This window comes from Leeia speluncae (assembly GCF_020564625.1).
Classification (GTDB): Bacteria; Pseudomonadota; Gammaproteobacteria; order Burkholderiales; family Leeiaceae; genus Leeia; species Leeia speluncae.
Map to the genome: position 1 here is coordinate 229,840 of NZ_JAJBZT010000001.1, position 57,671 is coordinate 287,510.

The following is a 57,671-nucleotide window of genomic DNA, read 5'->3' on the forward strand; positions in this document are numbered from 1 at the left end:
ATTGGGTCAATTAATAACGTCACGCCATTCTTTACCACTTCTGTGTCATCTTCATTGACTACTTCGTCAAAAGTGAAACCGTATTGGAAGCCAGAACAACCACCACCTGTCACGAAAACGCGAAGTTTCAAGTCAGGATTGCCTTCTTCATCAATCAGTTCACGTACTTTATTGGAAGCATTGTCAGTAAAATTTAAAAATTCTGCTACTTCAGCCATTTCGCTCATGGATTGCTCCTTAAAACCTAGTAAATTACTTGGGTATTATTATCCGCCTCTCGATGACAAACGTCAATTCGATCCATTAAGGCATTAGCGGCACAATTTGTAATCCCGTTGTTTCAGGCAGACCAAAAATAATGTTCATGTTTTGTACGGCTTGGCCTGCGGCACCTTTTACCAAATTATCTTCAACAGCCAAAATAACCGCTGTATCGCCGCCTTGTGGGCGATGAACTGCGATGCGGCAAATATTAGCACCGCGTACAGAGCGGGTTTCTGGGTGTGAACCTGCAGGAAGAACATCAACAAATGTTTCGTTTGCATAGCGATTTTCAAATAAAGCCTGCAAATCGACATCTTTTGTTAGTTTTGCATAAAGGGTTGCATGAATGCCGCGAATCATTGGTAGAAGGTGAGGCGTAAATGTTAGTCCTACTTCGCTGCCATTTGCAATGGAAAGACCTTGGCGAATCTCTGGTAGATGTCTATGGCCAGCAACGCCGTAAGCTTTAAAGTTATCGCCAGCTTCTGCTAATAGCGTGTGAACTTCTGCTTTTCTTCCTGCACCTGATACACCAGATTTGCAATCTGCAATTAAATTACTTGTATCAACGACACCAGCTTCAATTAAAGGCAAAAAGCCTAGTTGAACGGCGGTAGGGTAGCAGCCTGGGTTCGCAATTAAACGCGCACCTTTGATTTTCTCGCGATTAATTTCTGGCAGGCCATATACCGCCTCTTCAAGCAAATGTGGTGCTGCATGTGTCATACCATACCACTTTTCCCAAGTGGCCTGGTCTTTAATACGGAAATCTGCAGCTAAATCAATGACTTTAATACCGGCATTGAGTAATGCTTCTGCTTGTTGCATTGCAATGCCGTTTGGCGTAGCAAAAAATACCACATCACATTGCTGAAGTTCGCCGGCATCAGGGTCGGAAAACTTTACATCAACAAATCCGCGTAGGCTGGTATACATATCGGCAACAGGCATGCCAGATTCTTTGCGAGAAGTCACCGCCTGAATTTTTACATTTGGGTGTACAGAAAGAATGCGAAGAAGTTCAACGCCTGTATATCCCGTGCCACCAACAATACCTACCTTGATCATGCTGAGTTTCCCTTTAGCTGAATGGGTGCATAAATGATTGATAATGCTTGATCATACGAATATTTGATCGACTCGAGCAAGCAAGAAATGAGCGAGTTATTAATTTGTATGTGTAACATATGCAAAAAGCCACCCGGAGGTGGCTTTTTGTAGAACGTATAACAGTCCAGATTAACGCTTGGAGAACTGTTTGCGGCGACGTGCACCACGTAGACCAACTTTTTTACGTTCAACTTCACGTGCGTCACGAGTAACGAAGCCAGCAGCTGAAAGAGCTGATTTCAATGCTGCATCGTACTCAACTAATGCACGAGTAATACCGTGACGAACTGCGCCAGCTTGGCCGTTCTCACCGCCACCGTTTACGTTCACTTTGATGTCGAAAGTGCTTAGGTGGTTAGTAAGTTCCAATGGTTGACGAACAACCATACGACCAGTTTCGCGAGAGAAGTATACGTCAAGTGGCTTGCCGTTTACTTCGATCTTGCCAGAACCAGCTGCTAGGAAAACGCGAGCTACTGCGCTTTTGCGGCGGCCGGTGCCATAGTAGTATTTACCGATCATGATTCAATATCCCTGAATTACAGTTCCAGCACTTTAGGCTGTTGTGCTGTGTGTGGATGGCTTTCACCAGAGTATACTTTCAGCTTTTTCAGCATCGCGTAACCCAATGGGCCTTTTGGCAGCATGCCTTTAACAGCCTTTTCGATCAGACGCTCAGGGAACTGATTTTTCATCTCGGTAAAGGTACGCTGATAGATACCGCCTGGGTAACCACTGTGACGGTAGTAAACTTTATCTTCAGCTTTATTACCAGTTACGCGGACTTTGTCTGCGTTAACTACGACGATGAAGTCGCCTGTGTCCATGTGCGGGGTGTAAATAGCTTTGTGTTTGCCGCGCAGACGGTGGGCAATGGCGGCTGCCAGACGACCCAGCACCAGGTCTGAGGCGTCCACCACAAACCACTCGCGCTGGATGTCTTGCGGCTTGGCAGAGTAGGTTTTCATCTTGTGTATTCCAAGTAAACAAGTCGATTCGAGAAAGTGCAAGATTCTTGCAGAATATTCTTTAGATGTCAAATCAAGAATTTGCATCGAGCCAAGAATTTTATCTGAACTCGCCCAATAATGGGAGTCTCCTGTTAGAATATTTTCATTATTTCTTCATTTTTGTTGTATCTCACGCATGTGAACTCAGCATTTTCGCTGTTTTGCTGTGAGTTTATCTATGTATTTGGAGGGTGGAGCAGTGAAAGCGCGTGTGAAGTGGGTGGAAAATCGTAGTTTTTTAGCAATGAGCGAAAGTGGGCACTCTGTATTGATGGATGGTCCGCCTGATGCGGGCGGTAGAAATTTAGGTCCTCGCCCAATGGAAATGTTGTTGATGGGTGCGGGCGGGTGCTCTGCTTTTGATGTGGTGATGATTCTTGAAAAAGGTCGTCAGGCAGTGGTTGATTGTGAAGTAGAGGTAACAGCCGAGCGTGCAGTGACTGATCCAAAAGTATTTACTAAGATTCACCTGCAATTCAAGGTAACCGGAAAGTCGCTAAAGCCTGAAGTGGTGGAGCGTGCTGTAGCGTTGTCTGCTGAGAAATATTGTTCTGCAACCATTATGCTTGGCAAGATGGCTGAGGTAACGCATTCGGTTGAAATCGTGGATGTAGCCTAAGCGCGCTTATTTGAATGCGTTCTAGCCTTGTTTAAAGCGCTTTAGAACGAAAAAAGCGATGCACTTTATAAAGTGGCATCGCTTTTTTTATTGATTAGATAGCAATTGGGGTAAATGCTTAAATCCAGTAGCTAGATTTTGTCATGACTTTTGAAGTGAGTTGCATCATTGCTTTAACAGGTAGAGGTAAATTAGCCGCGCCGTGCTCAATTGCTTGATCCGCATGTTCTAGTTCATCGGTTTTCATCTGATCCAAGATGGCGTAGCTTTTTTGATCTTGTGGAGGCAGTTTCTCCATGTGTTCATCCAGATGCTTAGCAACTTGATGTTCTGTTTCGGCCAGAAAGCCCAAATTCCATTTGTCGCCGATTAAACCTGCTGTAATGCCGATGGCGAGTGAGCCTGTATACCAAATAGGGTTTAACAGGCTTTTATGGCCACCTAGCTCGTCTATACGCTTTGCTGTCCATGCTAGGTGTTCGGTCTCTTGCCAAGCTGCCTCTGTGAATGCTTCTTTGTTTTTTGGGTCACGCGCGGTTAGTGCTTGTCCTTGGTAGAGTGCTTGGGCGCATATTTCGCCGCAGTGATTGATCCGCATTAGCCTAGCTGCGTGCTTTTTTTCTTCTTCTGATAGTTCCGCATCTGGCGTTTGCACATCCGGGTGGGGGCGTCTGCTGCTTGCTTCGGCAAAAAGGGTGCGTAGCCCTTTATCGAACTCAACAATTAGTTTGTCTAGTGACGGTAACATAATCTATTGCTCTATTAAGGTGTGGCTTATTTATTTGTCTGAGTTGAGTTTGTTTACTCTTCTCTGGCTGGTACTAAGACGGTTCGGTTGCCATTAGTTTCCATTGGGCTGACTAAACCTGCTGCTTCCATTTGCTCAATTAACCGTGCGGCACGGTTGTATCCAATACGTAGTTGTCTTTGAACGGCAGAAATGGATGCTTTTCGCGTTTTTAAGACAATGCCCACTGCTTCGTCGTAAAGTGGGTCGCTTTCATTGCTGCCTTCTAAAATGCTGCCTTTAAAAGGATCACCTCCTGCGCCATCACCACCGATGCTTCCTTCTAGGATGCCTTCGATGTAGTTCGGTTCCCCGTGTTGTTTTAGATAGCTAACGACATGGTGAACCTCATCATCTGCCACAAAGGCACCGTGGATACGCTGTGGGTAGCCGGTTCCCGGTGGAAGATACAGCATGTCCCCCATCCCTAAAAGGGTTTCTGCGCCCATTTGATCAAGAATGGTACGAGAATCGACCTTGCTTGAAACTTGGAAGGCAACCCGGGTTGGGATGTTGGCTTTAATGAGGCCGGTAATCACATCGACGGATGGTCTTTGGGTCGCTAGCACTAAATGAATGCCTGCCGCACGCGCCTTTTGTGCCAAACGCGCAATGAGTTCTTCAATTTTCTTGCCGGCTACCATCATTAAGTCGGCCAATTCATCAATGACCACAACAATGGTTGGTAGTTGTTCTAGCGGTTCTGGATTATCCGGCGTGAGGCTAAATGGGTTGGTTGCTTTTTGCCCTTGCTTTTCCATCTCCTGCATTTTTTGGTTGAAACCAGCCAGGTTTCTTACGCCCATATGCGACATGAGACGATAGCGTTTCTCCATCTCGGCGACGCACCAGTTTAACGCGTTCGCAGCTTGTTTCATGTCGGTTACAACTGGTGCTAGTAAATGCGGAATACCTTCGTAGACAGACATTTCTAGCATTTTTGGATCAACCAAGATAAGCCTAACTTGCTGCGGTGTCGCTTTGTAAAGTAGCGAGAGCAGCATCGCGTTAATCGCAACTGACTTACCCGAACCAGTCGTACCTGCAACGAGTAAGTGTGGCATTTTGGTTAAATCCGCAACAATCGGTTGCCCAGAAATGTCTTTACCCATTGCAAGCGTGAGGGGGGACGGTGAGTTGCCATAAACACTTGCGCTTAGTACTTCAGAAAGTCTGACTGTTTGTCTTCTTGGGTTCGGAAGTTCTAACGCCATATAGGTTTTGCCTGGAATGGTTTCTACAACACGAATCGCGGCTAAACCTAATGCACGGGCAAGGTCTTTTGCTAGGTTAACAATCTGGGCCCCTTTAACGCCGCTAGCAGGGTCAATTTCATAACGGGTAATGACGGGGCCAGGGTAGGCGGCAACCACTTGTACTTGGACGCCAAAATCCGCCAGTTTCCGTTCGATTAAACGAGAGGTATATTCAAGCGTGCTTGCTGCCACGGTTTCTGTTTCGAGCGGCGGCATGGCCAGAAGTGAGAGTGGTGGTATTGGTGAGTCTGGAAGATCGGTAAATAATGGCGCTTGTTTTTCTTTGATAGCCTGTTTTGAAGGTTCAATTTTTACGGATGGAATGGTTTGGGGTGCCTTGTTGCTAGCAGCTAAGCCTGCAGGGCTAGTGTCTTGCGCTTTTTCTTCTGCTTCCCACGGTAATTCGTCTTTAACCGGTGGGAGATCTTCATTGAAATGATCTTCTTCAGAAAAATCCAAAATGGATGGTTCTTCGATTTCATTTAGCGGATGAGCCAATGAGGGTTCTTTGGTGCGCAGTAACGGTTCGACCTTTTCTCCTGGCACAACTACTTCTACAGGTGGTAAATCTTGCTGTCTTTTCTTTTCATCTGCGAGATGCTGTTCGCGAACTGCTGCAGCCACTTCGCCAGCTTTGCGGTCTTGATGAGTGTGCCAGCTGCCGATGCCTAGTTCATATAGTCGTTCTAGTCCTGCGCCAAATTTTTCGATGGCACTTAACCATGAAAGACCCGTAAAGAGTGAAATGCCAATGCCAAAACTGACAAACAACACGAGTGTGGCCCCTGTGAAGCCAAGTGTTTTTGCTAGTGGGGCACTAATTGCTTCGCCTAACATGCCTCCGTGCGCATCGGGGAGTTGCACTTTTAGTGTGTATAGGCGTAATGATTCAATGCCACAGCTAGAAATGAGAATCAGCAAAAAGCCGATGATTGCAATCGCAATGACGGGTTTATTGGGGTTGGCTAATACTTCTATGCGGCGGTATCCCCATAAAATAGCGGATAGACATAAGATCACCCACCACCAAGCAGAGAATCCAAACAGGTAAAGGAGTAAGTCTGCAAACCACGCACCGAACTGCCCGCCGTGATTATGGACATTGGTGTGGGTGGCGCTATGGGACCAACCAGGATCTCCACGGTCAAAGCTAGTCAAAATGAGGACTAGATAAATTGCAGAAGCGACAAGTGCAAGCCACCAAGATTCTCTTAAAAGTGAGAACATTTGAGGTGTCATGGAGGTTTGCGCCATGTTACGTGTTGGTTTTTTATTCGAAAGCATGCTCATTTGATAATAGGATGAGTCCGTTAATCTCGTGATTATAGCCGGAAGGCATGGCTATGACGTAAAATACACGATTAGGTTTTATTCATATTCTATAAATTGAGTGTAAGAAATGTCTGATTTGCCACTGAACAGTGCTGTCCGTACCCGTTTTGCGCCTAGTCCAACTGGGTTTCTTCATATTGGTGGTGCCCGTACGGCACTGTTTTCTTATGCGTACGCTCGCCATCATGGTGGCAAATTTGTGTTACGGATTGAAGATACCGACTTGGAACGTTCAACGCCTGAGTCTGTGAAAGCAATTTTTGATGCGATGGTTTGGTTGGATCTGGATTATGACGAAGGTCCTTTTTACCAAATGCAACGGATGGACCGTTATAAAGTGGTGTTGGCTAGCATGTTGGAAGCTGGAACGGCTTACAAATGTTACTGCTCAAAAGAAGAATTAGAGACGATGCGTGCCGAGCAAGAAGCTCGCGGAGAGAAGCCTCGTTATGATCGCCGCTGGCGTCCTGAGCCTGGCAAAGTATTGCCAGAGCCTCCTGTCGGTGTTGACCCTGTTATCCGCTTTCGCACACCATTGACTGGTGTGGTGGGTTGGGATGATATGGTGAAAGGCCGTATCGAGTTCAGTAATGAAGAGTTAGATGATCTGATTATTGCTCGTCCTGACGGTACGCCCACCTATAACTTCTGCGTGGTCGTAGATGATTGGGATATGGGCATTACGCAAGTGATTCGTGGTGATGATCACGTGAACAATACGCCACGCCAAATTAATATTTTGCTCGCGTTGAACGCTCCTTTACCGCAGTACGGCCATGTGCCGATGATTCTGCGTGAAGATGGCCAGAAAATGAGTAAGCGCTACGATGCCGTATCTGTTATGCAGTATGAAGAAATGGGCATCTTGCCAGAGGCGCTTCTAAACTATCTTGCTCGCTTAGGTTGGGGGCATGGCGATGATGAGTTGTTTACTCGCGAACAATTTGTCGAATGGTTTGATACCCGTAATGTAAGTGGTTCGCCATCCCGTTTTGATTTGGGTAAATTGAAGTGGGTGAATGCGCACTACATCAAGCAATCATCGGTTGAGCGCTTGGCTGGTTTGGTGAAACCGTTCTTGGTGGCTAGCGAAGTAAATGTAGCAGATGAAGCAATGTTGCTTGCCGCTGTGGCTTTGTATAAAGATCGAGTCGAAACCATCAAAGACTTGGCTGAACAAGTGAAGTTTTTCTTCGTCACTGTTGCTGCGCCGCAAGAGTTGCTGGATCAGCATTTAACTGATGCTGCTAAGCCTTGGGTTGCTGTATTGGCTAGCAAATTAAGCGATACCGAATGGACGAAAGAGGCGATTGCTGCACTAATGAAGGCGGTGGTTGCTGAAAGTGGCTTGAAGTTCCCTCAGTTAGCCATGCCTGTGCGTGCATTGGTGTGTGGCACAACGCAAACACCAAGTATTGATGCGGTGTTAGCTGCATTGCCTAAAACGGTTGTACTAGCTCGTTTAGCCAGTTAAGTATTTGCCAAGGGGGATGTCATCCCCCTTGGTGGTAGTGCGTTGTCACAAAGTAAACATAAATAATAATTACATCACTATTTTATAAATGGGTGCATTAGCACCCTTTAATAGAGAAAATTCCATGAAGCAAGAATTGCTAAACCGTATTGCTAGTAAAGAAGCAAAAATCGGTATTGTCGGCTTAGGATATGTTGGTTTGCCGCTTATGCTACGTTTTGCCGAAGTAGGTTACAAAGTGCTGGGTTTTGATATTGATACCAGCAAAGTAGATGCATTGATGGCTGGCAAGTCATATATCGAACATATCTCTGCCGATGCAATTGCGACCGCGCGAGCTGGTGGGTTTGAAGCAACGACGGATTTTAGCCGCGCAGATGAGGCGGATACGCTGATTCTATGTGTGCCAACACCATTGAATAAATACCGTGAACCAGATCTGTCTTATGTGTTAAATACCACCGATGCATTAGTGCCGTATTTGCGCAAAGGCCATCTGGTTTCACTAGAGTCTACGACTTATCCTGGTACGACTGACGAAGAGTTGTTGCCTCGTATGGAATCCCGTGGCTTTAAAGTGGGTGAGGATGTCTTCTTGGTATTCTCTCCAGAGCGTGAAGATCCGGGTAATCCTAATTTCACTACCCGTACGATTCCTAAGGTATGTGGCGGTGTGACTGAGGCGTGTCTAGAAGTCGGTGTGGCCTTGTATAGTGCAGTGATTGACCGAGTGGTGCCTGTCAGCAGCACCCGTGCAGCAGAAATGACCAAGTTGCTAGAGAACATTCACCGAGCGGTGAATATTGGTCTTGTGAACGAGATGAAAATCGTTGCAGACAAGATGGATATCGATATTTTCGAAGTGATCCGTGCGGCAGCGACTAAACCATTTGGCTTTGTGCCATATTTCCCTGGGCCGGGCCTGGGCGGCCATTGTATTCCAATTGATCCGTTCTATCTGACATGGAAAGCGCGTGAATATGGACTGCATACTCGCTTTATCGAGTTGGCTGGTGAAGTGAACTCCAGCATGCCTGATTGGGTGGTGAGTAAAGTGGCTGCGGCGCTTAATACACGTAAGCAAGCTATTAATGGAAGTCGTGTATTGGTGCTTGGTATTGCCTATAAGAAGAACGTTGACGATATGCGAGAGTCTCCATCTGTATTCTTGATGGAAAAATTGCGTGATTTGGGCGCGGAAGTGGCCTATAGCGATCCGCATGTGCCGGTATTCCCGAAAATGCGTGAGCATCATTTTGAGTTGTCTAGTGTGGAGTTAACTGCTGAAGCACTTGCTTCTTACGATTGCGTCTTGTTGGCCACCGATCATGATCGTTTTGACTATGACCTCATCAAGGTAAATGCCAAATTGATCGTTGATAGTCGTGGCCGTTATCAAACGCCATTTGATCATCTAGTGAAAGCGTAAGGAAAAAGGCTTCATGAGACATTATCCCCCTGCAATTACCGATCGTAAAATTCGCTTTGCGCTAGTTGGCTGTGGCCGTATTGCACAGAACCATTTTGCGGCAATGGAAAAGCACGCAGATTACATTGAGATTGTCGATGTTTGTGATATCGACCCAGCTGCACTAGCTGCTGCTGTTGAGCGTACCGGTGCGAAAGGTCATGTTTCATTGGATGATCTTTTGGCAACGACGACGGCAGATATTGTGGTGTTAACGACACCAAGTGGTTTACATCCGAATCAGGCGATTCAAATTGCTGAAGCTGGCTTGCATGTGATGACTGAAAAGCCAATGGCTACTCGCTGGCATGATGGTTTACGCATGGTTGAGGCTTGCGATAAAGCGAATGTTCGATTGTTTGTTGTAAAGCAAAATCGTCGCAATGCGACATTGCAGTTGTTAAAGCAAGCGGTTGAACAAAAACGCTTTGGCCGTATTTACATGGTAAACGTCAACGTGTTCTGGACGCGACCACAATCGTATTACGATACCGCAGCATGGCGTGGTACTTGGGAGTTTGATGGTGGAGCCTTTATGAATCAGGCAAGCCATTATGTGGACTTACTAGACTGGTTAATTGGCCCAGTGGAGAGTGTTCAAGCTTACACTGCTACGTTAGAGCGTGATATCGAAGTAGAGGATACTGGTGTCATTAGCATTAAGTGGCGTAGTGGTGCACTAGGCTCGATGAACGTTACTATGCTGACATACCCGAAGAACTTGGAAGGTTCGATTACCATTATTGGTGAAAAAGGGACGGTTCGTGTAGGTGGTGTGGCGGTGAACGAGATTCAGCATTGGGAGTTTGAAGATAAACGCCCTGAGGATGAATCCGTAAAAGAAGCGAGTTACCAAACAACTAGCGTTTATGGATTTGGGCACCCGCTCTATTACCACAATGTGATTGAAGTGCTAAAAGGCAATGCAGAACCAGAGACAGATGGTAGAGAAGGTCTGAAATCATTAGAACTATTGATTGCGACATACTTATCTGCCCGTGATGGCAAGCGTGTTAGCCTACCTCTAGACTATTAATAACAATCTTGTTTTTTTAGTAAGAAGGTAATTCTGATGAACCAGCCTGCAGGCCAAGTAAAGCATGATCCAGTGGCATTTGCTCACTTGTTACGTGGCCTGTCGGCGCTGGCTGTATTGATATTTCACTATGTGTTGATGTTTTGGCAACGGCCAGCAAGAGTTGCCGACCTGACAGGAATGCCTGTGTTGGCAACCGGTTCAGAAGCATTTGTCGGACATCAGGCATTGATTGCATGGTTGCCCATTAATTTAGGGGCAATTGCAGTTGGTGCGTTGTTCCTCTTAAGTGGCTTTGTTCTGCCATTTTCATTCCGACCAGATACGACGCGGACTGGGTTTCTGATTGCGCGTTGCTTCCGTATTTTACCGACTTACTGGGGCGGTTTCTTGGTGTCGTGTGGATTAGTCGCCATTGTTGCTGCTCTTTATGCGCATCCATTTCCATACACGATGAAAGATGTGTTGCTTCATTTATTTCCTGGCCCTAGAGATTTGTTGGGCGGGGCGAATATTGATGGCATCGTGTGGACGCTAGATGTTGAAATGAAGTTTTATGCACTAGCGCTGTTATTTGCTCCGCTTATTAAACGTGCAAGTCGGTGGGTATTGCTAATGCCGTTTGGTTTGTTTGCTACTGGAGTGGTATTAGATCTTCTTGCTAAACCGGTTTATCCCACTTTGTCTTACTTGTTGTTTGCTTCGATTGGGATTGTGTTTCATTGGCATTATCGCGGACAGATGAAATTAGCTGAAGCGGCGATCTGGATGATGACTGGTGTGGCAATGTTTTTCTGGATGGCTGTTAAATGGTTTGCCTGGCCTGGATTATTATCGTTTAGTTATGTCTTAGCGCTGGTGGTGTTTGTAGCAGCCTATGCGTCTAGAGAAAAAATTAACTTACATCCCGTCACCCGTTGGCTGGCAGATGTCAGTTATCCACTTTACTGCGTGCATGCAGTATCGGGATATATATTGATTCGATGCCTATTAATGTGGGGTGTTCCTGCTGTGGTGGCTATTTTGCTTGCCGCGGCAAATGCATTGATTCTGGCGACCTTATTGCATCGTTACCTTGAAGTGCCTAGCCCACAATGGGGTAGGTCGTTGATCAAAAAATTACAAAAAAATACTGGCTGAAATAGCTACATAGTGAAATGGACAATACATGACAGTCAAAATTCACCCCACCGCCATTGTTGATGATGGCGCGCAAATTGGCGATGGCACTGCTGTATGGCATTGGGTGCATGTATGTGCAGATGCCAAAATTGGCGAGCGCTGTTCATTTGGACAAAATGTATTTGTTGGCAATGATGTAGTTATTGGTAACAACGTCAAAGTACAAAATAATGTCTCGATTTATGATGCAGTGACATTAGAAGATGATGTATTTTGTGGGCCAAGCATGGTGTTTACCAATGTACATAACCCTCGCAGTCATGTATCTCGCAAGCACGAATATCGCCGTACCGTTGTGAAAAAGGGTGCGACAATCGGTGCGAATGCAACGGTGGTTTGTGGCAACCAAATTGGGGAGTATGCCTTTATTGGGGCTGGTGCGGTGGTGACGAAAGATGTCATTCCCTACGCCCTGATGGTGGGAACGCCAGCTAAACGAATTGGCTGGATGTGTCAGTGCGGAGAAAAATTACCCGCAAGTACTGGTGCAGTGCAATGCCCTCATTGCCAAACAACGTTCCAGATTACTGATTCGACCTGCGAACCACTAACAACTAACTAGTGTGGATTCTGTTTTTTAGAATCAAACAAAATGAATTATTCGCTATTGCCTTTGGGTGATAGACCACCAAAATTAATGGATTGATGCAATGGATTTTATTGATCTTAAAAGCCAATATAAACACAGTAAGTCAGCAATTGATGCGCGTATTCATGCCGTCTTGGATCACGGTCAATACATCATGGGACCTGAAGTCGCTGAGTTAGAGTCAAAACTAGCTGACTATACCGGTGCAAAACATGCGATTGGTGTTGCAGATGGCACCACTGCGCTTATGATTGCGCTGATGGCCTTAGGTATTGGCGCAGGCGATGAGGTCATCACTACACCATTTACCTTTATCGCGACCGGTGAAATGATTGCATTGGTTGGCGCTACTCCGGTGTTTGTTGATGTCGACCCAACGAGCTATAACTTAGATCCCGCCTTAATTGAAGCGGCAATTACCCCAAAGACGAAGGCAATTATGCCCGTTAGTTTGTATGGGATGTGTGCTGATTTTGATCGCATCAATGCGATTGCTGAAAAGCATGGTCTAGCAGTGATTGAAGATGGTGCACAGAGTTTTGGTGCAAGCTATCACGGAAAGCGCTCTGGCGCATTGTCTACGATTGCAACGACCAGCTTTTTTCCGTCTAAACCATTGGGTTGTTACGGCGATGGAGGTGCTTGTTTTACAAACGATGACGCATTAGCAAAAAAAATGCGAGAAATTCGTATTCATGGGCAAGATCGTCGTTACCATCATCCAATCATTGGTCTTAATGGGCGTCTGGATACCATTCAAGCCGCTGTGCTTTTGGCAAAGTTGGAAACGTTTGACGATGAAGTAACTGCTCGTCATCGTATTGGAGCACGTTATAGTGAATTGCTAAAAGATAAAGTGCGTACGCCAGTGCTACCTGCTGGTTATACCAGTGTCTATGCACAATATACGGTAGAAGTGGATGACAGAGAAGCTGTTCAGGCCAAACTTAAAGCGGCTGGTGTGCCGACTGCGGTACATTATCCAATCCCGTTACATTTACAGCCTGCATTTTCTTCCTTAGGTTTAGGGGAAGGAGCATTCCCTCACGCAGAAGCGGCTGGAAAACGAGTAATGAGTCTGCCGATGCATCCTTTCTTGGATAATGCCACGCAAGATAAAATAGTCGCTGCACTTTTAGAAGCGATTGCGTAATTTCTGTGTCTGCTGATCGCCATTTCTTTAAAAGTATTTTAACGTTATTAACCGGGGCAACGCTTGCACAAGCGTTGCCTTTGTTAGCTGCGCCATTATTAACACGCATGTACGCGCCGGATGATTTTGGCCTATTTGCGTTTTACAGTGGACTGATGAGCAACCTTGCCGTGGTTGCAACCGCAAGATACGAGCTAGCCATTGTTTTGCCTAAAGAAGAAAATGATGCCGCCCATCTATTAGGGCTATCACTCATCGTCTCGATTTTATGGGCATTTGTCTTACTTCCAATTTCCTTACTATTTGGAAATCAGATAGCCCATGTACTTGGGCACCCCGAAATTAGCATGTGGTTGCCATTGCTTGCGTTATCTGTGATGTTGGCAGGCTTTAGCCAAGCATTTACTAATTGGGCTAATCGGCAAAGGCAAGACCGACTCTTGGCCAGTTCTCGTTTTGTCCAGAGTGGCGGCATGGTCGGTGTGCAAGTCACCGGTGGCTTATTAAAGTTTGGTGAAGAAGGCTTAATTTTAGGTCAAGTTGCTGGCCAAGTATTATCGACCTTTATGCTGGGTTGGAAGCATTTAATTACTGGTTTTGCTAGCTTGCGCCATTTGTCGTGGCATCGGATGAAGCAGTTGGCACTTGAATACAAAGCATTCCCAACCATTAACTCGATGCACGCTTTTGTGACGGCAGGACAGGAAACAGGCGCGTTATGGCTGCTGGCGCATTATGGCAATCACGCCGCATTAGGTTTTTATGGGCTGACAATCCGTGTGTTGAAAACGCCTGTTGGCTTAGTCGGTAGCGTGGTTGGCCAAGTGTTGTATCAACGAATGGCAGAAACCAAACATCAACAGAAACCATTATTACCGTTGTTTCGTAAAATCCTGTTGCTATTGACGGGCGTCGCCATTATCCCAACCCTAATTTTGTTAATTGGTGGGGAGTGGTTATTTATCAAGGTATTTGGGGTTCGCTGGGCTGAAGCGGGGCGGTATGCGCAGTGGTTGTCTCCTTACATGCTTCTTTATTTTGTTGCTTCACCACTTGCATCGCTGCCATTGGTGATTGGTAAACAGAAATCCTCTTTTTCTTTTGCTGTCGTAGGCATTTTTTCTTATTTATTTGGTATGTGGTTGGGTGTTGCTGTACTGCCATCTGTCGAGAGTGGATTGGCAGTTGTCTCAATCGCTATGTGCATTTATTTCTTTATTTACTTGGCTTGGATGTGGCGCGCGATTGCCACTTCAGATAAGCAATTGGAGATGGGGCATCATGACTAAGCCTGAACCATCGCTTTCCGTATGGCATCAAATAGTGTGGTTTGCATTAAAGGTTGTGTGGCGGCTTCGCCAGCGAGTTTCCAATCTAAAATGGCAATTGTTAGGTTGCAAAATTGCACAAAATGCGCAAGTCGAACCCGGTGTTAATTTGCTTGCGCCAATGTCTGTTACGTTAGATGAACGAGCGATTTTATATCGTAACTCACAAGTAATGACTTTGCCTGGCGGCGAATTCTATCTTGGACGGCGCAGCCATATAGCTCCTGGCGCGTACTTATTAGTTGAACGCCAGCAGTTATGGATTGGCCATCATGTGGCGATTGGTCCTGGTTGTAGTTTTTTCTGCGTAAGTAATGTCCCGGTTAGCGAAGGATTAATGGTCGATGCTCGGGTTGGTAGCGATATACGTGTTGGTAGTAATGTATTTATTGGTGCGAATTGTGTGATTTTACCCGGCGCACTGATTGAAGATAATGTCTGTGTCGCGGCAAACTCGGTAGTGAAAGGGACTTTATCTTCTGGTTGGGTATATGCAGGTAGCCCTGCTAAGGCGGTAAAACCAATTGGTGGTGCAGAAAGGGTGGAGAATGTCGCTGGTTTGTAGTGCGCTCAATTGGTCGATGTGGTGCCGGACGTTCATTAGCTATCCTTTTCATCACAGCACTTACTGGATTGTACAATTTAGAACTGCATTGGCGGCAACCTTAGGTTGTAGTGCATCTATGCTTTGGGTGTTTGGTGCAGGACGCGTTGGATTGTACCGTTTTGCTAGTTCGCTGAAATTTCAACCAGATGAACATGTGATTTTGCCTGGCTATACCTGCGTGGTGGTACCGAATGCAGTGCATTTTGCTGGTGCAGCTATACGGTATGTCGATATTTCTCCTGACACATTAAATTACACCGCAGAAGGTTTGATTGGTGCGTGTAACGACAAGACTCGTCTGCTTGTGTTGCCTGCCAATTTTGGCATGGAACATGGGCATGAAGTTTTACTTCGTACCCTTAATGATTTAAAACAGAAATTTCCACGATTAGTTGTCATTGCAGACATGGCGCATGCCTTATCTGACTCGACATCTGGCAGTATTGCGCAATCTGTGGATGCGGCTTTTTACAGTTTTGAATTTTCAAAGTGCCTGACAACCGGCATGGGTGGGGCTTTGCGCATTAATAATGCGCAACTGGCTAAAACCTTTGAGGCAAACGAATCGGATAAGCCGCTTGAAAGACCATCTGCATTATTGGTTATTAGACAAATGCTTACGGTAAAAACCCATTTGTTAGCTGCTAGTGGTTGGTCCCGTGTAGGGCGATGGTCTCAGGGGATATTGCGACGCTTGAAATTATTATATGCAACACCAGCAGAAGAGCTAAGTGGGACACAGCCAAATGCTTACCCTATGCAGATGAGTGCCTTGGGTGCATGTTTAGGTCTGCAGCAGCTAAAAGCATATAAAGAAACCACGAGACTAAGAAAACAGCAGTCTGCTGAGTATCAAACCCTGTTGCAAAATCATTCGGCGATTGAAATCCCAACTATTCATGCCGATGACTCCTTATTACGTTTCCCTGTTCTAATGTCGCCGGTACTCTTTGAAAAGGGGTGGACGCGCAGTTCGTTAATTGAGCATATCAAAAAGCGGACAGGCTTATCTGTTGGCGTTTGGTTTAACGATGTGATTCACCCTGCAGGTAGTTTTCGCCATGGCTATCAAATCGGCAACTGTCCGATCGGAGAAGAGGTGGCTGAACGAATGATCAACCTGCCACTTGGCAGACATGCGGATGTGAGTCCGTACGTATTAGTAAAATTAAAACGGGCGTTAGATGAGGTAATCGCATGAGCCAAGTCTGCCAACGCCTCCTACTAATTGGAACGGACTCGATCCACACACGCCGTTACTTAAAGGGCATTGCACCGTATTGTGGATCGGTGGTGTTGATTACCAATCAAGCCATTCCGAAAGAAGAACTGCCCGAGAATTTACTGGCTCAGCATGTCACTAATTTTTCATTACGAGCATTTGGCACGGCAAAAGCGATTCGAGCTTTGATAAAACAATATCAGCCAGATATTGCTCATGTTCAGCAAGCAAATAGCGTGGCCTGGCATGCAGCAAATGCCCTCAAAGCAAGTGGTATACCTTGGGTATTGTCTTGTTGGGGATCTGATGTTTTATTGCTGCCCAAAAAGAATTGGCTAATGAAGCAAATGGTAAAATTTAATTTGCTGTGTGCGAATGCGGTCACTGCAGACTCGCAACACTTATTAAACACTGCTAATGCCGTTGCCGGTAAACCGTTAAACGCACACATGCTGGTATTTGGGTTAGAACAACTGCCATCAGAAGCTGTACTGACGCAAGATAGGCCAAAACGTATTTTATCTTGTCGCTTGCATAAGCCGCTATATAGGATTGATGCCATCATTCATGCGTTTGCTGAATTGGTAAAGCACCAATTAATTGATGCGGATTGGCAACTGGAAATTGCCGCACGTGGCGAGCAAACGGACGAACTTAAAGCATTGGTGGATTCGTTAGGGTTAAATGAACAAGTTTTCTTTTCTGGCTTTTTACCGCACGCTGAATTGCTTGACCATTACCTAGACGCGCGCGTATTTGTGAGCGTGCCAGAAAGTGATAGCACGCCGGTTAGCTTATTAGAGGCGATGGGGAGTGGGTGTTACCCGGTGCTATCTGATTTGCCCGCCAATCGAGAGTGGGTTGTCGATGGTGAAACAGGTGAAGTCTGCCGTGAAATGAGTGCGCTTGCAAACAAACTACAGCAGGCAATAGCGGTTTCGACAACTCCAAGTATTCAGCCCATTTTAAAGAAAAACTACTTACTCATTAAAGAAAAAGCGATGTTTGCTAGTAATATGGCAGCCTTTGCACAGATTTATTTTACACTGCTAGCAAAATCAAATTAATTCGGAATTCGTAATGCACATCGCCGTTCTTACCTCTGCTCATCCCCGGTTTGATATCCGGATTTTTATCAAAGAATGCAAATCGCTAGTGGCTACCGGACATCGCGTCACCCTAGTGGTGGCTGATGGATTAGGTAACACGGTTCGTGATGGTGTAGACGTACTGGACGTGGGTAAGGCAACGGGGCGCGCCGGTAGGATGACTAAAAGCGTGTATCGGGTTTATCGTGCTGCAATGCGCCTGAATGCCGATGTTTACCATTTTCACGATCCTGAATTGCTGGTGGCTGGTTTATTGCTACGTTTGGCTGATAAAAAAGTGGTCTACGATGTGCATGAAGACGTGCCGCGCCAGATTTTATCTAAACCTTGGATTCGTCCACTCATCCGTAAAGTCATTTCTCGTACATTCGAACTATTCGAAAATGCAGCGGTATCTACCTTTAGCGCGGTCGTTGCGGCGACCCCTACTATTCGTGATCGATTCTTGCCCCATAATGCCAAGACTGTAGATGTAAATAATTTCCCGATCCTTGAAGAATTGACGCCTGCGGCGGATTGGTCGCAAAAGCAGCATGCTGTTTGTTATATCGGTGGTATTACCCGGGTGCGAGGCATTATGGAGGCCTTGGCTGCTGTAGCGGACACAGATGCGACGCTACTCTTGGCTGGTGCGTTTAATGAGTCTTCGCTAGAGCAGGCCGCTCGTCAGCATTCTGGCTGGCAGCGTACAGACTTTGCTGGCATGTTGGATCGTCATGGCGTAGCACAGCTATTATCTAAATCAAAAGTTGGTTTAGTTACCCTGCATCCTATCCCGAATTACCTTGATGCCTTGCCGATTAAACTGTTTGAATACATGGCCGCTGGGATTCCTGTGATTTCGTCCGATTTTCCTTTGTGGCGCGAGATTGTTGACGATGCTGGATGCGGGTTATGCGTGGATCCTCTCGATCCACAAGCCACAGCAGAAGCGATTCGTACGCTGTTATCAAATGATGAAGCAGCAAAAGCGATGGGGGCTTCTGGGCGCCGTGCAGTAGAAGGCAAATATCAGTGGGCAAATGAGGCTCGTAAATTAGTGGCGCTATATGCTGGTTTTGAGGGCGCGCATTAATGAAGATTTTGTATATTAACCACTATGCGGGTTCCCCAAAGCATGGCATGGAGTTTCGCCCATATTATTTGGCGAGAGAGTGGATTCGTGCAGGGCACGAAGTACACATGCTTGCAGCAGATTATTCTCATCTGAGACAAATTAACCCAACGATCCACTCGAAAGTGGCTGACGAACTCGTGGATGGGATTACCTATACGTGGTGCAAAACGCCGCCATATGAAGGGAATGGCGTTTCTCGCGTAAAGAATATCTTCACTTTCTTGTGGCGTGCCTGGCGACAATCCGGGCGCTATCAAAATGACTATCGTCCTGATGTGGTCATCGCTTCTTCTACTTACCCGTTAGATACGTTGTTAGCAGCGAGAATCGCCAAAAAGACCGGCGCGAAGTTTCTTTACGAAGTACATGATCTATGGCCGTTAACGCCAGTAGAAGTTGGTGGGATGTCACCAAAGCACCCGTTTATTCGCCTACTGCAATGGGCTGAGGACTATGGTTACCGTACTGCGGATAAAGTTGTCTCGATGCTGCCTTGCGCCAAAGCCTATATGATGGAGCATGGCATGGCTGCAGACAAATACGTGGTAATTCCGAACGGGGTAGTGGTGTCCGAATGGACATCGCAAACCCAAACCATCCCCGCATTGCATGATCTACAGATTATCGCTTTACGTGAGCAAGGGCATTTTTTGATCGGATATGCTGGTGGGCATGGCCTCGCTAATGCGCTGGATGTACTACTAGACGCAATGGTGGCACTAAAAGATTTACCCGTGAGTGTGGTCTTGGTGGGAGAAGGGCCGGACAAAGCTAAACTTATCGAGGAAGCCAAAGCAAAAGGGTTGCGAAATGTACATTTCCTTTCTGGTATTCCCAAAGGTGCAGTGCCGAATTTCCTATCTAAACTAGATGCACTTTATATTGGCTGGCGTCAGTTGCCGATTTATCGGTTTGGGATTAACCCAAATAAATTATTTGATTACATGATGTCGGCAAAACCCGTGATTCACTCTGTCACGGCGGGCAATGACATGGTGGCAGAGGCGGAGTGTGGCATTAGCGTCCCGGCAGAGGATGTTCCTGCCATTGCAAATGCAATTCGCCAAATGATGAATACCCCACCAGCGCAGCGCGAGCGTATGGGTGCTGCAGGTAAACGTTTTGTGCTAGAAAAGCACGATTATGAAATTCTCGCAGCCCGCTTTGTGGCTGCAATGAAATAGGTGAAAAAATGACTGAACAAAAGTTCTTACCATTTGCCTTGCCAGAGATCGGCGAAGAAGAAATTAACGAGGTAGTAGACGCATTACGCTCTGGCTGGGTGACTACTGGTCCAAAGACAAAACAATTCGAGGCAAATTTTGCGGCATTTATTGGTGACGATGTGGAAGCAATTGCCGTTAACTCTGCAACCGCGGGTCTGCATCTAGCATTAGAGGCGGTAGGTGTCTCTGCCGGTGATGAAGTGATCGTTCCAACGTATACGTTCACTGCGACTGCCGAAGTGGTGCGATATTTAGGTGCGCACCCTGTGTGTGTGGATATTGATCCTGTCACGATGAATATTTCGCCGGCCGCTATTCGTGCGGCAGTGACGGAAAAAACCAAAGCAATTGTGCCTGTTCACTTCGCTGGTTTAGCATGCGATATGGAAGCTATCTTGGCGATTGCCAAAGAGTTTGGTCTAAAAGTGGTGGAAGATGCAGCACATGCGTTACCAACGACTTACCAAGGCCAAATGGTGGGTACGCTCGGTTCAGACATCACGGTATTTAGTTTTTACGCCAACAAAACCATGACAACCGGAGAAGGTGGAATGGTGGTATCACGCCATAAAGACCTAATCGCACGTTGTAAAGTGATGCGTTTGCATGGCATCAGCCGAGATGCGTTTGATCGTTACGTATCAAAAACACCCGCTTGGTTTTACGAAGTTGTTGCTCCAGGCTTTAAATACAATATGCCAGATATCGCCGCGGCAGTAGGGATTCATCAGCTTAAACGCTTGCCAGACTTTCAGGTAAAGCGCGAGCAAATGGCCGCAAGGTATGACCGCGAGCTTGCGGGGTTACCACTGATTTTACCTGCACGCCCAACCGCATCTGGTGATGTGCATGCATGGCATTTGTACCCGGTACGTTTAACGGCCGAAGCGGGTATTGCAAGAGATGATTTCATTGTCAAAATGGCGGAAGCAGGAATTGGTACTTCGGTGCATTTTATTCCGCTACATTTACACCCTGTCTGGCGTGATGGTTATCAATTGTCGCCTGCGCAATTCCCTGTTGCGCAAGCCGCATTTGAAGCAGAAGTGACGCTGCCACTCTACACTCGCATGACAGATGATGATCAAACACGCGTTATTCAGACGGTAAAATCGATCTTAGGCCATTCGAATGCTTAAGCGGTGTTTCGATTTTCTGGCTGCGGTATTTGGATTGCTAGTGCTGTCACCTGTCTTTATTGTGGTGGCGCTATGGATACGTGCAGACTCACCAGGCCCTATTTTCTTTAGACAAGAACGGGTAGGGCGATTTGGTGAGACATTTCGTATTCATAAATTTCGTACGATGCGAGTAGATGCCGAACGTGCTGGCTTACAAATTACGGTTGGCCAAGATAATCGTATCACCAAAAGTGGTGAATTTTTGCGTCACTACAAGCTAGATGAACTTCCACAGTTAATTGATGTACTGGTTGGGAGTATGAGTTTAGTCGGCCCTCGCCCTGAAGTGCCAAGGTATGTCGCGGTATATCCTGAAGACGTACGCAAGATCGTGTTGTCTGTGCGACCAGGTATTACCGATTTGGCCAGTATCGAATATCGCCATGAAAATGCACTATTAGGTGCGTCTAGCAACCCAGAAAAAACGTATATTGAAGAGGTTATGCCTGCGAAATTGGCATTGAACTGCCAGTACGTTAAAACGCAGAGTTTGTGGCTAGATATCCGTCTGATTCTAAAAACATTGCAAGCGATATTGCACTAACCTCAAATTGGATTAGGATCCTACATGCATCCGATGATCGATAGTCTAAGTCGTTCACAAAGACTTTGGATATTAGTAGCGATGGATGCGCTACTACTACCGCTCGCCTTATTATCTGCCATTATCTTGCGTTTTGGCGGTTGGCCGAATGATTTACACCAATATTGGCCGCTATTACCAATTGCTCCAATGGTCGCGATCCCTGTGTTTATCAAGATGGGACTCTACCGTGCAGTTGTCCGCTATATGGATGAGAAGGTGATGATTACCGTATTTAGTGGCGTATCGTTATCGGTATTGCTGCTTGTCGCGGTAGTGGCATTTGGGCGTTTTGTTCATATGCCACGTAGTGCCATAGTTATTTATTGGATTTTAGCCATGGCCTATATTGGGGCGACTCGTTATCTCGCACGTGGTTTATTACGCACTTTAGAAAATCAGAAATTGGATCGTGTGCCAGTGGCTATTTTTGGCGCAGGACGTGCGGGTTCTCAATTAGCAATGGCATTAGAGGCCGATAGACATTATCAACCAGTGATCTTTTTTGATCATGACAGACAATTGCATGGGCACATTATTGCCGGTGTTCGTGTTTGTGATCCTGAAAATGCAGCCTCTTTGATTGCTGAGTTAAAAGTTCAGCAGGTATTGCTCGCTATCCCATCCTTATCGCGTTCTAGAAAGCGTGAAATCTTGAATCTGTTTGAACCCCTTCATGTGCAAATGAAGACGGTACCAGATATGAAAGATTTAGTAGAAGGTAAAGTAGGCCTATCTGATATTCGCGAAGTTACCATCGAAGAATTGCTGGGTAGGGAAGTGGTCGAGCCAATTGCCGCGCTTATGCAATCGAATCTAACAAATAAAGTAGTAATGGTGACCGGCGCAGGGGGGTCTATTGGCTCGGAGTTGTGTCGCCAAATTTTGATGCAACGACCAAAGCAGCTCATCTTACTAGAAGTCACTGAATTTGCTTTATATCAGATTGATCAAGAGCTAAGACGCTTAGAGCAGCATCGTTCACAACCAGTGGAAATTCACGGCCTATTGGGGTCTGTGGTGGATAGTGAGCGAGTGCGTTCTATTTGCCAAAGCTATGGCGTTCAAACTCTTTTCCATGCAGCAGCATATAAACATGTCCCTATTGTAGAAGCGAACCCATTTGAAGGGCTTAGAAACAATTTCTTTGGTACTTATCACACAGCAAAAGCCGCTAGCGAAAGTGGGGTTGAGCGCTTTATTTTGATTTCTACCGATAAAGCGGTTCGACCAACCAACATCATGGGGGCAACGAAACGACTAGCGGAGTTATCCCTACAAGCATTAGCAAGCAAGCAACCGAATACGGTTTTCAGTATGGTGCGATTCGGCAACGTATTAGGCTCCAGCGGATCGGTCGTACCGTTATTTAAAGAGCAGATCCGTAAAGGCGGTCCGATTACGCTAACGCATGCAGATATTACACGCTACTTTATGACCATCCCTGAGGCTGCTCAGCTTGTTATTCAGGCGGGTGCAATGGCTGATGGTGGGGAAGTCTTTTTGCTAGACATGGGTGAGCCAGTCAAGATTATCGACTTGGCCAGAAAAATGGTTCACTTATCTGGTCTAGAAGTAAAAGATGCGGCGCACCCAACCGGGGACATTGAAATCTTGCTGACTGGATTACGTCCCGGAGAAAAGCTCTATGAGGAGTTATTGGTAGACGATGACGCGACTGCAACCGCTCATCCTCGTATTATGAAAGCCAATGAGCCTGCATGGACCGAAGAAGATTTGCATCAAGTATCCGTAGCGCTTGAAGAAATTATTCGAGCGAAGGATGTTGAGGGGCTGAAAAACGTCCTGAAAAAGCACGTTTCTGGATTTAATTCATAAAAATGCATCTTTTTTCAAAAAAACACTTGCAAGACTAGAATGGTTGTGGAATAATTCGAATCTCTGCTGCTGAGCAAGAAAACAAAAGCAGCAAGACAGTTTACCGGGGGGTTGGCGGAATTGGTAGACGCACTGGATTTAGGTTCCAGCGCCGCGAGGTGTGAGAGTTCGAGTCTCTCATCCCCCACCAGACAAAAGCCGTGTGATGATTCACACGGCTTTTTTCATTTCAGCTTGCTACATAATAGCGATTCAGTAACAATTCCATTCCAGATAATTTAATTAAACCTTTCTTGGATGCAAATATGCGTTTGTTCCTTGCAGAAGATGATTTAATTCTTGCCGACGCACTAAAAAGCGGTTTAACAAAAAGTGGTTTTGAAGTCAGTTGGGAGACGGATGGCGGGGTGGCAGAACGTCGTTTGGTCAACGGTGACTTTGATGTGGCCATTTTAGATATTGGATTGCCAACCGTAGATGGCTTAACGCTACTACGCCGTGTTCGTATGCTTAAGCCGGCTATTCCTATCGTCTTATTAACTGCACTTGATGGTCTTGATAATCGGGTGGCAGGTTTGGATGCTGGTGCTGACGATTATTTGACTAAGCCATTCGAGTTTCAAGAGTTGGAAGCTAGATTGCGGGCGTTGTTGAGAAGAAGTCAGATTCTGCCTCCATCTGTGCAGCAATTGGGAAAGTTAAAGCTAGATCGATCTGCGCAGCGTGTTTGGTATGATAATCAGCCATTAGATTTGTCCGCTAGAGAGTTGGCGGTGTTAGATATCCTCATTTCTCAAAAAGATAAGGTAGTGACCAAAGAGCAAATTGCATCTGAGCTCAGCGATGATCAATCTACTGATATGGGCTTAAATGCGGTTGAGGTCTATATTCACCGTCTAAGAAAGAAATTAGAGCCCTTCAGAGTAACGATTAGAACGGTTCGTGGGCTTGGGTATTTGCTGGAATACCAGGATGCCCTGTAATGCGTAATCACGTCCTGCCTAAGCCAAAACAAAAGCAGTCTCATTTATCACTCCGCCGGCAGCTTCTATTGTGGTTGTTGCTGCCGCAATTGGTTTTGTGGTTCGCGGCGGCGGGTGTTTCCTACCATGTGGCATTAAGATTTGCTAACTCAGCGATTGATCATAGTCTTTGGCAATCAACCAAAGCCTTGGCTAGGCAGGTGAAGCCGCTTGGTGGTGGTTTGTTTATCGATTTTCCAAAAGCTGCGCAACAAATTTTAGAAGAAGATCCGGACGATATGGTGTTCTATATGGTGAGCACGCCGCCGGGTAAGTTTATTTTGGGTAACCGAAACCTGCCTGCCGTACCAAAAGGGCAGGTGATTATTAAAAATCAGCCGTTTTTCTATGATGGTTTATTGGCTGGAAAAACGCCGGTTCGTGTTGCTGCTTTATTTGTGGATTATGGAACCCCAGAGCGAGTGCAGTTACTCTTGGTGCAAGTTGCTAAAGGGGTGAATGCAAGGGAGCAACTTGCACGCGAGATTCTCTATGCGACAGCATTGCCATTGTCATTGTTGATGGTGGCTACCAGTGTCTTAGTTTGGTGGGGGGTTAGTCGTGGATTGAGTCCATTGAGACGGTTGCGTCGATTGGTTGAAAACCGTAGTGGCAAAGATCTTGCGCCCATTGAATTGGATAGCGCGCCTTCGGAGGTGCGCTCCTTAGCAGAGGCTTTGAATACGTTGTTGGATGAAGTTAACCATAGTATTGCTTCTCAAAGACGCTTTATTGGCGATGCAGCTCATCAATTACGTACTCCGCTAGCGGGATTGAAGTCGCAAACCGAACTTGCAATGGATGAGGATAGTATTGATAAGCTTCGCGAGCGGCTAAGGCTTGTGCATACGAGTGCGACGAGATGTATTCACTTGGTTAACCAGTTGCTTACATTGGCTAGATCAGAACCCGATCAGGAAAAAGCATTATTACGTGCACCGGTTGATCTAACTCGATTGGTTAAAGAAACAACTGCCGAGGTCGTTCCACGGGCGATTCATGCCGGCGTAGATTTGGGTTGTGAGGCAGATATACCTCCGCTAAGAATTGCAGGTAACTCTGCTTTGCTACGGGAAATGTTGGTTAACCTAATCGACAATGCGATTACCTATACAGGCAAGGATGGTGCAGTGACGGTTAGATTGCATTCGACAGCCAGGTTTGCGAAGTTAGAAGTTGAGGATAATGGCCCGGGCATTACCGATGAAGATAAAGAGCGTGTATTTGAACGATTTTATCGCGTCTCACAAGCTGGTGCAGGATGTGGGTTAGGGTTGGCGATTGTCAGAGAGATTGCGGGGCGTCATGGGGCGTCTGTCGATTTGCTAGATGTTGAGCCACATGGCTTGAGGGTGATGATTCAATTGCCGTTAGAAATTGAATAGTTGTGTGTAGACTGAAACAATAAAAAAACCAGCTTTGTGCTGGTTTTTTTATTGTGATTCTTCTCTGCTTAGGTGGTTGGCTGCAAGATCTTGCCTTGTGCCACAGCAGAACGGTGTAAGTTGCCAGGATGGCTTTCTAGCCATTTTTTCACGCGTTGAGCATCACCAACTCGTGTCATTTTCCCTTGTGAGTCTAGTAAAACAATCACAACGGGTTCTCTATCAATTCTGGCTTTCATTACTAAGCATTTACCCGCTTCATTGGTAAAGCCTGTTTTAGACAGGTCAATATCCCAGTCGCCATTTTTTACTAGTGGGTTTGTATTACCAAACTGACGTTGATTTCCGCCTGCTAATGGGGTGAAGGTGTATTTATCCGTTGTACTAAATTGGCGGATAAGTGGGTATTTTGATGCTGCAGCCACTAATTTGGCTAAGTCTTCAGCAGTAGAGTAATTGCCATTACTCAAGCCGCTTGAATCGGCATAATGAGTATGGGTCATCCCTAGGCTCATCGCTTTACGATTCATGCGTGCAACAAATGCTGCAGTGCCACCAGGGTAAGTTCTTGCCAATGCTGCTGCCGCTCGGTTTTCAGACGCCATTAGTGCTAAGCGTAAAAAATCTTCACGTGTGCCTGTTACCCCAACAGGCATGTGAGAGGTGCTGTGACGAAGGTAGTCAACGTCTGCATCTTCAATCGTCAATGGCATATCTAATGCGAGTTTTGCATCTAACAGTACCGTAGCGGTCATTAACTTGGTTAGTGATGCGATAGGTACTGGCATTTGTGCATTTTTTGCAAAAATAACATCACCAGTTTCAGCATGTTGAACCATTACCGCATTGGATTTGATGTCGTCTAATGCAACATCTCCAATTGAAGCTACTGGTTTTACATTATGAATGCTTGTTGGTAATGTATTTTCAGGTAAAGCGGCAGAACGAATGGTGACGTTTTTCTTCGTTATGATCGTGCTGGCAGGTTTTTTCAATGGCTGTTTCACGCGCTGCACTTCTGCGGGGCGTGTTTTGCTGGTTTTCTTATGTGGGTCAGTTTTCTCAACTGTTTTTTCTTTGGCGATTGAGGCTGAGCTCAAGCCAATACCTAAGAAAACAACGCTAAGCGTGCTAACAATGGTCTTCAGCGTAGGGATCCGCATTTTCTTATTCACTATCTTTGTTACTGGTCAGTTGCACCATATGCCGACATATCGGCAGCGCTATGTTAAATATTAGGGTGCTTTTGAAAAAATTTAAACAAAATTAGAGATTTACACAAGCATTGTGATGTAAATCTTTAACTTAAATCAGTATTTTTGTTTTCCTGTTGCAATGCCCACATCCGAGCATAGACGCCTTGGCTCGAAAGTAGTTGTTGATGATTGCCTCTTTCGATGATTTTGCCGTGATCCATTACCAAAATTTCATCTGCATGAATGATGGTTGATAAGCGGTGGGCAATGATCAATGTCGTTCTATTGGTTGTAATTTGTCTTAATTCTTGTTGAATGGCTTGTTCTGTTCTAGTGTCTAGTGCAGATGTTGCTTCATCCAAAATCAAGATTGGTGGATTTTTCAGAATGGTTCTTGCTATTGCAACCCTTTGTTTTTCGCCACCAGATAATTTTAAGCCTCGCTCACCAACGGTGGTTTGATACCCATCAGGAAGTGATAATACAAACTCATGAATATGGGCCGCTTTTGCCGCCTCAATTACTTCGCTTTCGGTTGCATCCGGGCGTCCATAAGCGATGTTGTAATAGATGCTGTCATTAAATAGCACGGTATCTTGTGGGACGATACCAATATGCTTTCTAAGGCTCTCTTGAGATAACGAGCGAATATCTTTGCCGTTGACTTGAATTTCGCCATTTGTCACATCGTAGAAGCGATAAAGTAGGCGAGCTAGCGTCGATTTGCCTGCGCCACTCGTGCCAACAACTGCTACGGTGTGGCCAGCAGGGATCGCAAATTCAATTTTATCTAAGATGGGGCGTTTGCTATCGTAGTGAAAATCTACATTTGTGAACGCGACTGACGCGGTTTGAGTGGCCAGTGTTTCTGCGCTTGCTTTGTCTTTGATCTCTGGTTGAAGTTTGAGTAAATCAAACATCTTTTCCATGTCTGCCAGCGAGTGCTTAATTTCTCTATATACAAAGCCTAGGAAGTTAAGCGGTATATAAAGCTGCAACATGAAAGCGTTAACCAACACTAAATCGCCTACCGTCATTTTTTGAGTGGCTACGCCATTGGCCGCGAGCCACATTAGTGCGGTCACCCCTGCGGCAATAATGCCTGCTTGGCCTGCATTTAACATCGCAAGAGAGGTTTGATTTTTAACCGCTGCAGTTTCCCAAGTAGTTAGGTTTTTGTCGTAACGGCCGGATTCGTAACGCTCGTTGCCAAAATACTTAACGGTTTCGTAATTAATGAGCGAATCGATAGCTTTGTTGTTGGCTTGCGAGTCCATGTCATTCATGGTTCTTCTAAAGACCATGCGCCATTCGGTCACGGCGAGCGTAAATGCAATATAAATGCCTAAAGAGACAAATGTCACAATCGCAAACCATGCATCATACTTTTTCAGTAGCACACCGGCCACGAGCACAATTTCTACTAAGGTAGGAATGATATTAAAGAGCATGAAATTTAAGAGGAAGGAGATTCCTTTGGTTCCTCTTTCGATATCACGACTCATCCCTCCTGTTTGTCTTTCTAGGTGAAAGCGAAGGCTTAAGCGATGGAGGTGTTCAAAAACTTGTAGGGCGACTCTTCTGATGGCCCCTTGCGTTACTTTTGCAAAAATGGCATCACGCAATTCGCCCATGCTACTCGCCGCAAAGCGAAGTAAGCCATACAGTGCAATCAAGCTAAGAGGAACGGCTAATTGCGCAGCTGTATTGGTTTGGCCATTATCAAAGTAGTCCACCACTTCTTTTAAGACGAGCGGAACAGCTACGTTCGCTACTTTTGCCAAGATCAAAAATAGCAGAGCAAAGATGACGCGCCCACGATATTGCCAAACGTACGGTAATAGCGCTTTGATGGTTGCCCAATCATCACGACGTGAAGGGGCGGGGCCGGTGTGGCGAATTCTCATGGTGGCGGTCTAACTTAAAATGATCAGTGCAGGGTGCGGGGGATGCTAAGGGTAAACACAGGGATGCGCGCATCAAATTGATGGCCGTCATCTGCATGCATTTGATAGCTGCCTTCCATGGTGCCGACTTCCGTTTCTAGCACACAGCCACTGTTGTATTCGAACTTTTGACCTGGCAAAAGATGCGGTTGCTCGCCAACAACGCCAAGTCCTTTGACTTCTTCCACTTTTCTATTGCTATCAGTGATGATCCAGTGTCTAGAGATGAGTTTGGCCGCGACGGTACCTTTGTTTTCGATCGAAATAAAGTAAGCGAAAACATAGCGCTGGCTGTCTGGGTCGGATTGTTCTTCAATGTACACCGGTTTCGCGGTGACTTCGATGTCGTAATCCTTTTCCATTGTAGGGTCTTTTATGGTCATGGGAATTCTGAAAAGAGAATCAAAATCAATCGGTTATTATGCCATATTTCATGCGGCTTCTGCTGTTAAAAACAATGAAAAACCTGATGGATTTACCGTTGTTTTTCGGGGGGCTTTTTTTGTCTCATGTTGGGTCGAAGTGCTAGAATGTCGATTCTCGTAGATTTTATTCGGAAGACAGATTCTCATGCCCCCGTTTCGTATTGCTCCCAGTATTTTATCTGCCAACCTAGCGCGTTTAGGTGAAGAGGTTGTGAATGTCGTAGACGCTGGCGCGGATATTATTCACTTTGATGTAATGGACAACCATTATGTGCCGAATCTGACCTTTGGCCCTGTCGTCTGTGAAGCGATTCGTCCATTAACGAGCGCAATCATTGATGTGCATTTAATGGTTAAGCCGGTGGATGCGTTGATCCCTGCCTTTGCAAAAGCGGGTGCCAATATTATTACCTTTCATCCAGAGTCGAGCGAGCATATTGATCGTTCTTTGGCATTAATTCGTGAGCATGGCTGTAAGGCTGGTTTGGTGTTTAACCCTGCAACCCCATTACATTTAATGGATCATGTGATGGATAAGCTCGACATGGTCTTGTTAATGAGCGTGAACCCAGGGTTTGGTGGTCAGAAATTTATCCCTGAAGCTCTCAATAAACTGCGTACCGCTCGCCACAAAATTGATGAATATACAGCCAAAACAGGTAAAGAAATTTGGCTGGAAATTGATGGCGGTGTGAAGGTAGATAACATTGCAGAAATTGCAGCGGCTGGTGCGGATACTTTTGTTGCTGGTTCGGCTATTTATGGTACGCCTGACTACAAAGCAACGATTGATGCGATGCGTGCCGAATTGGCTAAGGTTAAACGCTAATTCTTAGGCGGCTAAACTGATTATTTTGACTACTTCAAAGAGCTAACCATGATTCGATGCTTGTTGACCGGAGATTCAAAAGGGCTTGGGTACGCATTGGCAACAGTCATGGTTAGCCAACACATTGAAGTAATCGGGTGTGCAAGGCACGCGCCCCCCGTTTCTGATTGGGTGCATTGGCCAATCGACTTGTCTGATCCTGCCCAGTCTGCAGCCACTTTTCAGCAGCGTTTGGCCGAATTATCTTGGGATGATGTGACTGAAGTCTGGCTAATTCATAATGCCGGGACGGTGCAGCCTATTGATTGTGTTAATCGATTGCCCATTCATGAAACGATAGCTGCTTTTCAAATTAACCTCGTTACACCAGTTGTACTGACAACTGTTTTCTTGCAGGTGGTAGAGAAGCTTTCTATTCCAATCAAAGTACTAAATATTACCTCGGGTGCGGCGCAAAAGGCCTATCCCGGTTGGTCTGTATATGGGGCGACTAAGGCCGGGTTAGACCATTTTGTTCGGGTGGCGGGGGTAGAGGATAGACCAAACGTCAAAGTGGCAGCGGTTGCCCCTGGCGTATTAGATACCAATATGCAGTCGGAAATTAGAGCGACTTCAAAAGAAGCCTTCCCTTTGCTAGACCGCTTTATTCAACTGCATGAATCGGGCGAACTGACGGACCCCAACGTTGTTGCTAAACAGCTAGTGGAATACTTACAAACAGATACGATTCAACACGGTGAAATTACCGATGTGAGAAATTGGGTTTGATACAGACTAAGATAATCGTTTTTTTATAGAGGATGTTTGATGGCATTTCCATACAAAGCAGTCGCTTTTGATTTGGATGGTACCTTGGTTGATTCAATTGCGGATTTGGCCGCTGCAGCAAATGCAGTTCGTCTGGCATTAAATTTACCTGTATTGCCGCAAGATACCGTTGAGAGCTTTGTTGGGGATGGTGCCGCATCCTTAGTGGCAAGAGTGCTGGCAGGAAGTAAAGCCGCAGAGCCGGATGAAGCTTCTGTATTGCAAAAAGAAGGAATGGCGCTGTTTAATCGTTTTTATCTAGAAAAATTAACGATTAAAACCAAGCCGTATACAACCGTTGTTGATACCTTGCGCACATTCAAATCAGGAAAAATTGGCCTTGCCTGTGTGACCAACAAACCCGCTCGCTTTACCTTGCCACTGCTTGAGCAATTGGGATTGGCTGAATTCTTTGATGTGGTGATTGCGGGTGACTCACTACCGCAAAAGAAACCGCATGCCTTACCATTGACACACACAGCTGAGGTGCTCAATGTAAAACCCGCTGAAATGTTGATGGTGGGGGATTCGGAGAATGATGTGTTATCTGCCAAAGCGGCTGGTTGTCCAGTTGCCGCTGTTAGCTATGGTTATGCAGCAGATGCAAATGCATTGGGTGCAGATTTAATCATTCATCAGATGGATGCGTTGTTAGCACTTTCTTCTTAATCTTTATCTGGATTGATGAGGATTCTCGTAATAATCTCAATTTAGACTTGTGCAGGGCGAAAAAATCGGCAAGAATAGTCATCGTTGCATGAAATTTCTTTTTTTAAAGATTTTTTCGCAGAATATTTCAATATTACTCAAGGTATTTCAATTCATCATGGCTTTCTTCTCTAGTGAAATGTGGCTCGAATGGCGATGGCGGCACGCGTAAGCGCTTCCCCATTGTTTTGATTCAACCTTTTTCTTACTGGAGAGAAATATGCTCAGTCGTGATGCATTTCAGGCGCTTGCTCGCCAAGGCTACAACCGTATCCCTGTTACCGTCGATCTACTTGCCGATCTAGACACCCCACTATCTGTTTATCTAAAACTAGCGAATAAGCCGTATTCTTACTTATTAGAGTCTGTCGTAGGTGGCGAGCGTTTTGGACGCTATTCCTTCATCGGTTTGCCGTGCGAAACCAGATTGGTGGTTAAACTCAATCAAGTGGAGGTTCATCGTGGGGTGGATGTGGTGGAAACCTTCGAGGGTGATCCCCTCGAATTTGTGCAAGCTTACCAGCAACGCTTTAATGCGGCGCCTTTACCGGAACTACCACGCTTTAATGGTGGTTTAGTCGGCTATTTTGGTTATGAAACTATTCGCTACTGCGAAAAACGACTCGCGGAATTAAATAAGCCGGGTCATCTCGGCACGCCAGATATCTTATTGCTTCAGTCTGAGCAGCTCGCTGTTGTAGACAATCTAACGGGTAAACTTCACTTAGTGGTCTATGCAGACCCGAACATCCCAAATAGCTACGACATGGCCTTGGTTCGCTTAACTGAGCTCGCTCTGATGTTAAGAGAGCCTGCTGCACTGCCGTTGCAAGGTAAAACAACCGTTCAACAAGCGATATCTGCTTTTGGTGAGTCTGCTTTTAAAGAAGCGGTTAATGCGGCGAAAGAATACATCTTTGATGGCGATGCTATGCAGGTGGTATTGGCACAGCGCATGGATATGCCATTCCCTGAAAACCCACTTTCTCTTTATCGTGCATTGCGCTCGTTAAACCCTTCTCCGTATATGTTCTATTACGATATGGGTGATTTCCATATTGTTGGCGCATCGCCAGAAATTTTAGTTCGCAGAGAAGGTGATAATGTTTTGGTGAGACCAATTGCGGGCACTCGTCCACGTGGCAAAAACCATGAACACGATATTGCATTAGAAAAAGAACTGCTAGCCGACCCGAAAGAATGCGCTGAACACCTCATGCTAATTGATTTGGGGCGTAACGATGTGGGTCGTATCGCTGAAGTTGGGTCGGTTGCATTGACTGACAAAATGGTTGTCGAGCGTTATTCGCATGTGATGCATATTGTGTCTAGTGTGGAAGGTAAACTCAAAGACGGCATTGGTAATATGGACGTCTTAAGAGCAACTTTCCCTGCGGGAACTGTTTCGGGGGCACCAAAAGTTCGCGCACTTGAAATTATTAATGAATTAGAACCAACTGCACGTGGCATATATTCTGGTGCCGTTGGTTATTTGGGTTTTTCTGGCGATATGGATTTAGCCATTGCGTTAAGGACGGCCATTATTAAAGACAAAACCTTATATGTTCAGGCGGGGGCCGGCATTGTTGCCGATTCTAATCCGGATTCTGAATGGCAAGAAACCTTAAATAAAGCGCGTGCAGTGCTAAGAGCTGCAGAGATGGTCCAACAAGGATTAGATGTGGAACGTTTAAATCTGTGGGGACGTCAGCCCAACTAACTGTGGTTAGGCATGATGCAAAACGCTATTTAAACGAATCCAAAAAGGACACTTACCATGCTGTTGATGATTGATAACTACGATAGTTTTACCTACAACATTGTTCAGTACTTTGGCGAACTTGGCCAAGAGGTGAAAGTATTTCGTAATGACGAAATTACCTTAGAAGAAATTGCTGCGCTAAAGCCAGATCACTTAGTGATTTCCCCTGGCCCATGTACGCCAAATGAAGCCGGTGTTTCGGTTGCTGCCATTAAACAATTTGCCGGTGTTATTCCTATTCTTGGTGTTTGCTTGGGGCATCAGTCTATTGGGCAAGCATTTGGCGGCAATATTATTCATGCAAAACAATTAATGCATGGAAAAACCTCTCCTGTTATGCACAACAGTAATAGCGTGTTTACTGGCTTACCTAACCCGGTGACATGTACTCGCTATCATTCTCTGGTGATTGAGCGCGAAACAATTCCGGATTGCCTAGAGATTACGGCGTGGACCGAAGATGGTGAAATTATGGGAGTGCGCCATAAAACCCTGAATATTCACGGCGTGCAATTTCACCCTGAGTCGATATTGACGGAATGTGGTCATGCAATGTTAAAGAATTTCTTGGATGGTGCAGCGTAATTTATTGCGGATTACCGAATATTTTTAGCATCTAACTATTCATCGGAGTACCTAATGATTACGCCACAAGAAGCCCTAGTAAGAGTAATTGAGAATCGTGAAATTTTTCATGATGAAATGCTGCATTTGATGCGCATGATTATGCAAGGTGAAATGTCGCCTACCGTGATGGCAGGGTTAATTGTAGGCTTGCGTGTCAAAAAAGAAACCGTGGGTGAGATTACCGCTGCTGCTGAAGTGATGCGTGAGTTTGCGACAAAGGTAACGGTCGCGAATCATGATCGATTGGTCGATATTGTGGGCACGGGTGGCGATGCTTCACATACCTTTAATATTTCTACTAGTAGCATGTTTGTAGCGGCAGCTGCAGGAGCGCGAGTCGCTAAGCACGGCGGGCGTTCGGTTTCATCTAGTTCTGGTAGTGCGGACGTTTTAGAAGCACTCGGCGTCAATTTAGCATTGACGCCAGCGCAAGTGGCGGAGTGTATTGATAAAACCGGTATTGGTTTTATGTTTGCACCGAATCATCACAGTGCAATGAAACATGCCGCTCCTGTGCGTAAAGAATTAGGTGTGCGTACCTTATTTAATATTTTAGGCCCACTCACTAACCCAGCGGGCGCCAAAAACCAATTGCTAGGCGTGTTTCACCCTGATTTGGTGGGTATTTTGGTTCGTGTATTACAGCGTTTAGGCAGTGATCATGTGCTGGTTGTACATGGCAAACCGCAAGATGGCGGTACGATTGGCCTAGATGAAATTACCTTAACTGGCGAATCGCTAGTGGGCGAACTAGTGAATGGGCAAGTGAAAGAATATACCTTGCACCCAGAAATGCTGGGACTACCTGTATATAAACTAGAACAGTTTAGAGTAGGTAACCCTGCTGAATCTCAAGCTCGGCTATTGGCTGCGCTAGAAGGTACAGACATTCCTGCGAGAGATATCGTGCTAGCCAATGCGGGGGCCGCGCTGGTATCTGCAGGTGTTGCAGATAGCTTGGTGGCGGGTGTGGCGTTGGCTAGAGAAGCCATTGCGAGTGGTGCTGCAAGAGCAAAACTAGATGAGTTTGTTCAATTTACCAAGCAGTTTGCTTAATTATTTGAATGTAAATTTGAAGGCACAGAAAGTATTTCTTATGTCTTCAAGCGGAGTTGCATGATGTCTTCTGATATTTTAAAGAAAATCTTGGCAGTGAAAGTAGAAGAGGTAGCGGCTAGCAAATTGGCTACTTCAGTTGAAGAAATGGCCGCTAACATTGCTGCGGCACCTGCACCTCGTGACTTTGTTGCCGCCATTCGGGCAAAGCATCAGGCAAAGCAGTCTGCTGTCATTGCAGAAATTAAGAAGGCTAGTCCAAGTAAAGGGCTAATCCGAGAAGATTTTCAACCGGCTGAAATCGCGGCTCAATATGAAAAAGGTGGTGCTGCATGCTTGTCTGTACTGACCGATAAACAGTTTTTTCAAGGCGATGAAGCGTATTTAAAAGCAGCGCGTGCTGCTTGCCAACTTCCTGTGTTACGTAAAGACTTTATGATTGACACATGGCAGGTAGATGAGGCACGTGCAATGGGCGCGGATTGTATTTTGCTGATTGCTGCAGCCTTGTCTCTGGAAGAAATGCAAACCTTAGAAACACGTGCATTTGAATTCGGCTTGTCTGTTTTAGTAGAAGTTCATAATGGTGATGAACTAACTGAAGCCTTAAAACTCAAAACCCCTTTGATTGGCATTAATAATCGCGATCTACGATCGTTTAATGTCACCTTGGATACAACGCTAGGTTTATTGGATCGCATCCCTTCTGATCGTATTGTGGTGACTGAAAGTGGTATTTTAAAGCCTGAAGACGTTACGTTGATGAGATCAAACCAAGTACATACTTTCTTGGTGGGTGAGGCGTTTATGCGTCAGCCTGATCCTGGTTTAGCGCTGTCTGAATTTTTTGCTTAATATTTGATTGAAGGTTGGATGAAGTTTTTCTCTATTAAATCTACCTACCCAATAATGTTAGCAAGCTGCCTGAGTTTCTTGATGGCAGCTTGTTCAACACCGAGTGTACCTCCGTCTGTTACACCAGTCCCTGAAACACCAGCTTCAAAACCTGCCCCTGCTATCAAAAAGCCTAGTGTCGTTTGGACGAAAATAAGCGACAACCAATTGCCAACCGATTGGCAAATGGAATCAACGCTACAAGCTTGGCAATTGGGTTGTAAGTCATTGTCGCTCCAGGAAAAGTGGAAAGCACTATGCGCTGTTAATGTGGCAGAGCTAGAGAAACCGGATTGGTGGAAAGCAAATTTTGATATTTTCCAAGTGAGTGATGGAGAGGGTAAAGATAGTGGCATGCTGACAGGCTATTACGAGCCTTTTCTAAATGGTGCTACGCAACGCTCTGCAAAATTTGCCTATCCAGTTTACGGTGTGCCAACTGATCTGCTCACCTTAGATATGGCTACTGTGTATCCAGATTTAAAAGGTGCCCGTATTCGTGCGCGGCTTGATGGACGAAAAGTTGTCCCATACTGGTCTAGGGAAGAGATTGAACTTGGAAAATTACCCGCGAATACACCTGTGTTGGCATGGGTAGATGACCCTGTTGCGCTCTTTTTCTTGCAAGTGCAAGGCTCTGGGCGGATTAAGTTAGCAGATGGCAAACAATTACGACTAGGTTATGCCGATCAAAATGGCTACACCTATCAGTCTATCGGTCGTGAGTTAATTAAAAGAGGCGAGCTTACGCTAGATCAGGCATCGATGCAGGGGATTCAAGCTTGGGCAAAGCGCAATCCCGATAAGCTGCAAGAGCTCTTAAATACAAACCCTAGCTATGTCTTCTTTCGGCAACTGCCGACTAGTAATGAAGGGCCGATTGGTAGTTTAAACGTGCCCCTCACTGCTGGTTATAGTATTGCGGTGGATGTACGCAGTGTGCCATTAGGGACACCTGTTTTGATCGATACCGTCATTCCGAATGAAAAAGCACCGGTGAAGCGCTTGGTCATGGCGCAAGATACTGGCGGGGCAATTAAAGGTGCTGTCCGTGCAGATCTGTTCACCGGGCTTGGCGATGCTGCAGGACAAGTGGCGGGCAAAATGCGTCAACCACTGAAATACTGGGTGTTTTGGCCAAAATCTGCTGCCCTACCGGATGGCGTCGTTACGACTCCTGCAAATTAAGTAATTCCGTTTGGTAAGTGGCTGCTTGACTAAGTAGCCACTGACTAAATGCCTGCAAGGCGGGGTAATCTTTTTTATTCTCTGGGTAGACAAGGTAATAGCCAAGCTCACTTTTTAGTGGGCGGTTGCAAGGAATGGCTAAGGTGCCGCTATTTAGCTCTTCTTGAATTAAAAATCTTGGCACCAATGCCATGCCTAATTTTGCCTTCGCGGCTTCCACTAACATCGAAAATAATTCGAATCTAGGTCCTGCCATCGAATGTTGACGGTGGAGACCCATCGTACTAAACCATTTTCGCCAAGCATCATGTCTTGAAGATTGGTGTAGTAACGGTAGCGTGCATACCGCGTCGTCCTCTGTTAATCCTGATAGCAAATCTGGGTGACAGACGGGAACGGTTTCTTCTCCAAATAAATACTCTGCTTTTGCCCCTGGCCAAATATCGCTGCCAAAGTGAATCGCTGCATCAAATGGTGTATCTGTGAATAAGAATGGTTCAGCTCTCGTGGTGATGTTTAATGTGATGTCAGGGTAGTTTTGATTAAATGCGGAAAGCCTAGGGATTAACCATCTAGTCGTGAACGTTGGTATGGCGGCTAACTCGATTACACTGCCTCTACCTTCATGCGCCATCACAGATAGGGTCTGCTGCTCTAAACTTTCTAGACTTTCTTGCACTTGTGCGGCGTAACTCTTACCTGCATCGGTTAACTCTACATGTCGTTTTACCCGACGAAATAATTTAATTTCTAAGAACTGTTCTAATGAGGCGATTTGTTTGCAAATCGCACTCTGAGTAAGACTCAGTTCTTCTGCTGCACGCGTAAAGCTCTGGTATTTTGCTGCCGCTTCAAATGCGAGTAAGGATTCAATCGAGGGGATTTTTCTTCTCATGGCCTGTGCTTTATTAATTGTTCCATTTGCTCACAATGTACTGAATTTTTATCTCTTGAGCTTGGCGTTGAAAGTCTTAAAATCAGCAACCTATACACGTTGCTCCACTATTTATAACAAGATTATTAATTAACATCGGAAATATTGGAATAACTAAATTGAGACTAGTTGCGTAAGAAGGATAAAGAGGGGAATATGGAAGTGCTTGAGCAAATGTTAGAGCAAGGTACGAAAGACACAACGGCTTTGCTACAAATGGACTCACTAAATGGTGCAAGTTTATTTTCTGTAAGCGAGCCATCATCGTTTGTTGCTGCAGCGAGTGGGCCGGTAGATCACCCAGAAACGCGTGATGTAGCAATTTTAGGTTATGATTAAATTAGTGGTAAATCGGTAAGATCGAGGAATCGTTGTGAAGCGTGCAACAAGAATAGTTTGTCATGCTATCTTATTGATTTAACGCTTGAAAATTTTCTCTGGAGCAGATATTGTCTGCGACCAGAATCAAAAAAGTTTCATCGTGTAGGTACGCGCCCCACCAATATGGACTGCAACCATCGTGGGGCGTTTTTTTTGGGGATAGCGTAAGCTAGCTTATTCACCAAGCTCTAGTTTTTGAGGCGCAAACAAACGTGAAAGTTCGTTTGTTGGTGCGATTTCTTCTTCATCAAATAGCATGTCGCCACCTTCTGGCAAGATTCCATCTGATTTCAGATCTTTAAAGTTAAACAAGTTGTGATCGTTCAAGTGTGAAGGAATCACATTAGATAGCGCACTGAACATGGTTTCAATACGGCCAGGATGCTTTTTATCCCAATCTCTTAACATGTCACCAACAACTTGACGCTGCAAGTTGGGTTGAGATCCACATAAGTTACATGGAATGATAGGGAATTGTTTTAACTTTGCGTAACGAATCAAATCTTTCTCGCGTACATAAGCGAGTGGACGAATGACCATGTGCTCGCCATTGTCTGAAACCAGTTTAGGCGGCATGCCTTTTAGTTTTGCACCGTAAAAGAAGTTCAAGAAGAACGTCGCAAGGATGTCATCACGGTGATGGCCTAAGGCAATTTTTGTACAGCCTTCTTCTGATGCCACGCGATAAAGAATACCGCGACGTAGGCGAGAGCAAAGGCTACAGGTGGTTTTTCCTTCTGGTACCACGCGTTTTACAATGCTGTAGGTGTCTTGTTCGATGATACGGTATGGTACACCGACTGACTTTAAGTAGGCCGGTAGAACATCTTCAGGGAAACCTGGTTGTTTCTGATCTAGGTTGACCGCGAGTAATTCAAACTTCACCGGTGCAACACGTTGTAGGCTCATCAGAATATCTAGCATGCCGTAGCTATCTTTTCCGCCTGATAAGCACACCATGATCTTGTCGCCTTCTTCGATCATGTTGTAATCATTAATCGCATCACCAACGGCATGGCGCAAACGCTTGGTCAGTTTGTTCATCTCATAGCGTTCTTTTTTGGACATTTCGTCCTCAAGTGCCTCTGATGAAGTTGGGTTGCTATCTGTAATGATTTGATCTGCGGAAGACATGTTTCGCTAAACCTAGGTATAAAACGAGTAAGGTCGCGGATTATCTCATATTGAGTTTGAAAAATACAGCAAGGCTTTGATTTGAATAGTATTTGTGGTGATAGGGTTATGTGCTGCCATCAGGAGAGAGGAGATGGCAGCCAACGATTGTAATGCTTACTGAACTGCTTTTAGTAAACCGTACAATTTGTCTTTCAGTTGAAGACGTTCTTTTTTCAGATCTTCTAAAGCCACTTCAGATAAAGCGTCTAGACCATCTTCCGCACGACAGACCGATTTATCTACTGATTCATATTCTTCAAACAATTTCGCAAAATGCGCATTGCTTGTTTTCAATACATGAATTTGATCACGTAGTTCTGGGAATTCACTAGTCAATGGATGATGTTCAACGTGCATTTATATTTTCCTTGTTTTGTTTAACTACGCTTTCAGTCTAGGCATTTGCGGATTTTCGCGATTTGATGTTGATCAATTTGTAAAGAGTTAACTGCTATGCATTCGTAATGAAACGTTAAGATTATTGCAGATGGTGATATGCTGTCGTGCGTTTTTCGTAACAATTGTTTGGTATGTTTGCGAAGCCAAAAATTAATTAGCAGGCAAAAAAATAAAAACGTAGTTCATTCTATGCAGGGAGGCTCTAATGCTGAAACGGTTGCGGTTACAAACACGTATTTTATGCGTGTTGGTGTTGATGAATTTGCTAACGATTATTGCTTTTGGAAGCTATGCACTGTTTGCAAAATTCAACGATCTTCGAAGTGAAATGAATGCAAGGTTAGTGGCGGCGGCACATGCTGTGCCTCTAATTCTTGGCGATGATTTTTTGCATCGTGTGCGCGATCCAAAAGGGGTGCCGCAAGCTGAGTATTTGCAGGTAGTAAACAAGCTAGGCAACTATGCGCGAGATGTTGGTTTGAAATTTGCATACACCATGGAAGTGAAAGACGGGAAGGTCTATTACTTAAATGATGGCGCAACGAAAGAAGACACGGACAAAGACAACTATGCAAAGCATTTAGAAGCGTATGAGGATGCTAGCCCAATGGTCGTTGAGGCAGATAAATCTGGTGCCGCACAGTTTGATGAGTACACCGATAAGTTTGGTACATTTCGCTCTGTTTTCTTACCGATGAAGACGAGTGCGGGTGAAGGGTATGTGGTCGGGATCGATGTAACCGTCGATCATATTCATGGCATTTTGATGAGTAGCCTTTGGAAAATCCTAGGTATGGGGGCGGTTTTGCTCTGCTTGGCAGGATTATTCTCACTTTGGTTCTCCAAAGTATTGGCTGCTACGGTCAATCATTTAACCGCTGAAATTGGATTAATTGCTACTCAGCGAGATTTAACCCAGCCACTGACAGTGAAGGCCGAAGATGAAATTGGGTTGATGGCCAAAGGTTTGTCTAGTCTGATTCTACAAATTCGCCAAACCTTACAGCATGTAAAAGCGAGTGCGCAGCAAAATGCGAGTACCGCCGGTTCATTTGCGAGTGCTGCAGACTCGATGAAGCATCAGGTTCAGGCTGGGGCAGCTAGGCTTCAGGATGTATCTGGATATGCGAGTACCATTCGCGACCGGTCTGAAATGGCGGTTAGCCAAGCAGATGCTGCGGTGAAAGAGATTCAAGATGCCAATTCACGCCTACAAGGGGTGAGCACGACATTAGATGAAATGGCGAATGCGGTTGCGTCTAGCGCATCTTCTAGTGATCAGTTAGTGGCTGAACTTCATCGCCTAACCGGAGAGACCACGAACATTAGTAGTGTGCTTGCGGATATCAGCCGTATTTCTAAACAGACGAACTTGTTAGCATTAAATGCGGCAATTGAATCGGCTAGAGCCGGTGAACAGGGTAGAGGATTTGCCGTAGTCGCTGATGAGGTACGTAAATTAGCCCTGCAAACAGATGAGGCGTTAGAGCAAACCAACGCAGTGATTGAACGAATTGTTCAATCCATTGATATGGTTTCTTCCCGCATCAATGCGGCAGCCTCTGATAGCCAATCACTTGTAGATAGAAGCAAAGGCGCTAAGGTTGCTATGGAAGAAATGTCTTCCTTAATGTTGAGTGCTGGTGTAGTGGTGAATCAAACACGTTCTGGTTCGCAAGATATTCATGAGGCCGTGCATGCGATTAGCGTGCAGTTAAATGAGTTACAGAGTGTGTTGTCTGGTGGTGAGCAGGATGCTACCAATATTCAGCAAAAGGCAAGAGAACTTGGTGTGACGTCAGACGCGCTGATTGTGCAGGTGAATGAGTTTAAAGCCTAACCTAGTTGGTTAAACGTGAGCGTTCCAAGACAAATTGCCCCGCACTTGCGGGGCAATTTTATTGATGACTAGTGTTAAGCGGTGATTTGTTTTTGTTTGTTGATTTGTAATACGGCTAGTGCTGCAACTAATCCTAAAGCCCCTGCCAGCATGGTGGCTAAGGTGTATGTCCCAAGACTATTGCGTAACACGCCACCCATTAGCGCTGAAAATGCTGCACCTAACTGATGTCCAGCGACAATCCAGCCAAATACCACAGGTGCTTTTTCTTTGCCAAAGACATCGGTAGTTAAGCGGACGGTTGGCGGTACGGTTGCTACCCAGTCTAATCCATAGAAAAAGGCAAAAATAGGCAGTCCAAAGTATTCAATACCGAAGGCGGTGGGCAAGAAAATCAGTGCTAAGCCGCGTAAGCCATAATACCAAAATAGTAGTACACGATTATTCCACCGATCAGATAACCAGCCAGAGAGTGTGGTGCCGATTAAATCTAGCGCGCCCATAGCCGCTAAGATGGAAGCCGCTTTTACTTCAGAAAAGCCATAATCGCCACACATCGCAATAAAGTGTGTGCCAATATAACCATTGGTGGTGGCGCCACAAACAAAGAAGCTAAAGAATAGTAACCAGAAGTCTTTGCTATGAGAGGCCATCTTTAAGGTGGCTAAAGCATTTTGAATTGGATTGAGCTTTGGCTTGCCATCATCCTTTTTAAGTTCTTCATCGCCATAAAGTGGCAAATCTAGCGACAATGGTTTTTCTGGTAAGAAGAAATAGACTAGCGGCAATAAAATGGCCGCCCCAATAGCGATAGTTAGTACCACAGGGCGCCAACCATAATGCGTCACAATGCTGGCTAATAAAGGTAAGAAAATTAATTGCCCTGTGGCTGAGCTAGCGGTTAATAAGCCCATTGCAAATCCACGACGCTGGCTAAACCACTGACTAACAATGGTCGCCCCCAAGGTGGTAGAGGTAACCCCTGTTGCGCAGCCAACAATAAAGCCCCAAATCAGCCACATTTGCCAGGCAGCATTCATGAAAGACGATACCCCAACGGATATGGCTAACAGCATTAGCGCAAAGATGACCGTTTTGCGAATGCCAAAATGTTGCATTGCTGCAGCAGAGAATGGGCCAATGAGTCCAAATAAGGCGAGGTTAATCGCTAATGCAGTTGAAATTGTGGTGCGTGACCAACCAAAGGTTTGCTCTAAGGGGATCATCATCACACTTGGGGCTGCCCGAGTGCCTGCGGTAATTAGCATAACGAGAAACGTGATGCCTAATACTATCCATGCGTAATGGAATCTGGGTTTGGCCCAGTTTGAGAGCGATCGCATATGAATCCCTGATTGATTGTATGGGTATTGGTCTTTTTATTTTTGAATGTTACTATCTGGTAACATTTGCTTATATTATGTGACTGGTTAGTAACATGTCAAACGCTATTTCTGATATTTCTCTCAATGAATCCGCACCCAAAAAAGCCAGAAGGCCGGTAGTAAAGGCGGAAGAGGCGCAAGATAGAATCTTAAAAGCTGTGGATGAGCTTTTTTATCTGGAAGGGGCTAGATCGGTTAGTGTGGACGCCGTTGTAAAACGGGCTGACCTGAACAAAATGACGGTGTATCGCCAATTTGAAGGAAAAGAATCGCTACTCACCTTTTTTCTGCAGCGCAGAGAAAAGCTCTTCTGGGGCTATATTGACAAAGCTGTTGCCAAAGCAGACCTTCCTGGTGCGCAGTTGCTACAAATCTTTAAAGACCTTGCCGTTCGCGTGGTGAGATCGGGTTATCGAGGATGTCCATTTGTGAATATCGCTGTGGAGTTTCCTGACCGTCATTCGTTTGCACGTGTGTTTGTCGAGCAAAATAAAAAGGCTGTTTTTCAACGTTTTCTTGCGTTGGCCACGGCGGCCAATGCGGCACAACCTAAACGCTTGGCAACCAGTTTATCTATTATGCTAGAAGGGGTGTACGCCGCTAGTCAGACATACTCAGAAGAGCATGAAGTGTTTGATTGCTTGATAGATTCGGTCACGTTGTTACTGCAAGCTGAGAAGGTGGTGCTAGCCTAAAGGTAATCCTTAATCGCTAACCATGCAGCTAACTTTTCTTTAAATGGTAGCGTGTAAGCAGGGCTGGTCGAAGGTAAGACTAAATGGGCTAACCCCTCAGGTAATTGGCTTGCTGCTTTTCCAGCCGTTTTGCCATTAAATACAACTAGTTTAAGTGCTGGAAGTGTTTCAATGAGTCCACCGAGGGAGTTATGTGTCGCCTCCCGAATGTCATTATCTAAGCTGCCTTTACGTTGCGCCTTCGCGACGACATCCCATAGCCCAATTTGTGCAGATAATAGAGCGGAAAGTCTTTCTGGATAATTAGTCGGTAAGATTTCAGGGAGAATGATTTCAGCGATGATCGGCCAAAAATGATTCCTAGGGTGGGCGTAATATTGTTGCTGGGAAAGGGAAATGGCGCCGGGTAGGCTACCCAGCACAAGTACTTTAGTATTGCGCTGGGTGACGGGTGGAAAGCATTCACTAAACTCAGTCATAAAGCCGTTAATCTAGCTTATTGCTGTTCGCTATCTTCTTCTTTCTCTTCTTCTAATTCTGGCTCTGGTGGGGTTGCTAACATTTCTTCCACTTCAGCAAGTGTTTCTAGAGAAATTTTGCCTAAGGTGCCACTGCGATAATCGGTTAGCAGCGTCATGGCGGCTTTTTCGATATCTAACTCGCCGCCTTTAATACGGAAAGCACGACGCTTAGCAATGTGCTCGAGCAACCCTACACCATCTTCGACGCCATCAATCCCCTTATAGCGGGCTACGAGCAAGTCTGAATAATGTAGTAACAGATAATCCCCGAGGTAAGCCGCTACTTCGTCTTCATAGTAGGCGTTACGACCAATCGTATGGCTGGCCGCTAGTTTAAAACCATCAATTGCGTAGCTAATCTTTGGCCATAACATTCCCGGCGTATCGGTAATCATCATCCGTTCATTGATGTCTAGGCGCTGCTGTGATTTGGTTACCGCCGGTTCATCGCCTACTGCTGCGACTTTTTTCTTTAGTAGGGCGTTCATCAACGTAGATTTACCCACGTTAGGGATGCCCATAATCATCATGCGTAGCGGTTTTTCAAAGGTGCCACGATGTGGGGCTACTTTGACACATAAATCGGGAATACGAGCGACGTCGGCTGGTTTTTTACAAGAGATGGCCACCGCTTTGGTTTGCGGTTGCTTGTTATAAAAGTCTAACCATTCTTTTGTTACTTTAGGGTCTGCGACATCTGCTTTATTTAGTAAGAGTAAAGCAGGGCGTTGGCGATGCCTTCTGATTTCTTCCAGCATTGGGTTACGGCTAGCATGCGGCATTCTGGCATCGACTACCTCAATCACCATATCTGTTTTTTCCATGGTTTCGGCCGCTTTTTTGCGCGCCGCATTCATGTGACCGGGGAACCATTGGATTGCCATGCTTGGTACTCTTTGCTTGAAATATTGAAGAACAATTAAAAACGATTACCGCTATTGTACCTTATTCAATCAGGTTTCGATGATTTCGCGTATTTTCACGGGTTGAGTGTTGGCATATTCATGAGCAATTTCAATTGCTTTGGCTAAATCTGGCTGCACATTTTGTGCTGATAACAAATCGACTAACCCTGCATCTTCTAATAATTTGTGCATAGCTGAGTTTGCGCCACATAGCATTAGCCTCTGATGTTTGGCTGCTAACTTATGGTGTAATAATTCCAGTGTTAGAAGCCCCGTGGTATCTAATAAAACAATCCGATGCAGTTGCAAAATAATGGTATGGACTTCCTCTGGTGCTAGATGCAGCAGTTCGTCTAATTTATCTGCAGAACCAAAAAATAGCGCTCCTTCTACTCTGTACGCATTGACTCCTTGCGGCAGTGTTTTGCCTGCTATCGACTGGCTTTCAAATAACTTGGCATGTGCCGGTGTTAATTGATTAAGCGAGGTTTGGGCTGACATACGCGTAACAAAGAATAACCCAGCTAGTAAAAGCCCAATTTGTACTGCCACTGTTAAATCAAATAAAACAGTTAAAGCAAACGTTAGTGCTAAAACGGCGGTGTCTCGTTTCGGATAGTGTTTTGCTTTTCTGATATCCCAATCGCCCATTTTAATCGCGACAGAGACGAGAATCGCAGCTAAACCTGCCATGGGGATGTAACTTGCCAATGGTGCGGCGACCAATAGCACAAGTAATAAAGCCAAGGCATGAATTATCCCTGCAAAAGGGGTTTTGCCCCCGTTTTGGATATTCGTGGCTGTCCGGGCGATAGCGCCCGTTGCCGCAATGCCACCAAAAAACGGGACAACCATATTCGCAATGCCTTGAGCGATTAACTCTTGATTGGCATCGTGTTTTTCGTTGGTTAAATTATCCGCCACGACGGCGCACAGTAACGATTCAATTGCGCCTAATAATGCAATCGTCAGGGCGGGAGACAGCAGATCGGAAAGATGATCCCAATCGATCGCAAGCCCGCTAGGCATTGGCATTTGCTGAGGAATACCGCCAAACTTACTGCCAATCGTTTCAAAGTGGGCAATGCCTTGCTGATTCAGAAACAAGGTGGCAATCGCACTGAGTACCAAGGCGACAAACGGCGCGGGTAATATGCGCCCCCATTTTTTAGGCCAAAGCAAAATAAGACATAGGCAACCTGTCGCAAGTAACATGGTTGGGGTGTGAATGGTGTATCGAGACTCCCAAAGCGTTTGAATCGCCGGAAAGAAATGAGAAGGCATTTTCTCGATGGATAGCCCAAAAAAATCTTTTAGTTGAGTCAGGAAAATTAAAACAGCGATGCCATTGGTAAACCCCGTGATTAATGGCATGGGGAAAAATTTAATCACTTGCCCTAAATGTAGTAATCCCATTAGGACTAATAACACCCCCGCCATGACTGTGCATATGAGTAGGTTGGTGATGCCGTATTTCGCCCCAATGGTCGCCAAAATCACAATATAAGCGCCCGTAGGGCCGCCAATACAGAGCTTTGTCCCGCCAAGGGCCGAAATGATAAATCCAGCAAAGATCGCGGTGATTAAACCCGATTGAGGAGGGACACCACTCGCAATCGCAAATGCCATTGCTAAGGGGAGAGCAACAATCCCGACGGTAAGCCCAGCAAATAGATCCGCAGAAAATAGGCTGGTGTTGTAGTCCTTTAGAGAATCTAACAGCTTAGGATGGAAGCGAAAGTGGTAGTGGTATTGCACAATTGCCCCCATCTAATGAGGTAACAGTCATGCTTTTATTATGGATGATCTAAAAAAATTTGCAGATCGTGATGCCATTTTCCTTGTGCAAAGGAGTTCATGGCATCACTAAATCGATTGCTTCGTGATGCGACAGATTTAGGCTTTGCCTGTGCTGCCAAATCCACCTTCGCCACGGTCGCTACTATCAAATTCTTCTACGATATTAAAGCCAACTTGCACCACTGGCACGATGATTAACTGTGCTAAACGGTCTAGCGGGTTTAGGGTGAAAGCCGTTTTGCCACGGTTCCAAGTAGAAATGAATAACTGACCTTGGTAATCAGAATCGATTAATCCAACTAAGTTACCTAACACAATTCCACTTTTGTGGCCAAGACCGGAGCGAGGCAAAATCATCGCCGCCAAACTTGGGTCCGCAATATGGATCGCAATCCCCGTTGGGATTAACTCTGTTTGGCCGGGTTCGATAACCAAAGGCTTTTCAATCGCCGCACGTAGATCTAAGCCCGCTGCGCCAGGTGTCGCATATTCAGGCAGGTTATCTCTTAATCGTTCGTCTAAGATTTTTAGGTCAATTTGGCGATTCATGCCGGATCCTTGCTATGTGATTCAGTCAAATAACGTTTAATGGTTGTTTCAAGCCCCAAATAGAGTGCATCGCAAATTAGTGCGTGCCCAATAGAGACTTCTAATAATTGAGGAATGCGCTGCTGGAAAAAGCGAAGGTTATCTAGGTTCAAATCATGTCCAGCATTTAAACCTAGGCCACACTTCTCTGCAGCCACTGCGGCTGCGTAGTAGGGAGCAATCGCCGCTTCTTTGTCTTCAGAAAATTGGCTTGCATAGGCTTCTGTATAGAGTTCAATTCTATCTGTGCCCGTTGCTTTTGCCCCTTCAACCATGTCGATAATGGGATCAACAAAAATGGAGGTGCGAATGCCTGCCGCTTTAAATTTAGCGATGACTTCTTTTAAAAAGTCAGCATGTTTAATCGTATCCCAACCAGCGTTCGATGTTAGTGCTTCAGGTGCATCTGGGACGAGGGTCACTTGGGCTGGTTTTACAGCCAACACCACCTCTATAAAGTCTGGTGTCGGGTTGCCTTCAATATTCAGTTCTGTCGCAATATTCTCTTTTAAGATGGCGAGATCATCATAACGAACATGGCGCTGATCCGGTCTTGGGTGAACAGTAATACCTTGCGCACCAAAGCGTTCGCAATCTAGTGCGACTTGCAATAAGTTTGGTTGATTGTGTCCACGTGAGTTACGCACTAGCGCAACTTTATTTAGGTTGACTGACAAATGGGTAGTCATAACTAGCTTTCTATTTTTCTTTGCAATTGCAATTCAAGCAAATACTACTTAGGCGTTTTGATCTATATGTTTAATCACCGGTGTAGGCGGCTCTGCACGCATCATTTTGCCAATGTGTTGAACTAGCAAACGTGCTTGAGATAACTTGTCTGATTTTGGAAGCGGGTGCCGTCCTTTGTCATCTAATAAGATCAGTTCATTACTATCGCTATTAAATGCGGTTTGTACTAAGTTGGCGGCTAATAGCGGCAAACGTTTCTTCCTGCGTTTCTGCTCTGCAAAATCCAGTAGATTTTGGCTTTCTGCGGCAAAACCGACGCAGAATGGCGGTCTTGGCAAGCTTGCTACATTGGCTAAAATATCTGGGTTCGGTGCCAAATCTACCTGAAGGATGTTTGCATCTTTTTTGAGCTTATGCTCAAACTGTTGCAGCGGATGGTAATCGGCAACCGCTGCTACACCAATGAATACATCTTGCACGCTGATCGAGCCATTCACTGCGTTTAACATATCATTTGCACTTTCTACATCGATACGTTTCACGCCATAAGGTGTTGGGAGTGATACTGGCCCTGCAATTAACGTTACTTCTGCGCCCGCATCACGCGCTGCTCTGGCCAGTGAAAAGCCCATTTTTCCAGAGCTTTGATTAGTAATGCCTCTCACGGCATCAATCCGTTCAAACGTTGGGCCTGCAGTAATCATCACCTTCATGCCACGTAGTGGCTTTGGCTGGAAATGCCCGTCTAGGACTTCCATTAATACTTCTGGCTCCAGCATGCGTCCCATACCGGTTTCGCCACAGGCTTGCTCGCCACTATCTGGGCCTAGAATAATGACGCCATCTTGGCGCAATTGTTTGACGTTACGTTGTGTAGCTGGGTTTTCCCACATTTGGCGATTCATTGCAGGCGCAATAATGAGCGGACATTCTCTCGCTAAGCACAGTGTAGAGAGTAGATCGTCTGCGCTACCGTTTACTAGTTTCGCCATGAAGTCTGCGGTTGCAGGGGCAACCAAAATGGCATCTGCTTCACGGGATAAATCAATGTGTGCCATCCCATTGGGTACGCGGGTGTCCCACAAATCTGTAAATACATGTCTGCCGGAAAGCGCCTGAAACGTATGTGGCGTCACAAACTGGCTACCGCCTTCGGTCAAGACGACCCTCACGCCGACATTCGCTTTGACTAATAGTCGAGTTAATTCAGCTGCTTTATAAGCTGCCACACCGCCGGTGACACCTAGCACCAAATGTTTAATTGCAAAAGCCATTCAATAAATCCAAGTGTTAGCAGAGAAGACGGTGCAAAAAATAGATGCGTCACGCTTCTTTACTAAGTATGAGTTGAGCACTGCTGCATTATGACATTTTTCGAGAAATCATGCGGAACGCGCAATCAAAAAAGCTAGTTTGATGCAGTTTGCATAAAGAGGTTAAAATAGTTATTTGTCATTATGATTGAGTGGCACATATGCGCATTACAGATTGGCCAGTAGAAGATCGGCCGCGTGAAAAATTATTACAAAAAGGTGCCACTTCGCTCTCGGATGCTGAACTCTTGGCTATTTTCCTTCGTGTCGGCATCCAAGGGGTGAGTGCGGTGGATTTGGCTAGACAATTACTCAGCCATTTTAAAACGCTACACGGGCTTTTCTCTGCTTCTAAAGATGACCTAAGTCAGATCAAAGGAATGGGGTTAGCTAAGTATGCACAGCTACAGTCTATTTTAGAAATGGCTAAACGGGCTCTTGCAGAAGAGATTCAAGCAAAACCAGCAATTAGTTCACCAGCAGATGCTAAGCAATATTTAGTGATGCGCTTGGGGGCCTTAAGGTATGAATCGATTGTTGGTATTTTTCTAGATACACAAAATCGCGTGATAGAAATAGATGAACTCGCGAGAGGCACCATTAACCAAAGCCATTTATATCCAAGAGAAGTGGTAAAAAGAGCACTATCTTTAGAAGCATCGGGTTTAATTTTGGCCCATAATCATCCATCTGGTGAGCTTACTGCTAGCCAAGCAGACCATGATTTGACCAAATCTCTGCATAAAACCCTGTCTTCACTAGAGATTCGACTCTTAGATCACATCATTGTTGGCGCAAACCGCACACTTTCTTTCGCAGAATCGGGTTGGTTGTAAATAACCCGATGAAATATTTTCAAAAGTAGCGTACAATCTCGTTTTTGCTTTTCTGCGGCTTGAGCTAAACGAACAAGTATGGTATAAATCTTGTTTTTGCAAATCCGCTGTTTATTATTAAGTTTTTTGACTGGAGTCAGGCCATGGCGCGTGTATGTCAGGTCACCGGCAAAGCGCCGATGACAGGGAACAATGTTTCCCATGCCAATAACAAAACAAAACGTCGTTTTCTTCCTAACCTGCAATATCGTCGTTTCTGGGTAGAAAGCGAGAATCGCTGGGTGCGTCTGCGTGTTTCTAATGCAGGTTTGCGTCTGATCGATAAAAAAGGTATCGAAGTTGTTTTAGCTGATCTGCGTGCAGCAGGCGCTCTGTAAGCAACTTTAGAGATGTGCGAAGTGGCAGGTTTTTCCCGCCGGTCGCCAAGATTGAAAGGTTAAATCATGCGTGAAAAAATCAAGCTAGAGTCCTCAGCAGGGACTGGCCATTTCTACACCACTACAAAGAACAAACGTACCATGCCAGAAAAAATGGAGATCAAAAAATTTGATCCTGTTGTTCGTAAGCATGTTATGTACAAAGAAACCAAACTGAAATAATCAGTTAGTTTTCTTGTTCGGAAAAAAGCCTTCCTAGTGAAGGCTTTTTTTACGCCTGTATTTCATGCAGTCGTATTTTAAATTTTCCAATTATTTTGCTAATTAGCGTCAATTTGAAATAATTGGCTGTCATTCTTTGCTTGTAAACTACTTTGTAAACATCTATAACAAAGTATCTAATCAATCAATTGAGGACAAAAGATGAGAGAGTTAACTCAACAAGAGGATGGCTTTCTCGCTTCTTTAATTGATTTATTTCCTATCGGTATTGCGGTGTTAGACCGTGATCTACGCTTGGTCTATATCAACCAACGTCAAGCAAACATCAATAAACTCCCTTTAAATCAGCAAATTGGCCACTTAATTGAGGAATTTATTCCTTTACTCGCACCAGTGATTCGTCCCTTGCTTTCTCAAGTAGTTGAAACAGGCGTTCCGATTGTTGATCAAGAGGTAATTGGACAAACTGACGCAACTGGCTATCAGCCGCATAGAATTGTTTCTTATTATCCATGGCAAGATGAGACGGGGGTTCGCGGTGTCATTGCATTTGTTCGAGACAGTGAAACCGACCCACTCGTTGAGCATGTCTTAAGGGCTGGGGAGCAGCGCTTACTAAATGTGCTCAATAATTTGGCAATTTTTGTCGGTGTAATGAGTATTGATGGCACATTGCTAGATGTCAATCGTGCACCACTCCAATCAGCTGGTGTAGATGCATCTGAAGTGTGCGGGCGTAAATTGTGGGACTGTTATTGGTGGCAACATGATCCATTGCTTGTGAAGCGAATTGAATCTCATTGTAATGAGGTGGCAAAGGGGAGATCTTTCCGCTTTGATGTAGAAGTTAGAAAAAAGTCTGGCCAATTGGTGTGGATAGACTTTATGTTGGCACCGCTAATAAATTCAGATGGGGTGATTACTCATATTATTCCATCTGCCATCGATATTGATCAGCGGCATCGGTCTGAATTGGCATTAAAGGAATCTGAAGAGCGTTATCGTTCTCTGGTGGATTCTTCTGATGATGCGATTATTAGTAAATCTTTACAAAGTCTAATTACTAGCTGGAATCCTGCAGCTGAGCGCTTGTTTGGATATGCTGCAGAGGAAGTAATTGGAAAGCACATTACTTGTCTTTTTCCGCCTGATAAGGTGGATGAAGAGAAAGATATTATGGCTAGGCTGGTTTCGGGTGAGCGGGTACGGCATTACGAGACCGAGCGTATTCATAAAAATGGAACAAAGCTTTATTTATCGGTAACAGTATCTCCTATTTTTAACGCGAATGGGGCGGTTGTCGGTGCTTGTAAAATTGCCCGAGATATCTCGCTCGAAAAGGCGCATAGAGAAGCGAGGGAAGCTGCTTTAGCTGAGAAGACCGCGTTACTTCATGAAGTGCATCATCGCGTTAAAAATAATCTGCAGATTGTTTCTAGTCTGTTAAACCTTCAAGCACGTAAGTCTCCTCCTCATATCAAATCTGCACTGGCGGAGAGCCAGGGCCGAATAAAGGCGATGGCCTTAGTTCACCAGTTGCTATACGAAGCCAATAATATGGCCGAGATTGACTTAAATGATTATTTGCGCCGATTAGTGAGTTTAATGAGCGGGACGTATAGTGCCAGCGAGAATGGTATTCATATTCGGTTTAATGCCTCTCGTGAACCTGTGGTGCTTGAATTGCAAAGAACAATTCCCTGCGCATTAGTCGTGAACGAAATGATTTTAAATGCCATTAAACATGCATTTATTAATCATCCCAAACCCGAAATTATTATTGATTTACGTTGTCTAGATAACGGTAAGACACAATTAGACATTATAGATAACGGCATTGGGTTACCTGAACATTTTGCACTGAGTTCGGGCGACACATTAGGTATTCAGTTAATCCCTATGTTTGTGCAGCAACTAGGTGGGGAAATTCAAATTCCAAAAGTAGAAAAGGGAACGTGTTTTCGAATTGAGTTTGAACAAGATGGAGTAAGCTCGTGAGCAAACGAACAGAGACGATCCTGATTGTAGAAGATGAACCGGTGGTTGCATTGGATCTTCGCATGACGCTAGAGGAATTAGGGTATAGCGTTTGTGGCATCTATGCAAGTGCGGATGCAGCCATCATGGCGGTTGAAAGAATGAGTCCATCTATGGTGTTGATGGATATTCATATTCAGGGGGATAAGGACGGTGTAGAAGCGGCTCAGATTATTTATGAGCGATGGCATTTACCGATTGTGTTCTTAACTGCCTTTGCTGATGAAGAAACGATTGGACGTGCGGCGGCGATAAAACCATTTGGATACTTACTAAAACCATTCGAGCGAAAAGAATTGTCTGCCATTATCCAAGTGGCTAGACATCGCCACGAGGCAGAAACGGCACTTGCAGAATCTGAAGAACGTTTAGCGATTGCGCTAGAGGCGGCAGAACTAGCCTCTTGGGATTGGAATACAACGAATCAACGTTTGCGTGGTGATGAACGCTTTTGGAAAGTATGGGGGCTGACTTTTTCTTCGGTAAATCTGACCTTAGATGATTTACTGAAGAGAGTGCATCCGGACGATATTTCTAGTCTGCAAAGCTTAATGCGTTTGCCTGGCTTTTTTAGTTGTATTTTCCGGGTGGCGAAAAACGAAACGGAATATGCTTGGGTAGAAATGCATGGGCGTTTGCGTCAATTATCTAGTAATGAAGTACAGATTATTGGTGCTGTGCGCGATGTGACCCTCAGAAAGCAAATGGAAGATCGTCTTCGTCAAGCAAGTGTGGTGTTTAATTCGACGCCGGAAGGTATTTTGATTCTGAATGAAGAGGGAAAGGTGGTTAGCCTTAACCCTGCATTTAGTCAGTTAACCGGATTTCAAGAGGACGATGTCATCGGAAAATGTCCTGACAATTTCCTCATTTTCCGTCGCAATGAAGATTTGACCTATCACGCGTTGGCGAATTCAGCAGAGGGCTTTATCTCTCAAGAACTTCCGTGCCGTCGTAAAGATGGCAGCATGTTCCCGACGTTACAACATATTTGCGTCGTCAAAGATGAGTCTGGTAGCACGCAACAGTTTGTACATCTTATTTCTGATATTAGTGCCATTCGTGAAGCAGAAAGCCGTTTGGCTCATTTGGCATTCCATGACCCATTAACCGGGTTAGGTAATCGCTACATGCTGATGGAGCGACTAGAAGAGGAAATTCATAAGGCAAAATTGCATGATGCGAAGATCGCCGTATTATTTTTAGACTTAGATGGCTTTAAATTAATTAACGATACTTTGGGGCATCATGTGGGCGATCGGGTCATTCAGATGGTGGCGACACGTATCACCAACCAGCTAAGACGTCATGATGAGGTGATTCGTTTAGGTGGAGATGAGTTTGTCGTCATTCTGCCTGGCGTGGCCGGTTTAGAGGATGCTGAAAAAATTGCGACAAAATTGCTGGCTGATTTAATTGAAGCCCCGTTTGAGATTGAAAACCATAAATACCGACTGGGTGCGAGTGTTGGTGTGGCGTTATATCCGGATCATGGTACTTCGGTTGCTCAATTACTGAGTGCTTCAGATAGTGCTATGTATGAGGCAAAGCGTGTCGGTAAAGGCAGAGTGTGTCTTTATACCGAAAACTTGATCGAGCAGGTTCGTTCGAGAATGTACATCGAACAATGTTTGCTTGATGCGCTATCTGATGGGCAATTTGAAATTTATTACCAGCCCGTAGTGAATTTATTAATAGGGCAACTCACCGGATTCGAAGCATTAATTCGCTGGAATCATCCAACGCTAGGTGTCGTGTCTCCAGATTATTTTATTGGAATAGCCGAAGAAAATGGCTTGATTGATAAGATTGGCGCTTGGGTGATGCAAACGGCGGTCGCGCAACTAAAGCGCTGGCAAGCTGTTATGCCAGAGAAAATTTTTATGGCGGTGAATGTATCGCCAAGACAACTGAATGATCTTACCTTTGTTAGCAAGGTTCAAGAACTAGTAGAGGTGAATGGACTTGAACCTGGGCAACTGGAGCTAGAAGTGACTGAGTCGATGATTCAGGACTTCAATAAAAGTAAACAGGTCATTGAGGACTTACGGCATTTAGGCGTAAATGTCGCGATTGATGATTTTGGCACAGGCTATTCGTCCTTATCGTTGCTGAAGCATGTGCCAATCACCCGTGTGAAAATTGATAAATCGTTTATTTCTGCCTTGCCTGGGTCTTCAAAAGATTTGGGAATGATTTATGCCATGCTGCAAATGAGTGGTTGCTTGGGGCTGCATATTACAGCAGAAGGCATTGAAACTGTTGAGCAGGCTAGACTATTACGTGAGATGGGTTGCACCGCTGTGCAAGGTTATTGGTTTGGACGGCCGCAGCCCGCAACTAAATACGATGAGGATTGGTTGAAAAAGGCCTGCTTAGTCGGTGGAGTGGAAGTACCGAAGGTCTATATTGCTTGATGTATATATTGCTTGAGGTGAAAACGGGCGGTACATGGAGGTATCGCCCATTCTGCGGCTAATTCGACGAATTATTTTCCACTATATCTAAAATGCGCACGTTTCACGTTGCACAAGATTTCATAAGGGATAGTGCCAGCAGATTCCGCCACGGTACTCACTGGAATGAGATCTCCCCATAGTTCTACGCGGCTGCCAATCCCTGCATTGGGTACGTTGGTTAAGTCTACCGTTAGCATATCCATGGATACGCGGCCAATTAGCCTACTCATATGGCCATCAATCATTACCGGTGTGCCTGTTTTGGCGAGTCTCGGGTAGCCATCTGCATAACCGCAAGAAACAACCCCGACTTTCGTTGGTGTTTCGGTAATGAATCTTGCGCCATAACCTATAGGTTCACCAGCAGGCAGTTCTCTCACACCAATCACCCCTGCCGTTAATTGCATCACCGGTTTTAGTTGTGCCGCGAGTGGTTGTGGCTCTGAGAATGGCGTTGCGCCATACAGCATAATACCCGGACGAGCCCATTGGCGATAAGCGTCAGACCATGCCAAGATGGCAGGGGAGTTACAAATACTGCTGTCGCCTTCAAGCCCTTCTGTATTGAGCTCGAATGTGCGGATCTGCTTGGTGGTTGCATCTACATTCGGTTCATCCGCACGCGCAAAGTGGGTCATTTTTGTTAGCTTGCTGACTTTGCCCGATGCCTCGAGTGCTTGCCAAACGGCTCGGTATTCCGATGGGTGAATACCAACGCGATGCATGCCGGAATCCATTTTCAACCAGACATTAATCGGGGCTTTTAAGTTGCTTGCATTCAAAATGGCATCTACTTGCCAGCGGTGATGAACAGCCGTCCAGAAATCATATTGGTTAATGAGCGCTAGTTCGGCTGGTTCAAAAAAGCCTTCCAGTAACAAAATGGGCTTGGTGATGCCTGCTTGTCTTAGCTGAATGGCTTCTTCAATTGCTGCTACTGCAAAGCCATCTGCTTCTTCGTGTAGCGCTTCTGCACAAGCAATCGCACCATGGCCATACGCATTGGCTTTGATGGTGGCTAGTGCATTCCCACCATGATGAGATTTAGCTAAGCGATAGTTGTGGACTAAATGATCGAGACGAATGTCTGCAAAGGTTGGTCTGCTCATAGATAGCTCTTGAATAACCGTTCTGGAAAATGAAACCGCTAGGATTGGGCGTCAGATTGCAAGTGTTGGTGAGAGTTGAACCGACCCGCACCAGCTCCCCCCCAGGATGCTGGTGCGGTGGTGCAAGATGATCAGCCTTTGGCTGTAATCAACGCGGTACGGGCACGGGCTGGTTTTACTTCAGCGCCGTACCTGGCCATTGTTAGGCCGTCTGTCCGGATATCGGTTGCTTTCATTGCCAACATATCTGCCAGCAGTTTTCCAGAACCACAACCCATTGTCCAGCCAAGTGTACCATGACCTGTGTTTAATGAGAGATTCGCGTAACGCGTACCTCCGATAATTGGCGTGCCATCTGGTGTCATCGGACGTAGGCCAGTCCAGAAGGTGGCGGCTGGAATATCGCCGCCTTTTGGATATAAGCTGCCTACTACTAATTCTAGTGTTTCACGGCGGCGTGGATTCAAGGTTAAATCAAAACCTGCCAATTCTGCCATACCACCTACACGGATGCGGTCATCAAAACGAGTCACCGCAACTTTATAGGTCTCGTCCAAGATGGTTGAAACAGGGGATGCGTCTGCATTTGTGATAGGGATGGTGAGTGAGTAACCTTTTAATGGATACACTGGAATCGCCATATCAATTTGTTTCAAGAATGGGCGAG

Annotated in this window: 55 protein-coding genes and 1 tRNA gene (2 of these 56 only partly in view); 35 read left to right on the forward strand and 21 right to left on the reverse strand. The window is 45.4% G+C overall.

Annotated features, from left to right (window positions below):
- The 4 genes from erpA to rplM form a co-directional block, all read right to left on the reverse strand.
- Positions 1-227, reverse strand: the 5' portion of a protein-coding gene (erpA, locus tag LIN78_RS01060) for an iron-sulfur cluster insertion protein ErpA (RefSeq protein WP_373307713.1). The gene continues 124 nt to the left of window position 1, outside the view; only the first 227 of its 351 coding nucleotides appear in the window; it begins with the start codon at positions 225-227; the stop codon falls past the left edge of the window.
- A 76-nt stretch (positions 228-303) separates the two neighbouring features.
- A complete protein-coding gene (argC, locus tag LIN78_RS01065; RefSeq protein ID WP_227177620.1) occupies positions 304-1,332 on the reverse strand; it encodes an N-acetyl-gamma-glutamyl-phosphate reductase in 1,029 nt (342 codons plus the stop codon).
- 171 nt (positions 1,333-1,503) lie between these two features.
- Positions 1,504-1,896, reverse strand: a complete 393-nt coding sequence (gene rpsI, locus LIN78_RS01070; RefSeq protein ID WP_227177622.1) for a 30S ribosomal protein S9 — start codon at positions 1,894-1,896, stop codon at positions 1,504-1,506.
- A 17-nt stretch (positions 1,897-1,913) separates the two neighbouring features.
- Complete coding sequence (rplM, locus tag LIN78_RS01075) at positions 1,914-2,342, reverse strand: 50S ribosomal protein L13 (protein WP_227177624.1); 429 nt, start codon at positions 2,340-2,342, stop codon at positions 1,914-1,916.
- 241 nt (positions 2,343-2,583) lie between these two features.
- On the opposite strand from rplM, the gene LIN78_RS01080 reads away from it, so the two are divergent.
- Positions 2,584-3,003 carry an OsmC family protein gene (locus LIN78_RS01080; protein WP_227177626.1) on the forward strand — a complete coding sequence of 140 codons (420 nt, stop codon included), beginning with the start codon at positions 2,584-2,586 and terminating at the stop codon, positions 3,001-3,003.
- A 118-nt stretch (positions 3,004-3,121) separates the two neighbouring features.
- Here the strand turns inward: LIN78_RS01080 and coq7 are convergent, their stop codons facing one another.
- The gene (coq7, locus tag LIN78_RS01085; protein ID WP_227177628.1) at positions 3,122-3,751 is read right to left on the reverse strand and encodes a 2-polyprenyl-3-methyl-6-methoxy-1,4-benzoquinone monooxygenase; all 630 of its coding nucleotides are present in this window, start codon (positions 3,749-3,751) and stop codon (positions 3,122-3,124) included.
- A 53-nt stretch (positions 3,752-3,804) separates the two neighbouring features.
- Entirely contained in the window at positions 3,805-6,336 is a 2,532-nt protein-coding gene (locus tag LIN78_RS01090) for a DNA translocase FtsK (protein WP_227177631.1), read from the reverse strand.
- A gap of 109 nt (positions 6,337-6,445) precedes the next feature.
- On the opposite strand from LIN78_RS01090, the gene gltX reads away from it, so the two are divergent.
- The 18 genes from gltX to LIN78_RS01180 all read left to right on the forward strand — a co-directional run bounded on the left by gltX (position 6,446) and on the right by LIN78_RS01180 (position 25,899).
- Entirely contained in the window at positions 6,446-7,852 is a 1,407-nt protein-coding gene (gltX, locus tag LIN78_RS01095) for a glutamate--tRNA ligase (protein ID WP_227177633.1), read from the forward strand.
- 124 nt (positions 7,853-7,976) lie between these two features.
- Positions 7,977-9,281, forward strand: a complete 1,305-nt coding sequence (locus LIN78_RS01100; protein WP_227177635.1) for a nucleotide sugar dehydrogenase — start codon at positions 7,977-7,979, stop codon at positions 9,279-9,281.
- A 13-nt stretch (positions 9,282-9,294) separates the two neighbouring features.
- Positions 9,295-10,356: a Gfo/Idh/MocA family protein gene (locus tag LIN78_RS01105; RefSeq protein ID WP_227177637.1), complete on the forward strand. Its 1,062-nt coding sequence runs from the start codon at positions 9,295-9,297 to the stop codon at positions 10,354-10,356.
- A 36-nt stretch (positions 10,357-10,392) separates the two neighbouring features.
- Positions 10,393-11,496 (forward strand): acyltransferase family protein, encoded by a 1,104-nt coding sequence (locus tag LIN78_RS01110; protein WP_227177639.1) that lies wholly within the window; start codon positions 10,393-10,395, stop codon positions 11,494-11,496.
- Between the two features lie 28 nt (positions 11,497-11,524).
- Complete coding sequence (locus tag LIN78_RS01115) at positions 11,525-12,100, forward strand: acyltransferase (RefSeq protein ID WP_284700236.1); 576 nt, start codon at positions 11,525-11,527, stop codon at positions 12,098-12,100.
- 88 nt (positions 12,101-12,188) lie between these two features.
- The gene (locus LIN78_RS01120) at positions 12,189-13,280 is read left to right on the forward strand and encodes a DegT/DnrJ/EryC1/StrS family aminotransferase (protein WP_227177640.1); all 1,092 of its coding nucleotides are present in this window, start codon (positions 12,189-12,191) and stop codon (positions 13,278-13,280) included.
- A gap of 5 nt (positions 13,281-13,285) precedes the next feature.
- On the forward strand, positions 13,286-14,569 hold the full coding sequence (locus LIN78_RS01125; protein WP_227177642.1) for a lipopolysaccharide biosynthesis protein: 1,284 nt from the start codon (positions 13,286-13,288) through the stop codon (positions 14,567-14,569).
- Positions 14,562-15,173 carry an acyltransferase gene (locus tag LIN78_RS01130; RefSeq protein WP_227177645.1) on the forward strand — a complete coding sequence of 204 codons (612 nt, stop codon included), beginning with the start codon at positions 14,562-14,564 and terminating at the stop codon, positions 15,171-15,173. The genes LIN78_RS01125 and LIN78_RS01130 overlap by 8 nt, the downstream gene beginning before the upstream one ends.
- Positions 15,157-16,416: a DegT/DnrJ/EryC1/StrS family aminotransferase gene (locus LIN78_RS01135; RefSeq protein WP_227177647.1), complete on the forward strand. Its 1,260-nt coding sequence runs from the start codon at positions 15,157-15,159 to the stop codon at positions 16,414-16,416. The genes LIN78_RS01130 and LIN78_RS01135 overlap by 17 nt, the downstream gene beginning before the upstream one ends.
- Positions 16,413-17,504, forward strand: coding sequence for a glycosyltransferase (locus tag LIN78_RS01140; RefSeq protein WP_227177649.1), 1,092 nt, complete (start codon positions 16,413-16,415; stop codon positions 17,502-17,504). The genes LIN78_RS01135 and LIN78_RS01140 overlap by 4 nt, the downstream gene beginning before the upstream one ends.
- Positions 17,505-17,517: 13 nt before the next feature.
- Positions 17,518-18,621 carry a glycosyltransferase family 4 protein gene (locus LIN78_RS01145; protein ID WP_227177651.1) on the forward strand — a complete coding sequence of 368 codons (1,104 nt, stop codon included), beginning with the start codon at positions 17,518-17,520 and terminating at the stop codon, positions 18,619-18,621.
- Positions 18,621-19,847, forward strand: coding sequence for a glycosyltransferase family 4 protein (locus tag LIN78_RS01150; protein WP_227177653.1), 1,227 nt, complete (start codon positions 18,621-18,623; stop codon positions 19,845-19,847). Before LIN78_RS01145 ends, LIN78_RS01150 begins: the two co-directional genes overlap by 1 nt.
- Before the next feature lie 8 nt (positions 19,848-19,855).
- Complete coding sequence (locus LIN78_RS01155; protein WP_227177655.1) at positions 19,856-21,028, forward strand: DegT/DnrJ/EryC1/StrS family aminotransferase; 1,173 nt, start codon at positions 19,856-19,858, stop codon at positions 21,026-21,028.
- The gene (locus LIN78_RS01160) at positions 21,021-21,614 is read left to right on the forward strand and encodes a sugar transferase (protein ID WP_227177657.1); all 594 of its coding nucleotides are present in this window, start codon (positions 21,021-21,023) and stop codon (positions 21,612-21,614) included. Before LIN78_RS01155 ends, LIN78_RS01160 begins: the two co-directional genes overlap by 8 nt.
- A 24-nt stretch (positions 21,615-21,638) precedes the next feature.
- Positions 21,639-23,492 carry a polysaccharide biosynthesis protein gene (locus tag LIN78_RS01165; RefSeq protein WP_227177660.1) on the forward strand — a complete coding sequence of 618 codons (1,854 nt, stop codon included), beginning with the start codon at positions 21,639-21,641 and terminating at the stop codon, positions 23,490-23,492.
- Positions 23,493-23,597: 105 nt separating this feature from the next.
- Positions 23,598-23,682: transfer RNA gene (locus LIN78_RS01170), tRNA-Leu, on the forward strand.
- 115 nt (positions 23,683-23,797) lie between these two features.
- Positions 23,798-24,475, forward strand: a complete 678-nt coding sequence (locus LIN78_RS01175; RefSeq protein WP_227177662.1) for a response regulator transcription factor — start codon at positions 23,798-23,800, stop codon at positions 24,473-24,475.
- Positions 24,475-25,899, forward strand: a complete 1,425-nt coding sequence (locus tag LIN78_RS01180; RefSeq protein ID WP_227177664.1) for a sensor histidine kinase — start codon at positions 24,475-24,477, stop codon at positions 25,897-25,899. The genes LIN78_RS01175 and LIN78_RS01180 overlap by 1 nt, the downstream gene beginning before the upstream one ends.
- Positions 25,900-25,967: 68 nt before the next feature.
- Here the strand turns inward: LIN78_RS01180 and LIN78_RS01185 are convergent, their stop codons facing one another.
- From LIN78_RS01185 to apaG, 3 genes are all read right to left on the reverse strand, one after another.
- Entirely contained in the window at positions 25,968-27,062 is a 1,095-nt protein-coding gene (locus LIN78_RS01185) for a serine hydrolase (protein ID WP_227177666.1), read from the reverse strand.
- A gap of 137 nt (positions 27,063-27,199) precedes the next feature.
- Positions 27,200-29,002, reverse strand: coding sequence for an ABCB family ABC transporter ATP-binding protein/permease (locus LIN78_RS01190; protein ID WP_227177668.1), 1,803 nt, complete (start codon positions 29,000-29,002; stop codon positions 27,200-27,202).
- Between the two features lie 23 nt (positions 29,003-29,025).
- Positions 29,026-29,424: a Co2+/Mg2+ efflux facilitator ApaG/CorD gene (apaG, locus tag LIN78_RS01195; protein ID WP_227177670.1), complete on the reverse strand. Its 399-nt coding sequence runs from the start codon at positions 29,422-29,424 to the stop codon at positions 29,026-29,028.
- Positions 29,425-29,611: 187 nt separating this feature from the next.
- On the opposite strand from apaG, the gene rpe reads away from it, so the two are divergent.
- From rpe to mltA, 8 genes are all read left to right on the forward strand, one after another.
- A complete protein-coding gene (rpe, locus tag LIN78_RS01200) occupies positions 29,612-30,295 on the forward strand; it encodes a ribulose-phosphate 3-epimerase (protein WP_227177672.1) in 684 nt (227 codons plus the stop codon).
- Between the two features lie 48 nt (positions 30,296-30,343).
- Positions 30,344-31,063: an SDR family NAD(P)-dependent oxidoreductase gene (locus LIN78_RS01205; RefSeq protein ID WP_227177674.1), complete on the forward strand. Its 720-nt coding sequence runs from the start codon at positions 30,344-30,346 to the stop codon at positions 31,061-31,063.
- A 39-nt stretch (positions 31,064-31,102) separates the two neighbouring features.
- Positions 31,103-31,771: a phosphoglycolate phosphatase gene (locus LIN78_RS01210; RefSeq protein WP_227177676.1), complete on the forward strand. Its 669-nt coding sequence runs from the start codon at positions 31,103-31,105 to the stop codon at positions 31,769-31,771.
- 259 nt (positions 31,772-32,030) lie between these two features.
- Positions 32,031-33,530, forward strand: coding sequence for an anthranilate synthase component I (trpE, locus tag LIN78_RS01215; RefSeq protein WP_227177678.1), 1,500 nt, complete (start codon positions 32,031-32,033; stop codon positions 33,528-33,530).
- Positions 33,531-33,587: 57 nt separating this feature from the next.
- The gene (locus LIN78_RS01220; protein WP_227177680.1) at positions 33,588-34,157 is read left to right on the forward strand and encodes an aminodeoxychorismate/anthranilate synthase component II; all 570 of its coding nucleotides are present in this window, start codon (positions 33,588-33,590) and stop codon (positions 34,155-34,157) included.
- A gap of 54 nt (positions 34,158-34,211) precedes the next feature.
- The gene (trpD, locus tag LIN78_RS01225) at positions 34,212-35,255 is read left to right on the forward strand and encodes an anthranilate phosphoribosyltransferase (protein WP_227177682.1); all 1,044 of its coding nucleotides are present in this window, start codon (positions 34,212-34,214) and stop codon (positions 35,253-35,255) included.
- Between the two features lie 63 nt (positions 35,256-35,318).
- Positions 35,319-36,110 carry an indole-3-glycerol phosphate synthase TrpC gene (trpC, locus tag LIN78_RS01230; RefSeq protein WP_227177683.1) on the forward strand — a complete coding sequence of 264 codons (792 nt, stop codon included), beginning with the start codon at positions 35,319-35,321 and terminating at the stop codon, positions 36,108-36,110.
- 81 nt (positions 36,111-36,191) lie between these two features.
- Positions 36,192-37,337, forward strand: coding sequence for a murein transglycosylase A (gene mltA, locus LIN78_RS01235; RefSeq protein ID WP_227177684.1), 1,146 nt, complete (start codon positions 36,192-36,194; stop codon positions 37,335-37,337).
- Here the strand turns inward: mltA and LIN78_RS01240 are convergent.
- Positions 37,318-38,232 carry a LysR substrate-binding domain-containing protein gene (locus LIN78_RS01240; RefSeq protein ID WP_227177685.1) on the reverse strand — a complete coding sequence of 305 codons (915 nt, stop codon included), beginning with the start codon at positions 38,230-38,232 and terminating at the stop codon, positions 37,318-37,320. The genes mltA and LIN78_RS01240 overlap by 20 nt on opposite strands.
- 168 nt (positions 38,233-38,400) lie before the next feature.
- Between LIN78_RS01240 and LIN78_RS01245 the strand changes: the two genes are divergently transcribed.
- Positions 38,401-38,610 (forward strand): hypothetical protein, encoded by a 210-nt coding sequence (locus LIN78_RS01245; RefSeq protein ID WP_227177686.1) that lies wholly within the window; start codon positions 38,401-38,403, stop codon positions 38,608-38,610.
- Between the two features lie 216 nt (positions 38,611-38,826).
- Here the strand turns inward: LIN78_RS01245 and ttcA are convergent, their stop codons facing one another.
- Both ttcA and LIN78_RS01255 read right to left on the reverse strand, forming a co-directional pair.
- Entirely contained in the window at positions 38,827-39,720 is an 894-nt protein-coding gene (ttcA, locus tag LIN78_RS01250) for a tRNA 2-thiocytidine(32) synthetase TtcA (RefSeq protein WP_227178295.1), read from the reverse strand.
- A gap of 222 nt (positions 39,721-39,942) precedes the next feature.
- Positions 39,943-40,185: an HP1242/YdcH family protein gene (locus LIN78_RS01255; protein WP_227177687.1), complete on the reverse strand. Its 243-nt coding sequence runs from the start codon at positions 40,183-40,185 to the stop codon at positions 39,943-39,945.
- Between the two features lie 247 nt (positions 40,186-40,432).
- On the opposite strand from LIN78_RS01255, the gene LIN78_RS01260 reads away from it, so the two are divergent.
- Positions 40,433-42,067 carry a methyl-accepting chemotaxis protein gene (locus tag LIN78_RS01260; RefSeq protein ID WP_227177688.1) on the forward strand — a complete coding sequence of 545 codons (1,635 nt, stop codon included), beginning with the start codon at positions 40,433-40,435 and terminating at the stop codon, positions 42,065-42,067.
- A 74-nt stretch (positions 42,068-42,141) separates the two neighbouring features.
- On the opposite strand, the gene LIN78_RS01265 is transcribed toward LIN78_RS01260, so the two are convergent.
- Positions 42,142-43,410, reverse strand: a complete 1,269-nt coding sequence (locus LIN78_RS01265) for an MFS transporter (RefSeq protein ID WP_227177689.1) — start codon at positions 43,408-43,410, stop codon at positions 42,142-42,144.
- A 95-nt stretch (positions 43,411-43,505) separates the two neighbouring features.
- On the opposite strand from LIN78_RS01265, the gene LIN78_RS01270 reads away from it, so the two are divergent.
- Positions 43,506-44,147, forward strand: coding sequence for a TetR/AcrR family transcriptional regulator (locus LIN78_RS01270; RefSeq protein WP_227177690.1), 642 nt, complete (start codon positions 43,506-43,508; stop codon positions 44,145-44,147).
- Here the strand turns inward: LIN78_RS01270 and LIN78_RS01275 are convergent.
- From LIN78_RS01275 to coaBC, 6 genes are all read right to left on the reverse strand, one after another.
- Entirely contained in the window at positions 44,144-44,626 is a 483-nt protein-coding gene (locus LIN78_RS01275; RefSeq protein WP_227177691.1) for a DNA-deoxyinosine glycosylase, read from the reverse strand. The genes LIN78_RS01270 and LIN78_RS01275 overlap by 4 nt on opposite strands.
- A gap of 17 nt (positions 44,627-44,643) precedes the next feature.
- Positions 44,644-45,552 (reverse strand): ribosome biogenesis GTPase YlqF, encoded by a 909-nt coding sequence (gene ylqF, locus LIN78_RS01280; protein ID WP_227177692.1) that lies wholly within the window; start codon positions 45,550-45,552, stop codon positions 44,644-44,646.
- A gap of 69 nt (positions 45,553-45,621) precedes the next feature.
- Positions 45,622-47,331, reverse strand: coding sequence for a SulP family inorganic anion transporter (locus LIN78_RS01285; protein ID WP_227177693.1), 1,710 nt, complete (start codon positions 47,329-47,331; stop codon positions 45,622-45,624).
- Between the two features lie 138 nt (positions 47,332-47,469).
- A complete protein-coding gene (gene dut, locus LIN78_RS01290; RefSeq protein WP_227177694.1) occupies positions 47,470-47,922 on the reverse strand; it encodes a dUTP diphosphatase in 453 nt (150 codons plus the stop codon).
- Positions 47,919-48,650 (reverse strand): pyridoxine 5'-phosphate synthase, encoded by a 732-nt coding sequence (locus tag LIN78_RS01295; RefSeq protein WP_227177695.1) that lies wholly within the window; start codon positions 48,648-48,650, stop codon positions 47,919-47,921. Before LIN78_RS01295 ends, dut begins: the two co-directional genes overlap by 4 nt.
- Before the next feature lie 48 nt (positions 48,651-48,698).
- Positions 48,699-49,925, reverse strand: a complete 1,227-nt coding sequence (coaBC, locus tag LIN78_RS01300) for a bifunctional phosphopantothenoylcysteine decarboxylase/phosphopantothenate--cysteine ligase CoaBC (RefSeq protein ID WP_227177696.1) — start codon at positions 49,923-49,925, stop codon at positions 48,699-48,701.
- A 200-nt stretch (positions 49,926-50,125) separates the two neighbouring features.
- Between coaBC and radC the strand changes: the two genes are divergently transcribed.
- The 5 genes from radC (at position 50,126) to LIN78_RS01325 (ending at position 55,853) form a co-directional block, all read left to right on the forward strand.
- Entirely contained in the window at positions 50,126-50,800 is a 675-nt protein-coding gene (radC, locus tag LIN78_RS01305; protein ID WP_227177697.1) for a RadC family protein, read from the forward strand.
- 143 nt (positions 50,801-50,943) lie between these two features.
- Complete coding sequence (gene rpmB / locus LIN78_RS01310; RefSeq protein ID WP_018150533.1) at positions 50,944-51,177, forward strand: 50S ribosomal protein L28; 234 nt, start codon at positions 50,944-50,946, stop codon at positions 51,175-51,177.
- 66 nt (positions 51,178-51,243) lie between these two features.
- The gene (rpmG, locus tag LIN78_RS01315; RefSeq protein ID WP_067110116.1) at positions 51,244-51,399 is read left to right on the forward strand and encodes a 50S ribosomal protein L33; all 156 of its coding nucleotides are present in this window, start codon (positions 51,244-51,246) and stop codon (positions 51,397-51,399) included.
- A gap of 201 nt (positions 51,400-51,600) precedes the next feature.
- Positions 51,601-53,397, forward strand: a complete 1,797-nt coding sequence (locus LIN78_RS01320) for a PAS domain S-box protein (protein WP_227177698.1) — start codon at positions 51,601-51,603, stop codon at positions 53,395-53,397.
- Positions 53,394-55,853, forward strand: coding sequence for a two-component system response regulator (locus tag LIN78_RS01325; RefSeq protein WP_227177699.1), 2,460 nt, complete (start codon positions 53,394-53,396; stop codon positions 55,851-55,853). Before LIN78_RS01320 ends, LIN78_RS01325 begins: the two co-directional genes overlap by 4 nt.
- Positions 55,854-55,924: 71 nt before the next feature.
- On the opposite strand, the gene alr is transcribed toward LIN78_RS01325, so the two are convergent.
- Positions 55,925-57,004, reverse strand: coding sequence for an alanine racemase (alr, locus tag LIN78_RS01330; protein WP_227177700.1), 1,080 nt, complete (start codon positions 57,002-57,004; stop codon positions 55,925-55,927).
- A 131-nt stretch (positions 57,005-57,135) separates the two neighbouring features.
- Positions 57,136-57,671 carry the final stretch of a D-amino acid dehydrogenase gene (locus LIN78_RS01335; protein WP_227177702.1) on the reverse strand. It continues 763 nt past the right edge of the window, so the window shows 536 of its 1,299 coding nt (coding positions 764-1,299); the start codon falls outside the window, past its right edge; its stop codon occupies positions 57,136-57,138.

What these genes read in the sequence shown, in the direction of transcription:
- argC (WP_227177620.1), bottom strand. Translation starts at nt 1,332, where the DNA reads ATGATCAAGGTAGGTATTGTTGGTGGCACGGGATATACAGGCGTTGAA.
- rpsI (WP_227177622.1), bottom strand. Translation starts at nt 1,896, where the DNA reads ATGATCGGTAAATACTACTATGGCACCGGCCGCCGCAAAAGCGCAGTA.
- rplM (WP_227177624.1), bottom strand. Translation starts at nt 2,342, where the DNA reads ATGAAAACCTACTCTGCCAAGCCGCAAGACATCCAGCGCGAGTGGTTT.
- coq7 (WP_227177628.1), bottom strand. Translation starts at nt 3,751, where the DNA reads ATGTTACCGTCACTAGACAAACTAATTGTTGAGTTCGATAAAGGGCTA.
- LIN78_RS01090 (WP_227177631.1), bottom strand. Translation starts at nt 6,336, where the DNA reads ATGAGCATGCTTTCGAATAAAAAACCAACACGTAACATGGCGCAAACC.
- gltX (WP_227177633.1), top strand. Translation starts at nt 6,446, where the DNA reads ATGTCTGATTTGCCACTGAACAGTGCTGTCCGTACCCGTTTTGCGCCT.
- LIN78_RS01100 (WP_227177635.1), top strand. Translation starts at nt 7,977, where the DNA reads ATGAAGCAAGAATTGCTAAACCGTATTGCTAGTAAAGAAGCAAAAATC.
- LIN78_RS01105 (WP_227177637.1), top strand. Translation starts at nt 9,295, where the DNA reads ATGAGACATTATCCCCCTGCAATTACCGATCGTAAAATTCGCTTTGCG.
- LIN78_RS01110 (WP_227177639.1), top strand. Translation starts at nt 10,393, where the DNA reads ATGAACCAGCCTGCAGGCCAAGTAAAGCATGATCCAGTGGCATTTGCT.
- LIN78_RS01115 (WP_284700236.1), top strand. Translation starts at nt 11,525, where the DNA reads ATGACAGTCAAAATTCACCCCACCGCCATTGTTGATGATGGCGCGCAA.
- LIN78_RS01120 (WP_227177640.1), top strand. Translation starts at nt 12,189, where the DNA reads ATGGATTTTATTGATCTTAAAAGCCAATATAAACACAGTAAGTCAGCA.
- LIN78_RS01130 (WP_227177645.1), top strand. Translation starts at nt 14,562, where the DNA reads ATGACTAAGCCTGAACCATCGCTTTCCGTATGGCATCAAATAGTGTGG.
- LIN78_RS01135 (WP_227177647.1), top strand. Translation starts at nt 15,157, where the DNA reads ATGTCGCTGGTTTGTAGTGCGCTCAATTGGTCGATGTGGTGCCGGACG.
- LIN78_RS01140 (WP_227177649.1), top strand. Translation starts at nt 16,413, where the DNA reads ATGAGCCAAGTCTGCCAACGCCTCCTACTAATTGGAACGGACTCGATC.
- LIN78_RS01145 (WP_227177651.1), top strand. Translation starts at nt 17,518, where the DNA reads ATGCACATCGCCGTTCTTACCTCTGCTCATCCCCGGTTTGATATCCGG.
- LIN78_RS01150 (WP_227177653.1), top strand. Translation starts at nt 18,621, where the DNA reads ATGAAGATTTTGTATATTAACCACTATGCGGGTTCCCCAAAGCATGGC.
- LIN78_RS01155 (WP_227177655.1), top strand. Translation starts at nt 19,856, where the DNA reads ATGACTGAACAAAAGTTCTTACCATTTGCCTTGCCAGAGATCGGCGAA.
- LIN78_RS01160 (WP_227177657.1), top strand. Translation starts at nt 21,021, where the DNA reads ATGCTTAAGCGGTGTTTCGATTTTCTGGCTGCGGTATTTGGATTGCTA.
- LIN78_RS01165 (WP_227177660.1), top strand. Translation starts at nt 21,639, where the DNA reads ATGCATCCGATGATCGATAGTCTAAGTCGTTCACAAAGACTTTGGATA.
- LIN78_RS01175 (WP_227177662.1), top strand. Translation starts at nt 23,798, where the DNA reads ATGCGTTTGTTCCTTGCAGAAGATGATTTAATTCTTGCCGACGCACTA.
- LIN78_RS01180 (WP_227177664.1), top strand. Translation starts at nt 24,475, where the DNA reads ATGCGTAATCACGTCCTGCCTAAGCCAAAACAAAAGCAGTCTCATTTA.
- LIN78_RS01185 (WP_227177666.1), bottom strand. Translation starts at nt 27,062, where the DNA reads ATGCGGATCCCTACGCTGAAGACCATTGTTAGCACGCTTAGCGTTGTT.
- LIN78_RS01190 (WP_227177668.1), bottom strand. Translation starts at nt 29,002, where the DNA reads ATGAGAATTCGCCACACCGGCCCCGCCCCTTCACGTCGTGATGATTGG.
- apaG (WP_227177670.1), bottom strand. Translation starts at nt 29,424, where the DNA reads ATGACCATAAAAGACCCTACAATGGAAAAGGATTACGACATCGAAGTC.
- rpe (WP_227177672.1), top strand. Translation starts at nt 29,612, where the DNA reads ATGCCCCCGTTTCGTATTGCTCCCAGTATTTTATCTGCCAACCTAGCG.
- LIN78_RS01205 (WP_227177674.1), top strand. Translation starts at nt 30,344, where the DNA reads ATGATTCGATGCTTGTTGACCGGAGATTCAAAAGGGCTTGGGTACGCA.
- LIN78_RS01210 (WP_227177676.1), top strand. Translation starts at nt 31,103, where the DNA reads ATGGCATTTCCATACAAAGCAGTCGCTTTTGATTTGGATGGTACCTTG.
- trpE (WP_227177678.1), top strand. Translation starts at nt 32,031, where the DNA reads ATGCTCAGTCGTGATGCATTTCAGGCGCTTGCTCGCCAAGGCTACAAC.
- LIN78_RS01220 (WP_227177680.1), top strand. Translation starts at nt 33,588, where the DNA reads ATGCTGTTGATGATTGATAACTACGATAGTTTTACCTACAACATTGTT.
- trpD (WP_227177682.1), top strand. Translation starts at nt 34,212, where the DNA reads ATGATTACGCCACAAGAAGCCCTAGTAAGAGTAATTGAGAATCGTGAA.
- trpC (WP_227177683.1), top strand. Translation starts at nt 35,319, where the DNA reads ATGTCTTCTGATATTTTAAAGAAAATCTTGGCAGTGAAAGTAGAAGAG.
- mltA (WP_227177684.1), top strand. Translation starts at nt 36,192, where the DNA reads ATGGCAGCTTGTTCAACACCGAGTGTACCTCCGTCTGTTACACCAGTC.
- LIN78_RS01240 (WP_227177685.1), bottom strand. Translation starts at nt 38,232, where the DNA reads ATGAGAAGAAAAATCCCCTCGATTGAATCCTTACTCGCATTTGAAGCG.
- ttcA (WP_227178295.1), bottom strand. Translation starts at nt 39,720, where the DNA reads ATGTCCAAAAAAGAACGCTATGAGATGAACAAACTGACCAAGCGTTTG.
- LIN78_RS01255 (WP_227177687.1), bottom strand. Translation starts at nt 40,185, where the DNA reads ATGCACGTTGAACATCATCCATTGACTAGTGAATTCCCAGAACTACGT.
- LIN78_RS01260 (WP_227177688.1), top strand. Translation starts at nt 40,433, where the DNA reads ATGCTGAAACGGTTGCGGTTACAAACACGTATTTTATGCGTGTTGGTG.
- LIN78_RS01265 (WP_227177689.1), bottom strand. Translation starts at nt 43,410, where the DNA reads ATGCGATCGCTCTCAAACTGGGCCAAACCCAGATTCCATTACGCATGG.
- LIN78_RS01270 (WP_227177690.1), top strand. Translation starts at nt 43,506, where the DNA reads ATGTCAAACGCTATTTCTGATATTTCTCTCAATGAATCCGCACCCAAA.
- LIN78_RS01275 (WP_227177691.1), bottom strand. Translation starts at nt 44,626, where the DNA reads ATGACTGAGTTTAGTGAATGCTTTCCACCCGTCACCCAGCGCAATACT.
- ylqF (WP_227177692.1), bottom strand. Translation starts at nt 45,552, where the DNA reads ATGGCAATCCAATGGTTCCCCGGTCACATGAATGCGGCGCGCAAAAAA.
- dut (WP_227177694.1), bottom strand. Translation starts at nt 47,922, where the DNA reads ATGAATCGCCAAATTGACCTAAAAATCTTAGACGAACGATTAAGAGAT.
- LIN78_RS01295 (WP_227177695.1), bottom strand. Translation starts at nt 48,650, where the DNA reads ATGACTACCCATTTGTCAGTCAACCTAAATAAAGTTGCGCTAGTGCGT.
- coaBC (WP_227177696.1), bottom strand. Translation starts at nt 49,925, where the DNA reads ATGGCTTTTGCAATTAAACATTTGGTGCTAGGTGTCACCGGCGGTGTG.
- radC (WP_227177697.1), top strand. Translation starts at nt 50,126, where the DNA reads ATGCGCATTACAGATTGGCCAGTAGAAGATCGGCCGCGTGAAAAATTA.
- rpmB (WP_018150533.1), top strand. Translation starts at nt 50,944, where the DNA reads ATGGCGCGTGTATGTCAGGTCACCGGCAAAGCGCCGATGACAGGGAAC.
- rpmG (WP_067110116.1), top strand. Translation starts at nt 51,244, where the DNA reads ATGCGTGAAAAAATCAAGCTAGAGTCCTCAGCAGGGACTGGCCATTTC.
- LIN78_RS01320 (WP_227177698.1), top strand. Translation starts at nt 51,601, where the DNA reads ATGAGAGAGTTAACTCAACAAGAGGATGGCTTTCTCGCTTCTTTAATT.
- alr (WP_227177700.1), bottom strand. Translation starts at nt 57,004, where the DNA reads ATGAGCAGACCAACCTTTGCAGACATTCGTCTCGATCATTTAGTCCAC.